The organism is Marinobacter sp. F4216 (assembly GCF_019931195.1).
Classification (GTDB): domain Bacteria; phylum Pseudomonadota; class Gammaproteobacteria; order Pseudomonadales; family Oleiphilaceae; genus Marinobacter; species Marinobacter suaedae.
This window is the reverse complement of the sequence record NZ_JAIOUO010000002.1, coordinates 115,343-170,422: the sequence shown is the minus strand read 5'-3', so window position 1 is coordinate 170,422 and position 55,080 is coordinate 115,343. Positions and strand designations below refer to the sequence as shown.

At 58.7% G+C, this 55,080-nt stretch carries 63 protein-coding genes (2 of these 63 only partly in view); 23 read left to right on the top strand and 40 right to left on the bottom strand.

Annotation, left to right across the window (positions count from 1 at the left end; all coding sequences use genetic code 11):
* Both K8I84_RS01345 and K8I84_RS01340 read left to right on the top strand, forming a co-directional pair.
* Positions 1–131 carry the end of a PA2779 family protein gene (locus K8I84_RS01345; protein WP_223792926.1) on the top strand. 271 nt of this gene lie to the left of the window's left edge, so 131 of the gene's 402 nt are visible here — the last part of the coding sequence; its start codon lies beyond the left edge, outside the window; the stop codon is at positions 129–131.
* The gene (locus tag K8I84_RS01340; RefSeq protein WP_223792925.1) at positions 132–1,133 is read left to right on the top strand and encodes a PA2778 family cysteine peptidase; all 1,002 of its coding nucleotides are present in this window, start codon (positions 132–134) and stop codon (positions 1,131–1,133) included.
* Here K8I84_RS01340 and K8I84_RS01335 read toward each other — a convergent pair.
* The 5 genes from K8I84_RS01335 to thpR form a co-directional block, all read right to left on the bottom strand.
* Positions 1,120–1,770, bottom strand: coding sequence for a class I SAM-dependent methyltransferase (locus K8I84_RS01335; protein ID WP_223792924.1), 651 nt, complete (start codon positions 1,768–1,770; stop codon positions 1,120–1,122). The two genes, K8I84_RS01340 and K8I84_RS01335, sit on opposite strands and share 14 nt — an antisense overlap.
* 115 nt (positions 1,771–1,885) lie before the next feature.
* Entirely contained in the window at positions 1,886–2,692 is an 807-nt protein-coding gene (locus K8I84_RS01330; protein ID WP_223792923.1) for an ABC transporter permease, read from the bottom strand.
* Positions 2,679–3,284, bottom strand: coding sequence for an ATP-binding cassette domain-containing protein (locus tag K8I84_RS01325; protein ID WP_223792922.1), 606 nt, complete (start codon positions 3,282–3,284; stop codon positions 2,679–2,681). Before K8I84_RS01325 ends, K8I84_RS01330 begins: the two co-directional genes overlap by 14 nt.
* Before the next feature lie 16 nt (positions 3,285–3,300).
* A complete protein-coding gene (locus tag K8I84_RS01320) occupies positions 3,301–3,693 on the bottom strand; it encodes a hypothetical protein (protein ID WP_223792921.1) in 393 nt (130 codons plus the stop codon).
* Positions 3,694–3,790: 97 nt separating this feature from the next.
* Entirely contained in the window at positions 3,791–4,327 is a 537-nt protein-coding gene (thpR, locus tag K8I84_RS01315; protein ID WP_223792920.1) for an RNA 2',3'-cyclic phosphodiesterase, read from the bottom strand.
* Between the two features lie 160 nt (positions 4,328–4,487).
* On the opposite strand from thpR, the gene rluF reads away from it, so the two are divergent.
* A complete protein-coding gene (gene rluF, locus K8I84_RS01310) occupies positions 4,488–5,408 on the top strand; it encodes a 23S rRNA pseudouridine(2604) synthase RluF (protein ID WP_223792919.1) in 921 nt (306 codons plus the stop codon).
* A 167-nt stretch (positions 5,409–5,575) separates the two neighbouring features.
* Here the strand turns inward: rluF and K8I84_RS01305 are convergent, their stop codons facing one another.
* Together K8I84_RS01305 and K8I84_RS01300 are read right to left on the bottom strand one after the other, a co-directional pair.
* Positions 5,576–6,004, bottom strand: a complete 429-nt coding sequence (locus K8I84_RS01305; protein WP_223792918.1) for an organic hydroperoxide resistance protein — start codon at positions 6,002–6,004, stop codon at positions 5,576–5,578.
* A gap of 136 nt (positions 6,005–6,140) precedes the next feature.
* Positions 6,141–6,461, bottom strand: a complete 321-nt coding sequence (locus K8I84_RS01300; RefSeq protein ID WP_223792917.1) for a DUF2007 domain-containing protein — start codon at positions 6,459–6,461, stop codon at positions 6,141–6,143.
* Positions 6,462–6,570: 109 nt separating this feature from the next.
* Between K8I84_RS01300 and K8I84_RS01295 the strand changes: the two genes are divergently transcribed.
* Positions 6,571–7,653, top strand: coding sequence for an alpha/beta hydrolase (locus K8I84_RS01295; RefSeq protein WP_223792916.1), 1,083 nt, complete (start codon positions 6,571–6,573; stop codon positions 7,651–7,653).
* On the opposite strand, the gene arfB is transcribed toward K8I84_RS01295, so the two are convergent.
* On the bottom strand, positions 7,644–8,057 hold the full coding sequence (arfB, locus tag K8I84_RS01290; protein WP_223792915.1) for an alternative ribosome rescue aminoacyl-tRNA hydrolase ArfB: 414 nt from the start codon (positions 8,055–8,057) through the stop codon (positions 7,644–7,646). The genes K8I84_RS01295 and arfB overlap by 10 nt on opposite strands.
* Before the next feature lie 55 nt (positions 8,058–8,112).
* Between arfB and K8I84_RS01285 the strand changes: the two genes are divergently transcribed.
* Positions 8,113–8,796, top strand: a complete 684-nt coding sequence (locus K8I84_RS01285) for an SOS response-associated peptidase (protein ID WP_223792914.1) — start codon at positions 8,113–8,115, stop codon at positions 8,794–8,796.
* Between the two features lie 69 nt (positions 8,797–8,865).
* On the opposite strand, the gene K8I84_RS01280 is transcribed toward K8I84_RS01285, so the two are convergent.
* Positions 8,866–9,471 (bottom strand): LysE/ArgO family amino acid transporter, encoded by a 606-nt coding sequence (locus tag K8I84_RS01280; RefSeq protein WP_223792913.1) that lies wholly within the window; start codon positions 9,469–9,471, stop codon positions 8,866–8,868.
* Between the two features lie 86 nt (positions 9,472–9,557).
* Between K8I84_RS01280 and K8I84_RS01275 the strand changes: the two genes are divergently transcribed.
* The 3 genes from K8I84_RS01275 to K8I84_RS01265 are packed head-to-tail and all read left to right on the top strand — an operon-like array spanning position 9,558 to position 11,375.
* A complete protein-coding gene (locus K8I84_RS01275; RefSeq protein WP_223792912.1) occupies positions 9,558–10,433 on the top strand; it encodes a LysR family transcriptional regulator ArgP in 876 nt (291 codons plus the stop codon).
* 11 nt (positions 10,434–10,444) lie between these two features.
* Positions 10,445–11,017: an NnrU family protein gene (locus tag K8I84_RS01270; RefSeq protein WP_223792911.1), complete on the top strand. Its 573-nt coding sequence runs from the start codon at positions 10,445–10,447 to the stop codon at positions 11,015–11,017.
* A 4-nt stretch (positions 11,018–11,021) separates the two neighbouring features.
* Positions 11,022–11,375, top strand: a complete 354-nt coding sequence (locus K8I84_RS01265) for a gamma-glutamylcyclotransferase (protein WP_223792910.1) — start codon at positions 11,022–11,024, stop codon at positions 11,373–11,375.
* A 19-nt stretch (positions 11,376–11,394) separates the two neighbouring features.
* On the opposite strand, the gene K8I84_RS01260 is transcribed toward K8I84_RS01265, so the two are convergent.
* Both K8I84_RS01260 and K8I84_RS01255 read right to left on the bottom strand, forming a co-directional pair.
* On the bottom strand, positions 11,395–11,994 hold the full coding sequence (locus tag K8I84_RS01260) for a CPBP family intramembrane glutamic endopeptidase (RefSeq protein WP_223792909.1): 600 nt from the start codon (positions 11,992–11,994) through the stop codon (positions 11,395–11,397).
* 3 nt (positions 11,995–11,997) lie between these two features.
* Entirely contained in the window at positions 11,998–12,852 is an 855-nt protein-coding gene (locus K8I84_RS01255; RefSeq protein ID WP_223792908.1) for a crotonase/enoyl-CoA hydratase family protein, read from the bottom strand.
* Positions 12,853–13,174: 322 nt separating this feature from the next.
* On the opposite strand from K8I84_RS01255, the gene K8I84_RS01250 reads away from it, so the two are divergent.
* Entirely contained in the window at positions 13,175–14,047 is an 873-nt protein-coding gene (locus K8I84_RS01250; RefSeq protein WP_223792907.1) for a pirin family protein, read from the top strand.
* On the opposite strand, the gene K8I84_RS01245 is transcribed toward K8I84_RS01250, so the two are convergent.
* A complete protein-coding gene (locus tag K8I84_RS01245) occupies positions 14,044–15,111 on the bottom strand; it encodes a mechanosensitive ion channel family protein (RefSeq protein ID WP_223792906.1) in 1,068 nt (355 codons plus the stop codon). The genes K8I84_RS01250 and K8I84_RS01245 overlap by 4 nt on opposite strands.
* A 138-nt stretch (positions 15,112–15,249) precedes the next feature.
* On the opposite strand from K8I84_RS01245, the gene K8I84_RS01240 reads away from it, so the two are divergent.
* Positions 15,250–15,711 (top strand): universal stress protein, encoded by a 462-nt coding sequence (locus K8I84_RS01240; protein ID WP_223792905.1) that lies wholly within the window; start codon positions 15,250–15,252, stop codon positions 15,709–15,711.
* A 45-nt stretch (positions 15,712–15,756) separates the two neighbouring features.
* Here K8I84_RS01240 and K8I84_RS01235 read toward each other — a convergent pair whose 3' ends face one another.
* The 4 genes from K8I84_RS01235 to K8I84_RS01220 form a co-directional block, all read right to left on the bottom strand.
* The gene (locus K8I84_RS01235; protein WP_223792904.1) at positions 15,757–16,428 is read right to left on the bottom strand and encodes an SDR family oxidoreductase; all 672 of its coding nucleotides are present in this window, start codon (positions 16,426–16,428) and stop codon (positions 15,757–15,759) included.
* 17 nt (positions 16,429–16,445) lie between these two features.
* Positions 16,446–16,838: a DUF2784 domain-containing protein gene (locus tag K8I84_RS01230; protein ID WP_223792903.1), complete on the bottom strand. Its 393-nt coding sequence runs from the start codon at positions 16,836–16,838 to the stop codon at positions 16,446–16,448.
* A 137-nt stretch (positions 16,839–16,975) separates the two neighbouring features.
* Positions 16,976–17,380 carry a hypothetical protein gene (locus tag K8I84_RS01225; RefSeq protein ID WP_223792902.1) on the bottom strand — a complete coding sequence of 135 codons (405 nt, stop codon included), beginning with the start codon at positions 17,378–17,380 and terminating at the stop codon, positions 16,976–16,978.
* A 105-nt stretch (positions 17,381–17,485) separates the two neighbouring features.
* Positions 17,486–18,175, bottom strand: a complete 690-nt coding sequence (locus tag K8I84_RS01220; protein WP_223792901.1) for an aspartate/glutamate racemase family protein — start codon at positions 18,173–18,175, stop codon at positions 17,486–17,488.
* Positions 18,176–18,392: 217 nt separating this feature from the next.
* Between K8I84_RS01220 and K8I84_RS01215 the strand changes: the two genes are divergently transcribed.
* Entirely contained in the window at positions 18,393–19,187 is a 795-nt protein-coding gene (locus tag K8I84_RS01215) for an SDR family NAD(P)-dependent oxidoreductase (protein WP_223792900.1), read from the top strand.
* A gap of 33 nt (positions 19,188–19,220) precedes the next feature.
* On the opposite strand, the gene K8I84_RS01210 is transcribed toward K8I84_RS01215, so the two are convergent.
* Positions 19,221–20,102, bottom strand: coding sequence for a LysR substrate-binding domain-containing protein (locus tag K8I84_RS01210; RefSeq protein ID WP_223792899.1), 882 nt, complete (start codon positions 20,100–20,102; stop codon positions 19,221–19,223).
* 113 nt (positions 20,103–20,215) lie between these two features.
* Here K8I84_RS01210 and K8I84_RS01205 point away from each other — a divergent pair, with 113 nt between their 5' ends.
* Positions 20,216–20,428 carry a DUF1127 domain-containing protein gene (locus tag K8I84_RS01205; RefSeq protein WP_223792898.1) on the top strand — a complete coding sequence of 71 codons (213 nt, stop codon included), beginning with the start codon at positions 20,216–20,218 and terminating at the stop codon, positions 20,426–20,428.
* A 59-nt stretch (positions 20,429–20,487) separates the two neighbouring features.
* Here K8I84_RS01205 and K8I84_RS01200 read toward each other — a convergent pair whose 3' ends face one another.
* From K8I84_RS01200 to K8I84_RS01190, 3 genes are all read right to left on the bottom strand, one after another.
* Positions 20,488–21,453 (bottom strand): putative zinc-binding metallopeptidase, encoded by a 966-nt coding sequence (locus K8I84_RS01200; protein ID WP_223792897.1) that lies wholly within the window; start codon positions 21,451–21,453, stop codon positions 20,488–20,490.
* Positions 21,454–21,749: 296 nt separating this feature from the next.
* Positions 21,750–22,415, bottom strand: coding sequence for a hypothetical protein (locus K8I84_RS01195; protein WP_223792896.1), 666 nt, complete (start codon positions 22,413–22,415; stop codon positions 21,750–21,752).
* 433 nt (positions 22,416–22,848) lie between these two features.
* Positions 22,849–23,532, bottom strand: a complete 684-nt coding sequence (locus K8I84_RS01190) for a glutathione S-transferase family protein (RefSeq protein ID WP_223792895.1) — start codon at positions 23,530–23,532, stop codon at positions 22,849–22,851.
* A gap of 101 nt (positions 23,533–23,633) precedes the next feature.
* Between K8I84_RS01190 and K8I84_RS01185 the strand changes: the two genes are divergently transcribed.
* Complete coding sequence (locus tag K8I84_RS01185; RefSeq protein WP_223792894.1) at positions 23,634–24,458, top strand: hypothetical protein; 825 nt, start codon at positions 23,634–23,636, stop codon at positions 24,456–24,458.
* Between the two features lie 55 nt (positions 24,459–24,513).
* Here K8I84_RS01185 and K8I84_RS01180 read toward each other — a convergent pair whose 3' ends face one another.
* From K8I84_RS01180 to pdhA, 5 genes are all read right to left on the bottom strand, one after another.
* Positions 24,514–25,014, bottom strand: a complete 501-nt coding sequence (locus K8I84_RS01180; protein WP_223792893.1) for a copper chaperone PCu(A)C — start codon at positions 25,012–25,014, stop codon at positions 24,514–24,516.
* Positions 25,015–25,096: 82 nt separating this feature from the next.
* Positions 25,097–27,379 carry a putative bifunctional diguanylate cyclase/phosphodiesterase gene (locus K8I84_RS01175; protein ID WP_223792892.1) on the bottom strand — a complete coding sequence of 761 codons (2,283 nt, stop codon included), beginning with the start codon at positions 27,377–27,379 and terminating at the stop codon, positions 25,097–25,099.
* A gap of 119 nt (positions 27,380–27,498) precedes the next feature.
* The gene (locus K8I84_RS01170; RefSeq protein WP_223792891.1) at positions 27,499–28,620 is read right to left on the bottom strand and encodes a dihydrolipoamide acetyltransferase family protein; all 1,122 of its coding nucleotides are present in this window, start codon (positions 28,618–28,620) and stop codon (positions 27,499–27,501) included.
* Positions 28,617–29,609, bottom strand: a complete 993-nt coding sequence (locus tag K8I84_RS01165) for an alpha-ketoacid dehydrogenase subunit beta (protein ID WP_223792890.1) — start codon at positions 29,607–29,609, stop codon at positions 28,617–28,619. Before K8I84_RS01165 ends, K8I84_RS01170 begins: the two co-directional genes overlap by 4 nt.
* Entirely contained in the window at positions 29,606–30,685 is a 1,080-nt protein-coding gene (gene pdhA, locus K8I84_RS01160; protein ID WP_223792889.1) for a pyruvate dehydrogenase (acetyl-transferring) E1 component subunit alpha, read from the bottom strand. Before pdhA ends, K8I84_RS01165 begins: the two co-directional genes overlap by 4 nt.
* A 199-nt stretch (positions 30,686–30,884) precedes the next feature.
* Between pdhA and K8I84_RS01155 the strand changes: the two genes are divergently transcribed.
* Positions 30,885–31,670 (top strand): tellurite resistance TerB family protein, encoded by a 786-nt coding sequence (locus tag K8I84_RS01155; RefSeq protein WP_223792888.1) that lies wholly within the window; start codon positions 30,885–30,887, stop codon positions 31,668–31,670.
* A 76-nt stretch (positions 31,671–31,746) separates the two neighbouring features.
* Here K8I84_RS01155 and K8I84_RS01150 read toward each other — a convergent pair whose 3' ends face one another.
* Positions 31,747–32,319: a histidine phosphatase family protein gene (locus K8I84_RS01150; protein WP_223793707.1), complete on the bottom strand. Its 573-nt coding sequence runs from the start codon at positions 32,317–32,319 to the stop codon at positions 31,747–31,749.
* Positions 32,320–32,478: 159 nt separating this feature from the next.
* Here K8I84_RS01150 and K8I84_RS01145 point away from each other — a divergent pair, with 159 nt between their 5' ends.
* From K8I84_RS01145 to K8I84_RS01135, 3 genes are all read left to right on the top strand, one after another.
* Complete coding sequence (locus tag K8I84_RS01145) at positions 32,479–32,931, top strand: YaiI/YqxD family protein (protein ID WP_223792887.1); 453 nt, start codon at positions 32,479–32,481, stop codon at positions 32,929–32,931.
* Positions 32,932–33,015: 84 nt separating this feature from the next.
* Positions 33,016–34,140, top strand: a complete 1,125-nt coding sequence (locus K8I84_RS01140) for a PQQ-dependent sugar dehydrogenase (RefSeq protein WP_223792886.1) — start codon at positions 33,016–33,018, stop codon at positions 34,138–34,140.
* 113 nt (positions 34,141–34,253) lie between these two features.
* Entirely contained in the window at positions 34,254–35,387 is a 1,134-nt protein-coding gene (locus tag K8I84_RS01135) for a PQQ-dependent sugar dehydrogenase (RefSeq protein WP_411722636.1), read from the top strand.
* A 3-nt stretch (positions 35,388–35,390) separates the two neighbouring features.
* Here K8I84_RS01135 and K8I84_RS01130 read toward each other — a convergent pair whose 3' ends face one another.
* Positions 35,391–35,804, bottom strand: coding sequence for a GFA family protein (locus K8I84_RS01130; RefSeq protein WP_223792885.1), 414 nt, complete (start codon positions 35,802–35,804; stop codon positions 35,391–35,393).
* 119 nt (positions 35,805–35,923) lie between these two features.
* Here K8I84_RS01130 and dkgB point away from each other — a divergent pair, with 119 nt between their 5' ends.
* Complete coding sequence (gene dkgB / locus K8I84_RS01125) at positions 35,924–36,733, top strand: 2,5-didehydrogluconate reductase DkgB (protein WP_223792884.1); 810 nt, start codon at positions 35,924–35,926, stop codon at positions 36,731–36,733.
* Here the strand turns inward: dkgB and K8I84_RS01120 are convergent.
* On the bottom strand, positions 36,669–37,379 hold the full coding sequence (locus tag K8I84_RS01120) for a DUF6064 family protein (RefSeq protein ID WP_223792883.1): 711 nt from the start codon (positions 37,377–37,379) through the stop codon (positions 36,669–36,671). The genes dkgB and K8I84_RS01120 overlap by 65 nt on opposite strands.
* Entirely contained in the window at positions 37,376–38,206 is an 831-nt protein-coding gene (locus tag K8I84_RS01115) for an aldo/keto reductase (protein WP_223792882.1), read from the bottom strand. Before K8I84_RS01115 ends, K8I84_RS01120 begins: the two co-directional genes overlap by 4 nt.
* A gap of 365 nt (positions 38,207–38,571) precedes the next feature.
* Between K8I84_RS01115 and dacB the strand changes: the two genes are divergently transcribed.
* A complete protein-coding gene (dacB, locus tag K8I84_RS01110; RefSeq protein ID WP_223792881.1) occupies positions 38,572–40,143 on the top strand; it encodes a D-alanyl-D-alanine carboxypeptidase/D-alanyl-D-alanine-endopeptidase in 1,572 nt (523 codons plus the stop codon).
* A gap of 60 nt (positions 40,144–40,203) precedes the next feature.
* On the opposite strand, the gene K8I84_RS01105 is transcribed toward dacB, so the two are convergent.
* Positions 40,204–41,607 (bottom strand): DUF4397 domain-containing protein, encoded by a 1,404-nt coding sequence (locus tag K8I84_RS01105; protein WP_223792880.1) that lies wholly within the window; start codon positions 41,605–41,607, stop codon positions 40,204–40,206.
* Positions 41,608–41,852: 245 nt separating this feature from the next.
* Positions 41,853–43,247 (bottom strand): DUF4397 domain-containing protein, encoded by a 1,395-nt coding sequence (locus tag K8I84_RS01100; protein ID WP_223792879.1) that lies wholly within the window; start codon positions 43,245–43,247, stop codon positions 41,853–41,855.
* Positions 43,248–43,456: 209 nt separating this feature from the next.
* On the opposite strand from K8I84_RS01100, the gene K8I84_RS01095 reads away from it, so the two are divergent.
* Complete coding sequence (locus K8I84_RS01095) at positions 43,457–44,335, top strand: DUF6279 family lipoprotein (protein ID WP_223792878.1); 879 nt, start codon at positions 43,457–43,459, stop codon at positions 44,333–44,335.
* 5 nt (positions 44,336–44,340) lie between these two features.
* Here K8I84_RS01095 and K8I84_RS01090 read toward each other — a convergent pair whose 3' ends face one another.
* The 5 genes from K8I84_RS01090 to K8I84_RS01070 all read right to left on the bottom strand — a co-directional run bounded on the left by K8I84_RS01090 (position 44,341) and on the right by K8I84_RS01070 (position 49,115).
* A complete protein-coding gene (locus K8I84_RS01090) occupies positions 44,341–45,111 on the bottom strand; it encodes an SDR family oxidoreductase (RefSeq protein WP_223792877.1) in 771 nt (256 codons plus the stop codon).
* A gap of 19 nt (positions 45,112–45,130) precedes the next feature.
* Positions 45,131–45,820: a histidine phosphatase family protein gene (locus tag K8I84_RS01085; protein ID WP_223792876.1), complete on the bottom strand. Its 690-nt coding sequence runs from the start codon at positions 45,818–45,820 to the stop codon at positions 45,131–45,133.
* Positions 45,820–46,884 (bottom strand): phosphotransferase family protein, encoded by a 1,065-nt coding sequence (locus K8I84_RS01080; RefSeq protein ID WP_223792875.1) that lies wholly within the window; start codon positions 46,882–46,884, stop codon positions 45,820–45,822. Before K8I84_RS01080 ends, K8I84_RS01085 begins: the two co-directional genes overlap by 1 nt.
* Positions 46,885–46,912: 28 nt before the next feature.
* Positions 46,913–47,734, bottom strand: coding sequence for an SDR family oxidoreductase (locus tag K8I84_RS01075; protein WP_223792874.1), 822 nt, complete (start codon positions 47,732–47,734; stop codon positions 46,913–46,915).
* Between the two features lie 169 nt (positions 47,735–47,903).
* Entirely contained in the window at positions 47,904–49,115 is a 1,212-nt protein-coding gene (locus K8I84_RS01070) for an acyl-CoA dehydrogenase family protein (protein WP_223792873.1), read from the bottom strand.
* Positions 49,116–49,252: 137 nt separating this feature from the next.
* On the opposite strand from K8I84_RS01070, the gene K8I84_RS01065 reads away from it, so the two are divergent.
* Positions 49,253–50,146: a LysR family transcriptional regulator gene (locus K8I84_RS01065; protein WP_223792872.1), complete on the top strand. Its 894-nt coding sequence runs from the start codon at positions 49,253–49,255 to the stop codon at positions 50,144–50,146.
* Positions 50,147–50,155: 9 nt separating this feature from the next.
* Here K8I84_RS01065 and K8I84_RS01060 read toward each other — a convergent pair whose 3' ends face one another.
* The gene (locus K8I84_RS01060) at positions 50,156–50,512 is read right to left on the bottom strand and encodes a hypothetical protein (RefSeq protein WP_223792871.1); all 357 of its coding nucleotides are present in this window, start codon (positions 50,510–50,512) and stop codon (positions 50,156–50,158) included.
* 176 nt (positions 50,513–50,688) lie between these two features.
* On the opposite strand from K8I84_RS01060, the gene K8I84_RS01055 reads away from it, so the two are divergent.
* Positions 50,689–51,843 carry an isocitrate/isopropylmalate dehydrogenase family protein gene (locus K8I84_RS01055; protein WP_223792870.1) on the top strand — a complete coding sequence of 385 codons (1,155 nt, stop codon included), beginning with the start codon at positions 50,689–50,691 and terminating at the stop codon, positions 51,841–51,843.
* Positions 51,844–51,881: 38 nt separating this feature from the next.
* On the opposite strand, the gene K8I84_RS01050 is transcribed toward K8I84_RS01055, so the two are convergent.
* The 3 genes from K8I84_RS01050 to K8I84_RS01040 all read right to left on the bottom strand — a co-directional run bounded on the left by K8I84_RS01050 (position 51,882) and on the right by K8I84_RS01040 (position 53,973).
* A complete protein-coding gene (locus tag K8I84_RS01050) occupies positions 51,882–52,451 on the bottom strand; it encodes a DUF1439 domain-containing protein (RefSeq protein WP_223792869.1) in 570 nt (189 codons plus the stop codon).
* A 95-nt stretch (positions 52,452–52,546) separates the two neighbouring features.
* Positions 52,547–52,738 (bottom strand): CPXCG motif-containing cysteine-rich protein, encoded by a 192-nt coding sequence (locus tag K8I84_RS01045; protein WP_223792868.1) that lies wholly within the window; start codon positions 52,736–52,738, stop codon positions 52,547–52,549.
* A gap of 8 nt (positions 52,739–52,746) precedes the next feature.
* Complete coding sequence (locus tag K8I84_RS01040; protein ID WP_223792867.1) at positions 52,747–53,973, bottom strand: pyridoxal phosphate-dependent aminotransferase; 1,227 nt, start codon at positions 53,971–53,973, stop codon at positions 52,747–52,749.
* Positions 53,974–54,198: 225 nt separating this feature from the next.
* Here K8I84_RS01040 and K8I84_RS01035 point away from each other — a divergent pair, with 225 nt between their 5' ends.
* Positions 54,199–55,080, top strand: partial view of a D-2-hydroxyacid dehydrogenase gene (locus K8I84_RS01035; protein WP_223792866.1) — the 5' portion only. The gene runs 111 nt beyond the window's last position; only the first 882 of its 993 coding nucleotides appear in the window; the start codon lies at positions 54,199–54,201; its stop codon lies off the right edge, out of view.

Genomic DNA, 55,080 nt, shown 5'->3' with positions numbered 1-55,080 from the left:
AGCAGCAGCTGGCCGAGGCGCCAGCGGGTCAGGATGTGGTCGGCATTATCGTGCTGTTCCTGCTGGTGTTTATTGTCACCGACATGCTCTGCGCCACCAACATATTCAGCTTTATCAACTGCATCCGGTAAGTGCAGGTACAAGCAACCAGAAGCTCGTTCAAGCACATCGCCGGCGCACTGCTGGCGATGATGCTGAGTGCCTGCGCGTCCACGGACCACTGGCCTCAATCGGGCCCCGACTCCCCCTCCCTGCCCCAGCGTGTCCTGCTGGAGGATGTGCCGTTTTATCCTCAGGAGCGTTTTCAGTGTGGGCCGGCCTCGCTGGCCATGACCCTGAACAGCCAGGGGCTGACAACGAACCCGGATGTGCTTCGGGAACTGGTTTATATCCCCGGTCGGGAAGGCACCCTCCAGGTTGAACTGATCGCCGCAGGCCGGGCCCACAATTTTCTGGTCTACCAACTCGATGGCACCCTGGACAGCCTGCTGAAGGAACTGGCGGCGGGCAACCCGGTGCTTGTGATGCAGAACCTGCGTTTTGGCTGGTGGCCACAATGGCACTTTGCCGTTGCCGTGGGATTTGATTCCGAAGAACGCACGCTGATTCTGAACACCGACACCCGGAAACACTACGAAGCTCCCATTCGTGCCTTTATCAATACCTGGGGCCGCGCCGATAACTGGGCCGTCGTCATGCTGCCCCCCGATCAGGTGCCGGCAACGGCCGAACCTCTGAAATTCCTCGACGCCGGGTACGACCTGGAAAGCACCGGGCAAACCCTCGCGGCCATGACCGCCTACCAGACGGCCGAGCAGCAATGGCCGAATCAACCAGCGGCGGTGTTTGGCCAGGGAAATCTCGCTTACGACATGGGTAACCGGAAGCAGGCAGTTCGTCACTTCAGCCGCATGGTCACCCGCTTTCCCGACATAGCCGAGGGCTGGAACAACCTTGGTCACACTTTGGGAGAGCTGGGGTGTCGCCAGCAGGCCACCGAGGCCCAGCTTTGCGCCTCCCGGCTGGCCCCCCTGCGTTTTTCAGCGCCGGCCGAAGTAGAACCACCCGACGAGATAGCCCCGGAATATTGTTCGATTCCCGCCTGCCCTCAGACTTCGATCACTGACCAGTAAATGGCTTCTGGAAGAGCACCACATCCTTTCTTGGAATACGGATACGCCAGCCAAGCTGTTCGGCAATCATCCCGAGTGTTTTCTCCCGGTAAAAGACAACGTGGGTCGGATCACGGCGATAGTGCCAGTTGGCAAACCGGTCGTCGTCTGTCTGAAAGCAGGTCATCACACCCAGCCAGCCGCCAGGCTTCATTAGCCTATCCAGTTGCCGGAAGACCTCGGCCGGCTCATGTAGATGCTCCACCACCTCGGTGCAGGTAATGAAATCGTAGGTGCTCAACAGAGCGCCGGTGTCCGGATAGAAAAACGGATCGTACAGTGACATCGACATACCGGCCTCGCTCAGCATGTCCGCCAGCGCCGGACCCGGGCCACAGCCGAAATCGAGGCCACACATGCCCTGCTCCAACTCGGCCAGCAGCGGCTCGAGGAGCTTGCTCAGGAAACGCCGATAGCCCGGGTCTGCCAGATCATTCTCGTGGCAGTCATAGATACCCCGTTCCTCATCAGCCGAAAGACGGCACCCCTCCGCCATCACCGTAGCCTCACAAGTGGGGCAACGCAGATAGGAGTATTGCTTGATAGTCTGGAAAGCGGTGAGCTCTGCCTGCAGGCACACCGGACAACGACTCACCATTTCCGACGGTTCCTCAAACACTTCATAGCCATGTCCAGTTGTATCGATCAGCCACCACCGGATGGCAATATGCTCCACCCTCACGTCGGGTGAGATGAATCATCGGTTGCATAAGTTAGCGACCGCCGGTGCTGACAAGACGATCCAGCCTGAGGCGCTCACGCTCATCGAACAACCGGCGCCCGCCCCAGGATACGGCCATCAGGGTGCCGAAACCGGTACCGACCGTGATGGTCAGCATCACCAGTATCTGGTATTTCACCGCCACCGCCGGTGGGCTTCCCGCCAGAATCTGACCGGTCATCATGCCCGGCAGGCTGACGATGCCGGCGGCCGCCATGGCGTTGATCGCGGGCATCATGCCACTGCGCATGGCGTGACGACGGATGTCCTCCAGCGCTTCGCGCCAGGTTTCACCCAGCATCAGACGGTTCTCAATCACCGCGCGCTGACTCCAGACGGATTCGTTGAGCCGGTCCAGGCTCAGGGCCACGCCGGTCATGGTGTTGCCCAGCATCATACCCAGCAGGGGGATCGCATACTGGGGCGCGTACCAGGGCTCCGGCCCTATGACAACCGTGAGGGTCAGTACGGTAACGGTAAATGAAGAGACGAACATGGCACCGGTGCCAATCCCGAAAGACCAGAAGCCCTTCAGCCGACGCTGCTGGCGAGCCATGACCTCCCGGCCCGCCACCAGCAACATCACCAGTGCCAGCAGGGCAATCCAGTAAAATTCCGATGAGGCGAACAAGGCCTCCAGAACCAGGCCAATGAGCGCCAGCTGAATCACCGTCCGGGTAGCTGCAATCAGCAGACTTTTCGCGATGCCCAGCCGGGTCATAAGACTGACGCCTGCCAGCGCCAGCACCAGGACGGCTACCAGTGCCAGTTTCCACCAGGCCAGATCAATGATTTCCATGGACGGCCTCCAACTGGCTGCCAGCAAGGCGATAATGACGATCGGCTACCCGCTGAATCTGCGCAGAGTCGTGAGCCACCCAGAGCACCACCAGATTTTGCCGCCGGATCTCGGCCTTCAGCCAGGCCTCCACCTGCTCGATCAGGGCTTCATCCAGGTTGGCTGTGGGCTCGTCCAGTAGCAGCACCTTCGGTTGACGGACTAGGGCACGAAACAACGCCAGGCGCTGTTGCTCACCGGAGGATAACCGGCTTACCGGCCACGCCATTACATCCGCGGGGAAACCCAGAGCATCCGGCACCCCCACTGGCGAAGGCTGGAAGTGTTCCCCAACCCGCTCGGACCACCATTGGCTGTCGACCGGAACCATCATAACCTGCTGGCGCCAGAGGTGCCCCGGCACGGAACCTTGCGGGGTATCGTCCAGTTGCACGGCACCCTCGTGGGGATCCAGGTCAGCAATGGCTCGGAGCAGGCGACTTTTGCCACTGCCGGAAGGGCCGGACAGGCAAACGATCTCGCCTCCCTTCAACTCAAGATCAACGCCCTCGAGCGCGCCGACCGAGACCTGTTCCAGCGTGAGTGTGGTCAAGAGGTTCCCCTGAATTTCAGGACAGGTCGTCCTGGCCGAGAAACAGCCGGATTATACGATCCGACAAAAACACATGGGCGAACGCGGGATACGGCAAGTAATGGGACAAGAGGGTCGCGACACCCAGCGTATCCAGGCCCGTATCCGACGACACCCAGGCCCCGAACGCGGCAAACAGTGCCGCGAGAAAACCACCATAGATCCACAGAATCCTGGATCGCTCGGCGGCGGTGAGTTCTCGCTCCAACATCCTCGCCACCGAAAAGCCCATGTATGCTGCAATAAGCACGGCAATGACGACGGACGCCAGCACGCCGGAAAACCCGAGAAGATACCGGCACAAATAATTGGCCAGGAAGAACAGGACCACGCCTGTGATGGCTACCAGTGTTGTTCGTGTTTTTTCCATAGCATCCTGTGTCCTGAGGAGATTGTACTCACCCGAATTTTCTCCGTTTAACCGGCAGTTACCGGCACCTCTGCGGCACAGAATGGCAAAATCGGGCCTAAGCTTCCAGAGCGAATCGCTCCACCACCGTATACACAGAGCCACCCGCACCTTGCGTGCTTTGATACAACACAAATTCCGTCACCGGAAAAATACCAAAGTCAGCGTCCTGGAATTCCGCCAGGAGCGTTTCCACCGATCCACGCTGTTTTTTGAATCGAGCCAGGGTGATATGGGGTCGAAAAGCACGTTTCTCGAACTCAAATCCGAGCGGGCCAAGGTTATCTTTCAACGCGTTTTGCAGATCCATCATTGGCTCTTTCGGGCGGACTCCCGCCCACAGGTTACGGGGTGACGCAGGTTGCCCGAAACAACCGATACCAGACACCGACACATCAAATGCCGACAGGGGCAAGCACCGCGCGGCGGCACATAGTTCGGATACCCGGTCCTCCGCCACCTGCCCCAGAAAGAGGAAGGTCAGATGCAATTGTGCCGGGCTCTGCCAGCGGGCGCCGGCCACGGGTGCCCTGACTTGTAGCAGGCGCTGTTTGACCCAACCCGGTATTTCGATGGAGAAGAACAGTCGTGGCATCGGTATCCCTATGCGTCATTCGTTTCCCGCAGGCCGCCGGGCATCCTAAAGCTTTATACCAGGCCAATCGAAGCGTCCGAAATAAAGCAGCAGGATGGCGGCTGTAAGCCCAAAGCCCCCCTGCTATCATAGCGGCTCAAAGTCACCGGCCGGACCACTCATGACCAACGACACCTCCACACGCCTGAATAAATATATCAGCGAAAGCGGTCTCTGCTCGCGACGCGAGGCCGATCGCTACATCGAACAAGGCAACGTATTCATCAATGGGAAACGTGCGACCGTGGGCGACCAGGTTCGGGCAACCGACACAGTGACGGTGAATGGTCAGGTGATCGAGCCTCGGGGTGAAGAGGATCTGGTGTTTATTGCGGTCAATAAACCGGTGGGCATCGTAAGCACCACGGACGACGCGGAGAAACACAACATTCAGCGGTTCGTTGGCCACAGCGCACGCATTTTCCCCATTGGCCGTCTCGACAAAGACTCCCAGGGTCTGATTTTCATGACCAGCAAAGGCGACCTGGTCAACAAGATCCTGCGGGCCGGCAACAACCATGAGAAGGAATATGTGGTGACCGTGGACAAATCCGTGACCCGGGAATTCGTCCAGGGGATGGCAGGGGGCGTGCCGATCCTGGGCACCGTCACCAAGAAGTGTAAGGTTCAGCAGGAATCACGTTATGTTTTCCGGATTACTCTGGTTCAGGGTTTAAACCGCCAGATACGCCGGATGTGCGAATACTTCGACTACCAGGTCACCAAACTGGAGCGAACCCGCATCATGAATGTAAACCTCGCCAATTTGCCGATTGGCCAGTGGCGGGACCTTACTGCAAAAGAACTGTCGACACTGCTTGAATCCATTAAAGACTCTTCTTCCGAGGCCCCTCCGGGCACCCGAAAACAAACCCGCAAACCCAAACCCGCAGGTTCCCCACCCGGCAAACCCGGCGGTGCCAGAAAACCGGGTGGAAAGACCGGAGCAAAGCCCGCCGGAAAGCCCCAGGGCAAAGCTGGCAATAAACCACCCTCACGCTCCAAACCCAAAAAACAGCGCCAGCGTTCTACCAAGCGCTGACCGGTTCACAGCCAAGAGTGCGCCCCGGAGTTGGCCAGGACAACTCGATCAGAAAGGTTTCCGAAAGTCAGGATTGAGTCTGCGGTCGCCGCAGATCATGGAAATAGTGGCGAGGGATGGCGCAAGCGACCACCGGAAAGCCCGGTAGCCACCCGCGCAAACGAGCGTTAGTCGACGCGAGTCAAAGTCACGTCGATATTGCCTCGAGTGGCGTTGGAGTAAGGGCACACCTTATGGGCCTCGTCGATGACCTTCCGGGCTTCGGCATCGTCCATACCCGGCAGGCTGATTTTCAAATCCACTTCGATACCAAAGCCGGCGGGAATCTGGCCAATGCCAACGGCACCCTCAACGGACAGATCTTCGGGCAGCTTGATGCCGTCACGGCCGGCAACAAACTTCATGGCGCCAATGAAGCACGCCGAATAGCCTGCGGCAAACAGTTGCTCCGGATTCGTACCCTTACCGCCCGCTCCTCCCAGTTCCTTTGGGGTCGTCAGCTCTACATCAAGCACACCGTCAGATGAAATGGCACGCCCATCACGGCCACCTGTGGCCTCGGCATGAGCACGATACAAAACCTGTTCAATCGACATTACGCTCTCCTTTTCACATAAATAATCAAGGCCGGTCGTCCGACCGGGTCTTCACTGTCACCGGATAAATATAGCTGCCAATTAAATTGTGCGCAATTTAGTTTCACAATAACCCCAATAGAGAAGGAGACAGGTGTCAGTTCGAGTTCAGTATCACCAACGCCAGAACCGCCAGCGCAAACAGGAACCATTGGGCAAAAAAGTCTGCCCGGCTCTCCCCCCTTCCCTTCGAGACCACGGCCTTTGGCTCGCCGGATTCATACTCCCGCACCAGTTCCCGGGCATGGAACAAGTCCTCGTCCTCCACATGAACGTTCGTGAATCCTGCTGCGCCAATCTCGCCCATGGCCCCCTGAAGATAGTGGCCGCCTACATAAGCCTCAACCCCGTGTGCACCCAGAAAGCCGGCCACAATGTGCGCTTCGGTAATATCCCGGGCCCGATAGGCTATTTGCATGCGGAGGCTCCTTCTGTGATCTTTAGAGGCACAAACCACGTGCTCCAGCGACTATGCTATTGAGCATAGTTCGCCCGACTTCACGGGGCCAACCCGATGAGGACCGCCCATGCTCTGGTTCTTTCTTGTACTGCTAGTGATCCTGGTCGCTGCCACCTACTTTCTGTTCCGGGTCGAGGACCTGTCTCACCTGGACATTCAGCACCAGCCGTTTCGCGGCGGCCCGCCCAGCGAGGAACACCGGTATGTGATTGGTCGCATCCGTGAGCTTGGGCAAAGCTCCCGCGGACTTCGGGGCAAGGCAAGGCTGTATGCCCTGCGCCAGCACATGGATACCCTCAGCGAAGGCCTGTCCTTGGAATCGGAGTTCCGCCCGGTCACCCACCCCCGAGGTGAGTGGGTCATAGCCCCCGGCGTGGATACGCGCCGGCGCGTTCTTTACATCCATGGCGGTGCCTGGGCGGCTGGCAGCCCGAAGAGCCACCGGGCCATTACCGACCGTTTTTCCCGTATCGCCAATGCGGCGGTCTTTGCGGTCGATTACCGCCTGATGCCGGAACACCGATACATGGACGGAGTGCGGGATTGCCGGAAAGCCTATCGATGGATTCTGGAGCATGGCCCAGATGGCGAGGAGCCCGTGTCCTGCCTGATCATTGCCGGCGACTCGGCGGGGGGCAGCCATACCTTGGGCCTGCTGGGCTGGATCAAGCATAAGGGTCTCCGGCAGGCAGATGCAGCCATTGCGATTTGCCCATCCACCGATCTGACGCTCACCGCTCCCAGCAACCGGGCCAACATCCAAACTGACCCGCTGCTGGGGCCGGCGTTCGGCGGGCTCTCGAAAGTACCGTTACCCGTGATCTGGTGGGTAACGCTGGCCGCGTTCCGGGTATCCCCCCTGAGCCCGATTGCATCGCCCCTCAGGGGCGACCTGCACGACCTGCCCCCCATTCTGATTCATGCCAGCGATTCGGAAATGCTGCTGGACAATGCCCGACGCTACGCCGCCAAGGCACAGTCCGAGGGCTCACCGGTTACCCTGCATACCTGGTCTGGCATGGTGCATGTCTGGCATATCTTTGTCCCGAACCTGCCCGAAGCCGAGGAGGCCTTCGAGGATATTCAGGCCTTCCTGCAAGAGGTCGAATCCGGACAGCCGGTACAAGAAGTGCGCCTGGCTCAGAGTTGAACCTTGCCGCGTAGGGCCTTGGTTTTGCCCTTGCGGGTTTTCTCGTCAACGCGTTTGCGCCTGGCGGATTTGGAGGGTTTGGTGGGGCGACGCGCCTTCTCGATTTTGACCGCCTCAAGAATCAACGCCTTAAGGCGCCGCAGGGCATCGTCCCGGTTTTTCTCCAGGGTACGGAAGGTTTGCGCTTTAATGATGATGACGCCTTCCTTGCTGATGCGCTGATCGCTCAGTGCCATCAGACGCTCTTTGTAAAACGGAGGCAGCGTGGAGTGCAGCACATCGAATCGCAGATGCACGGCGGAGGCAACTTTATTGACGTTCTGGCCGCCGGCGCCCTGGGCTCGGATCTGGGTAAACTGCAATTCCCAGTCCTGAATAGCGACATTGTTGGATAGTTTCAGCATCCGGCAAGGGTACCAGAACCTGACCTGCAACGCCCTGAAATCAAGGAAGAACCCTATGTGCGGACGATTCACCTTCTACACACCACCGGAAACCCTGATCGCCCGTTTTTTTCCGGATGGATTGGACATCGACACCCACGTCGAGGCCAGCTACAACATACCGCCTGGCACTGCCATTCCCATGATCCGGATGAGCATGAATGGCCAGCCGATTCTGGTGAAATCCCTCTGGGGCTTTCGCCCGGCCTGGGCCACCGACAAAGCGCCCGCACCGATCAACGCCCGGGCCGAAACGGTGGCGACGTCCCGTTATTTTCAGGAAGCCTTTGCCCATCACCGCTGCCTCATTCCCGCCAACGGGTGGTACGAGTGGCTGCAAACCGGACACGGTAAAGAACCCCACTACGTCACGCCGGTGGATCCCGACCAGACCCCGGCCATCTTCTTTGCCGGAATCTGGACGCCACGGGAAGGCGATGAGACCTCCACCTGCGCCATCATCACCGAACCCGCCTGCGACACCCTCAAACACATTCACGACCGCCAGCCCGTGGTGCTGGATCCGGACTGCCTGACTGGCTGGCTCGATTCATCAACAACCTCACGGGGCGCGATCCGCGCCACCACCCATCGGCTGCCCATGGAGCAACTGCGGGAGTACCGGGTGTCCGACGCGGTTAATAGCCCCAGGCACGACTCCGACGACCTGATCAAACCCCGCGGCGAACAGGCATCCTGATTCGGCAGGTACTTCTCGCCCCCCGCCGTTGCTTTTCGAATCTCCTCGATTCGCTCGTCGGTCAGCGAACTACAATCCGCTTACCGCCAGCTGAATCGCGATGACTGCCATCATCACCCCGATTACACCGTCAATGACACGCCAGGCCATGGGGCGGGAGAGAACGGGAGCCAGTGCCGAGCCACCCCAGGCCAGGGCACCGAACCACAGAATGGAAGCACTGCTGGCACCGGCAACGAAGGTGGCCGGGTTCTCCTGCTGCGCGCCGATAGCCGGGATCAGCAGCAAGGTGTCGAGATAAACCTGCGGGTTGAGCAGGGTGACCGCCAGGGTGGTGAACAGCACCCCTTTCAGGCTTCTCCGGGTGATTTCACCGGATTCCAGTGCCGCCCTCCCGCGACTGGCACGAACCAGAGCCTGGATAGCCAGCCAGGCCAGGAATGCAACGCCCAGCCAGCGCATGATTTCCAGGGCGTCGGGCATGGCCATCAGCGCTGCACTCACGCCAAACATCCCCAGTGAAAACAAGGCAATGTCGGACACCATACACAGGCCTGCTGACCACCAGTGATGCTCCCGGCGGATTGCCTGGCCAAGGATATACGCATTCTGGGCGCCAATGGCCACGATGATGCCGCCGCATACCAGCAAACCTGTCAGATAACTTTCGAGCACAACCTACCTCCCAATGTGAGGGGCAAGAATACCGCCCTTCAGATATACTTAAAATTCATAATCATTACGCTATATAAGATTTACTTATGATTGACTACAAACTGCTGGAAGCCCTGGCAACGGTGGTCGAATGCGAGGGCTTCGAGCGGGCCGGAGCGGTGCTGGGGATCAGCCAGTCGGCGGTTTCCCAACGCATCAAAACCCTGGAAGTCCGGCTGGGGCAACCGGTACTGGTGAGAAGCCCTGCCCTGAAGGCAACTCCGGCCGGCCAGAGGTTGCTGAACCATGTCCAGCAGGTTCAGTTGCTGGAACGGGATCTGGCGACATCCCTGCCTGCAATCTCGGAGCCCTCGACGCGGCTGCGCATTGCCCTGAACGCGGACAGCCTTGCGACCTGGTGGGCGGACGCCATTGGTGACTTTTGCTGTCAGGAAGATTTGCTGCTCGACCTGGTTATTGAAGATCAGGACGTGGGCCTGCGCAGGATGCGGGAAGGCGACGTGGCGGCCTGCCTGTGCAGCGCGCAGCAGCCGGTAGCCGGCGCCCGAAGCGTCTATCTTGGCAGCATGACCTACCGGCCACTGGCCACACCGGATTTCATCCAGCGCCACTTCCCGGATGGTTTCAGTCCAGAGGCACTGGCAAACGCCCCGATGATTGTCTTCGGCCCCAACGATCAACTGCAGAACCGGTTCCTCGCTCAGTGCGGTTTTCAGGGAAGCGCTCCCCATCACTTGTGCCCGTCTTCCGAAGGCTTTGTGAAACTGGCACTGGCCGGCATGGGTTATGGCATGATTCCGGAAATACAGGCGCAACAGGAACTTGAAGCAGGTACACTGGTAAGCATTGCACCGGACCAGAGCCTTCGGGTAGACCTGTACTGGCACTTCTGGCGCCACAGTGGCGGCGTGATGGACCGCCTTACCCGGACACTGACCAACACCCACAGCCTTAACCGATAAGGAGCCAAGGAATGCTGACACTCATCGCCGGTCTGATCCTGTTTTTCGGGGTCCACTCGCTGTCGATCATCAACGAACCCCAGCGGGATCGCTGGTGCGCCAAGCTGGGCGAAAACGCCTTCAAGGGCATCTTTTCCCTGCTGTCCCTCGCAGGCCTGGTCCTGATCGTCATGGGTTACAGCGCAGCCCGCATGGAACCGACCCTGCTCTACACGCCGCCTACCGGGCTCAGGCACCTGTCGATGCTGCTGCTGGTTCCGGTCTTTCCGCTGCTGGTAGCCACCTACCTGCCCGGTCGCATCAAGGCAGCGGTGAAACATCCGATGCTGGTGGCAGTCAAACTGTGGGCTTTGGCGCACCTGCTGGCCAACGGGATGCTCCATGACGTGTTGCTGTTCGGCTCCTTCCTGGCCTGGGCGGTGGTCGATCGCATTTCCATGAAGCGCCGCACCCAACGGACTGTGACCAAAGCGACCGCCAGCAACAAGAACGACATCATTGCGGTCGTTGTCGGCCTGGCACTGTATGTGGTTACCGTGCTCTGGGCGCACCAGTGGCTGATTGGCGTTGCACCGGTCGGCTAAACCTATGGAACATCTGGTCGCGGTTTACGGAACCCTCAAGCGGGGCTTTTTTAACAGTCATCTGCTTGAGGACTCGGCTTTTATCGGGGAGGACACGCTACGGGCGCTGACGCTTTTTGACCTCGGCGCCTTCCCCGGAGCGCTCCTCCACCCCTCCGCGGGTGTCCTGGTCGAAGTCTTTTCGATCAACGAACACACCCTGCGCCAACTGGACATCCTTGAGGCCTTCGTACCGGAAGCCCCGGAATCCAGCCTTTATCTTCGTCAGAAACTTCCCACCCGGCATGGCCTTGCGTGGACCTACATCTACAACGGCAAGGTGGAACCCCATCAGATCATCGCCTCGGGCATCTGGTAATCCTGCACGGGCAGGCAGGTTAGCGGGAAAAGTGTTTCGGCTCCAGGCCAAACCAGTGGGGAAAGCGCAGCAGGCAGAACAGCGCGATCATGTCGTACACCGCGTGCCACACCATCACCAGCGAGAGGCTGCCAGACACGGCATAGACGGCTCCCAGCAGAAGCCCCAGACCGGTGGCCACCAGGAAATAGGTAAAGGAAATGTAGTGGGCCAGCCCGAACAGCAGCGACGCCAGGACAATGGCGGGATAAAAACCAATCAGCCCAACCAGCCCGCCCTGAATCGCACCACGAAACAGGAGTTCCTCACCTACCCCCGCCAGCACAGACAAACCGATGAGTACCGGCACCCCGAGCCCCAGCGCAAAGTCGCGCAGGTTGCGCATTTGCTGTTCAAGGTCATCCGGGAACAGGCTCGGAATTCGGGTCAGAAGTATCAGGACCAGATAGGTCCCGAGCGCCCCCAGACATCCCAACAAGGTACTGGCCTGCCAGGACAGGCCGTCATTCTGGATCGGGATATCCAGGAGCAGGATTGCCAGCAGTCCCGCCACGCCGATACCGCCCTGAAACAGCAGGGCGGCCCCGGGTGATATTCCGCGACGCGTGTTTCCGGCCAACGATCAGGACTCGAACAGCCCTTTCACCGGAAACAGGTCTTCGTACTCCGGCTGCTGCTTCTGGGCCTTGGCCTGGAAGGTTTTCATCATGTCGCCCGGGCGGAACATACCGGCCTGCCAGGTGGCCATGTAGCGCAGGCTGTCTTCCACCGAATGATCCCGGGTGAAATTGATCATGTCCTTGCAGCCAGTTACCGCCAGTGGCGAATTCGCGGCAATCTGGCTGGCAATGCCCATCACTGCATCGAGCAAAGCTTCCGGTGAAGGATAAACCGCATTCACAAAGCCAAGGTTCCGGGCTTCCTGTGCGGAGAATTTGCGACCGGTGTAGGCCAGCTCACGCACTACGCCTTCGGGCATCAATTTCGGCAAACGCTGCAGTGTACCCACATCTGCCGTCATCCCCAGCTCGGTTTCCTTGATGGTAAAGAAGGCATCCTCGGTGCAGTAACGGCTATCAGCCGCACACACCAGGTCCAGCGCACCGCCGATACATCCGCCGTGAATGGCCGCCAGCACCGGCAGTCGGACCTTCTCCAGGGAAGTCACCGTGTCCTGAATCTGCAACACTACGCGGCGCAGGTTCTCGGCCATGCGGCCGGGGTCACCAGTCATGGGGATGGACTTGGTGTCACTGAATACGCCCAGATCCATGCCGGCGGAGAAATGCTTGCCTGTGCTGGAAATGACGATCACCCGGGCGTTGGTATTGACTTCAATATCTCGCATGCACCGGGGCAATTCGTTCCAGAATGCCTTGTTCATGGTGTTCAGTTTTTCCGGGCGGCTGAACTGAACGTGGGCAATGTAGTCTTTCACTTCAACGTTGAAGCTTTCGTAAGAAGCAAGTTCAGACAAAACAGAACTCCTTGTCGATGTTGGGGTTCGCGCCAGGACAACCCGGCCTTTGGGCAATACCGCATAATGTCCCAGCCGATAGGGTGGTAACAACCCGGGCGAGGCAATTTTTGCCGTTGGATCAGCGCGGTGTGCCCACACACTCCGTCGGGATGTCCTCTGCCAGAGCACGGGTGGCGGGCCCGCGCTGCCCATGCTGGCCAACTCGGTGGCCCTGCTGTTGTCAGGGGCCGGACGCCTTTCGGCGAACCGGGCCCTGGCACGACTTGCCGATTAACCGGGTGCGAACCATGCTAGGGATACATTCGGGAGTTCCCCAGCCATGGCACAGCGCATAAAAGCAAGAACCGGAGAAGTGGGCGGCATTCCTGTCGCCCGCAGCCTTCCTACCGCAGGCCGCCGTCAAATCGGCGCCTGGTGTTTTCTCGACCACATTGGACCAGTGACCTTCGGCGAGGCGGACACCGGTCTGCGTGTGGCACCCCATCCCCACATCGGCCTGCAAACCTTCACCTGGATGATTGACGGCGAACTGCTGCACCGGGACAGCCTAGGCACCACCCAGCCCATCCGCCCCGGGGAGGTCAACCTGATGACCGCCGGGCACGGCGTCAGCCACACGGAAGAAACCATCTTCGGCGACCGCACGCTGCACGCTGCGCAACTCTGGATTGCCCTGCCCGAAGCCGACCGCAACATCCTACCGAGCTTTGACCATTACGATACCCTGCCTTGCTGGCAGGATCAGGGCGCCAGCTGGACACTTCTGACGGGCGAATACGGCAGCCGACGGGCCGATACCCTTCAATATTCGCCCCTGATTGGTCTGGATATCGAATGCACGCAGCCGCAAGACATTTTGCTGACTCTGGAGCCCGGCTTCGAATACGGCATCCTGCCGCTTACCGGTGCCTGCATCATTGGCGAGGAGCGCTTTGATACCGACGAGCTGGCGTACCTGGGGGATGACTTTAAGCAACTCACTATCCATTGCGAGCCGAGCACCCGTCTGCTGCTGATTGGCGGCCTGCCCCTGCGCAGGGACGTTGTGATGTGGTGGAATTACGTGGGTTACGAAAGGGAGGAAATCGTCGAGGCAGAAACCGACTGGGCGAACCACAGTGCGCGCTTTGGCGAGATTCCGGCGTGGCCGGGCGAGCGCACCGAAGGCCCGCCCTCGCCCTGGCGGCGTTAGACTTCGCCGGGTACTTCTTCGTCCACCAACCGGGCGCGAAGCCTCGGCAGGTACTCCGGATAGTGCTCCTGAACGAAGGTGACCATCCCCTCCCGGATGGCGCAGCGCAGATCCCAAGCCTGGTTGGAGTTTGGCGCACTCATCAAAAAGCGCACCTCCATGGTCCGTTCATCCGAATCCGTCACCTGCACCGTTTCTACCCTGCCATCCCACTCTGGCGCCTGCCGCAGTAATCGACCGAACTCCTCCCGCAGCGCTGCTACGGGCATGTGGTAGTCCACCCGGATAAACACCGTGCCCAGCAACTCGGCGGAATTTCGGGACCAGTTCTGGAACGGGTTTTCGATAAACCACTGGAGCGGAACGACCAGTCGTCGCAGGTCCCACACCCGCAGCACCACATAGGTCGCCGTGACTTCCTCAACCCAGCACCACTCCCCTTGCACATACAGCACATCGTCAATGCGGAAGGGTTGCGTCAGGGCGATCTGCATGCCCGCCAGCAAGTTGCCCAGTACCGGCCGGGCCGCAAAGCCCAGGATGATGCCACCGACACCGGCCGATGCCAGCAGGCTGCCGCCCACATGCCGCACCGGCTCGAACGTCATCAGGGCCGCCCCCATCCCGATAATGACAATCAGGATGTTAAGCGCACGCACCAGAAAGCGAGTCTGGGTTTCCACCTTTCTGGCCCGTTTCCATTCCCCTTCGAGAACAGGATTGAGCATGACGATGACGTCACCAATGGCAGACGTACAACGCACCAGCGCCCAGGTAACGGCAAGAATCAGCAAGAGCGTCGAGAGATGCTGAATCTCCGACAACCAGATGAGTTCGGGTGGGGACGCGCCCAGAACCAGATTGAGCACCAGCAGGCACACGACCACGCTGAGAGCCCGGGACGACGCATCCAGAAACAGCCTGGGAACGGTTTTTCGATGGGTAAGCTTGTGAACGATCGCCAGTGCGAGATGAAAGGCCGCATACGTGATAATGACTGAAAACAGCGCTGTCAGTGCGGGGTAGAGCCATGCGGTCGCGCCCGCCTGAAAGTAATCCACCATACTCGGTATCCGTTTGCCTGCTTTGTCTTGAAGATAGCAGCAAGGAAAACTTGTGGGCATTCTTGCCGTGGGTTGATTACGGTCAACCCCTTAATTTTTGGCAGAGTTCACAATCCACTGCCATGCTTAGAACAAACGGTGAGTAAATTTAAACCCAACCGGGATTACGCGGGGGAGACCATGTACAGCAAGATTCTGGTACCAGTGGATCTGGAACACCTGGATAAACTATCCAAAGCTCTGAACACGGCCATCGATATCGCCAAGCACTACAATGCGGCGATCTGCTATCTCGCCATCACCAATACCACGCCCTCGGCCGCAGCGCACAATCCCGAGGAACTGACGAAAAAAATGGCAGAGTTCGCCGAAGAACAGGGCAAGGCTCACGGCATTCATGCCAGCAGCAGGGTGGTCACAACACCGGACACCGCAGTGGAGCTGGACAAGAAACTGCATCAGGCGGTCGAGGAAACCGGCGTCGACCTGGTGGTGATGGCCTCCCACCCACCGGGCCCCGGCGATCGTCTGCATGTGCTGCACTCGAACGCCGCCAACCTGATCAAACACACTGACATCTCGGTGTTTGTCGTTCGCTAACAGACCGAGACATCAGCGTTCAGTGACGAAAGCCCTGGTATCGGCTTACCAGGGCAGCTCCTCCCCGTTGCTGTGCCAGAACGAGCCGGAGTTCTCCGGGTTCAGCTGATTGATCCGCTCCACCAGCCCAAGAGCCGACTCCGCCGGCGTAATCAGCCCGCCGAAGTTGACCATACGAGTCTTCACATAGCCCGGGTGCAGCTGCGCCACCGCAATGCCCTTCGGTTGCAGGTCTACCGCCAGGGACTTTCCGAACGCATTCAGGGCCGCCTTGGACGCCCGATAACCGTAGCGACCACCCGAGTCATTATCGGCAATGGAGCCCATGCGGCTGGTGATGTTGGCGATCTTGCCGCCAGAAGGAATCCGGGACACCAGTGCCTCGACCACTCGCAACGGCGCGTAGGCGTTGATTTCCATCTGGGTTCGAATGGAGTCGAAATCGATCGACCCCAGCTGATCATCCTGCAACAGGCCCGCGTTATTGATCAGCAAATCAATCTGCTCATCCCCGAGCGCCGACGTCAGTTTTTCGATGCCCGCATCGGTAGTGACATCCACGCCATCAATTACCTGCTCAGCCACTTCCGACAACTCATCCGACGACGAACGACACACGCCGATCACCCTGCAGCCCTCGCCTGCATACCGACGGGCCAGTTCCAGACCAATGCCTCGATTGGCGCCCGTAATAACGACTGTTTTCTTATCAGACATAACTACCTCCCTAACTCTTACCGTGGCCGGACCAGAAACCAGCTGGCCAGCACCAGGGTCCCGAACAACGTATAGGCCAGCATAAACACCCATTCCGGCGCGTTGTAGTAAAGAATGGCATGCAGCCAGTGCTGGATAAAGGAACCCTCGTAGGTGCCAGTTCCTGCCCTGTCACGCAGTGCCATTTCCCAGGTGGTCAGCGGGCAGATAACCCCCAGCCATGACTGCAGCACGACAATAGCAATGGCCACCAGATGACCGATCCGGAACCAGCGGTTCCGAACCCAATGCCAGTTCAGCGCACCTCCCACCAGAATCGCAACGAGCCCCAACACCACGAACGCGACAAAAAGCACATGAAGCACCAGCAGTCCGTCCGCCAGCACCAGATAAAACCTGTCAGACACCATGTCAGCCATACCTGCGCCGGGTCAATAAGGATCGTTTTGATTCCGGATTAACCAGTTTCCCGGCATTCAGAAGTGTAGTTGAGCCATCACAGGGTCGAATGAGGGGTGGGCGCGGCGCGCTAAAGAAACAAAGTGTGTCAGCGGCGGGAAATCTCGGCCTCAAGGGAGCGGGCCAGTTGTTCCATGCGCTCCAGACTGATGTCGGCTTTCTCGATAAAGTCCGGTTCGAGTTGCGAAGCATCGGCCCAGTAGCGACCAGAGATATCGCACCGCTTGGCCAGTTTGATCAGGCCAAGATCGCGCAGTTCGAACCCGAGGCGGGTCCATTGTTCCGACAGTTTGGCTTCGGTGTCGTGGGAGGGTTTGCCGGTCTCGCGTACCTGGCGGAGGTAGGAGGCGGTACTCCGTGATGCCACGATCACGGACCTCACAGCCTCCACCGACTGCTGCTTGCGCTGCTCCCCGGCCCGGTTGAGATTCGCCAGCCACTGGCGGAGATGCTTGATCAGTTCCCAGAGACTGCTCCCGGTTAACGGCTCCATCCAAACTCCCTTTGATTCACTGATGCGCCCAACCGGCAGTGTACATCGAACCGGCAGAAAATGACGTTGTATGAAAAACCGGGCCTGAGGTGACTTTTTTCGAGCTCAGAGTGCCCTTTCCACCGCCTTGGCGGAATGAATTTTTGCCGTATCGTAGAGCCGAATGTTGGTATCTTCCGGCTTAACAAGCAAACCGATTTCCGTGCACCCGAGAATGACGGCTTCCGCGCCTGCCTCGACCAGATCTCCCATGATCCTCAGGTATTCACGGCGGGATTCATCCCGAATCTTGCCCTGGCAAAGTTCCTGGTAAATGATGTCGTGGACGCGCTGCCGATCCGCCGGCTGCGGGGTGAGTACCTCAAGACCGAACTTTTTGGAGAGGCGCCCCTTGTAAAACGACTGTTCCATGGTGAAGGCCGTTCCCAGCAATCCGACACGTTGGACACCATCGGCCAAAAGTACCTCCGCAGTAGCATCGGCGATGTGCAACAAAGGTATACCCACGGACTGTTCGACGTCCTCGTAGACCCGGTGCATGGTGTTGGTGCCGATCAGGATAAAGTCCGCGCCACCCTGCTCCAAAGTCGCGGCAGCCTGACTGAGCTCTTTGGCAATACCTTCCCAGTCGCCTTTGCTCTGCATGGCTTCCAGCGGCGCGAAGTCCAGGCTCTGCAGGAGGATGTTCGCCGAATGAAGACCACCCAGAGCAGCCTTTACTCCCTCATTGAGTTCTCGATAGTAGCTGGCCGTGCTCTCCCAGCTCATGCCACCGATCAGCCCGATGATTTTCATAAAGCCTCCTGTCTCCGGTTACCAGGCTAAGATCGCAAGACCGAAAAAGAAAGGCAACGGCCCCTTCCCACCGGCTGAAATCGGAGCTCCTGCCCGATCTTCCTCCCTGCGCTTTCGTTCGGAACTATACTGCCCTGCGATGCATCTACAACCTCATCGGTCTCCAGTACGTGGTCGGAGCCTCTTCAGCCATTCTCCCCCATCCTTCGAGGCACCCATGGATCTTCAATTAGGCGATAAGCTTGTCTTCATCAGTGGTTCAACCAAAGGCATTGGCAGGGCCATTGCCGAGACCATGCTGGCCGAAGGCGCACATGTCATCATCAACGGCCGGCACGACCTGACCGACCTGGTTAAAGAACTTTCAGCGAAAGGCCAGGTGAGCGGCGTCAGCGGGAATCTGTCCGATCCCGGGCAGTCGGAGCGGATCTGTGCGGAAATCGATGCCATTGGCGATCTCGACATCCTCATCAATAACGTCGGGATTTTCAGCCCAACCCCCTTCGCCGACATTGACGACCGGGCCTGGCAACAGTTTTTCGACGCCAACGTGATGACCACCGTCCGGCTGTGCCGGCACTATTTTCCTGCCATGCTGAACCGTAGCTTCGGGCGCATCATCAACATCGCCAGCGAAGCCGGGGCACGGGGGCTCGAGAGCATGATTCATTACTCCATGACCAAAGGCGCACAATTGGTTATCGGGCGTGGCCTGGCCAATCTCACCAAGGGCTCTGGCAACAACGTGACCGTGAACTCCGTACTGCCGGGTCCGACGCTGACCGACGGCGTGGAGAACTGGCTTAAGGAAAGTGCCGCGGGCCAGAACAAATCCGAAGCGGAATTTGTCGCCGAGTTCTTCAGTGAGACCGAGCCCGATTCGCTGCTGCAACGGTTCATCAAACCGCAGGAAATCGCCGATGTGGTGGCCTTCATCGCCTCGCCGCTGAGTGCGGCCGTGAATGGCTCAAGCATTCGGGCTGAAGGTGGACTGGTGAAAACGATTCTCTGAGGCCGAACCGGTGAGGCTCCTGACTGGGCGGCCTCAAGCGATTTCAGACGACAGCCAGGACACAAACGTCCTCACTTTTTCTGTCCGGAATTTCGCCTCCGGGGCGACGAGGTAATAGTGATATTCGGCGGGCATGGAGAAATCGACAGGACGAATCAAAAGTCCGGACTCGAGCATATCCGCCACCAGACTGAGACGGATCAGCGACAAGCCTCGACCAGCGAGAACGGCTTCCACCTGCGTCGAGGCTTCATTCACAGAAAGCCGTACCAAAGTGTCCGGAATCTCGACGCCAAATGCTTCCTGAAACTTGATCCAGGAGCCCTGCATGTCGATCGAATCATCCACCAACCACGGCATAGCCGCGAGCTCGGACTTGTCGGGTGTTCGGTCTCCGATCAGCGATTGGTGACACACAACCACGAGGGTTTCTTCCATGAAAAACCGCGCTTCCAGCCCGGGGTAGTTACCCTTGCCAAAACGAATCGCCAGATCGACACCATCACCCTGAAAGTCGACCAGACTGAAGCCGGGCATGACACTGAGCTTCAAGTGAGGGTACTTTTCCTGGAACCGGCTGATTCTCGGCATCAGCCACCGGCTGGCAAACGACGGCAGGGTCGATACTTTCAAATTCGCAGGATCTGAATTCGGCGCGAATATCGCAATGCCCCGCTCTATCTCCTGAAACCCCGTTTCAATAAACCCGGACAGTCGACTTCCCTCGGGTGTCAGTTTCACCTCTCGCGTCAGTCTTACGAACAGCTTGAACCCCAGGAACTCCTCCAGCCCACGAATGTGTGAACTCACCGCCGCATTGGAAATATTCAATGCCTCTGCGGCCGCTTTAAAGCTCAGATCCCTGGCCGCGTAGCGAAATGCCTGAAGTGCCCTGAGAGGTGGAAGCGCCTGCATACAGAAAACCCATGGTTAAGTTCAGGTGAATTATCCCAAAACACAACCCGTTTGTTGAGATAAACCGGGAAAGAAATAATAAACCTCACCTTCACAGCCGGGGAGAAAAAACGATGTCAACCTTATGCACTTCCGTCCCATCATCCGATTACGGACACCGTCAAACACACGGAAGAGAGAGCCTGATTCGCCGAGTCGCCCGCTGGCATATGAATTGGCGAACTCGCACTCAACTGGCCCGCCTCCCGGACCATATGCTGAAGGACATCGGCGTATCCAGAGCCGATGCCGAACGAGAGGCCCAAAAGCCCTTCTGGAAGGAGTGAAGACGCGGCAATGCGTGAACGATCACCCCCAATGGGAAGGGGCTGGATGCCCCCTGTGGTTAAAGCCCCAACGCTCCACGCCGCAACCAGCCGTGCACAAAAGCCAGTTTCTGACGTGCACGATTCGAAAGCACGAAGGGATAGAGATCCGACAACCCCATGGAGCGATTCACGTGATTCACCCCCACGGTAAGCGAGGCCGCCGTGTGGATCAGGCGTTCTGAATCAGGCTCCGAATACGGGTCCCACCCGGAGCCTGGTATCTCTTTGGATGACAACCCCGTGGCCACGAAGCTGTCAGCAATGTCGGTCAGATGCAGCAGATGCGCCGCGGTTTCCGCCCAGTCCTCGTGCGGGTGTGCCGTGGCGTAACTGGTCAGATAATACTGTTTCCAGTCCGCCGGTGGGCCGTTTTGGTAATGGGCACTTAACGATGCCTGATAATCAATGCGTTCATCACCAAACTGCTCACGAAAGGCATCTAGAAAGTCCTGCCGGAGGCTCAGTCGCCACCAGAGCATGTGGGCAATCTCATGACGCATATGGCCAATCATGGTGCGATAAGGTTCCTGAAGCGCTTCACGGCGGGTTGCCAGCAGAACCGGATCGACTTCGGCCACACTGATGGTAACGACGCCTTGCACGTGCCCCATCGAAACCGGAGTAGGACCTTCGGCAAGCATGTGGAACAGAGGCCGGGTTCCGGGATCTTCCGGTCGAAACCAGTGCCAGCGCCCAAGGTTATCGAGAACCCAGCGTTTGGCCGCTTCTGTCTGTGCCCAGTTCGGTATGGCGTTGTCGATGGATGGGTCCGGTGCCAGGCCAGTCATGGCACAGGATCGACAAAACGCACCCGCTTTCGGGGCTATCCAGTTACAACCAATTTTTTCCCGGTTGGCACAAAACGGCGGCGTCGGAACAAAGGCTCTCGCCTGTGGATCGTAAGCCACCTGCGTGCCATCCGCTGTGGCCAGGTTGTCGAACCAAAGCGAACCGGCACCTACCGGATTGGCAAAAACGCGCATCGGGGAAACTCCAAGGAGGTCGGGCTATGGATTGAAGAATACAACCGGTGCTTCAAACTTAGTTGAAATACACCTTAGTGCCAGCCCGGCTTTGGCTTACTCAGGTTTCGGGAATCTGATGGGCCGGATGCAGACAACTCTGAGGCGACTCACCAGTGCCAACTGCGGTCGCTCTACGCCCATGATCTCATTCTCCAAGCGGCAACCCCGGTGTTTTCCGCCTATTGGGAACGGTAAAGTTACTAGTCAGCACTATCAGAGTTGTCAGCGCCATTGGTAAGCATGGCGCCGGGCGTTCAGCCGGCGCGCCCGAACACCCTTTCGAAGAAACCGACCTCGCGCACATCAGGGATCGGCAAACTGTCAAGCTCTTCCATGGCACGCTTCCAGAACTTTTCGGGCTCATCCAGGTGGGATACTTGGGCTCGCTCGTCCGGGCTGTAGTGGTTGTGTTCGCCGGCAATTCCTTCCGCCATGAGCTCCTGGGTCCAGAGATAGATCGCGGCCCGGACGGTTCGCAGCAGCTGGGAGTAGACCTCGCGGCTCAGGTTGATGGCCAGTTCAGCCGTCAGGTTGATCTGCTTCTGCAGCAGGGCCATGTCGTCCTTTTCCAGCAGCACCCGGTTACCGTTGCCCTTCTTGCAGTTCAGACAGATCTTCTCCAGGGCTTTTACCCCTTCGAGCAGGTCCACGTATCCGAACTCTTTCTTTTGCTGATCGTCTACCGGTGCGGGAATCCAGTCATACTGGGGCGATTTGGCAACGATGTGCCCGTGCAGTTGCCGGCGGTACGTTGGTGCGGAAGCGGGGTCCTGGTAGCCGCCAAATTCGTTGCGCAGCCAGGCGGCCATTTTCCGGTGGCGAAGCATCATGGCCAGAGTAATGGCTGCAGGCATGATCTCCTCAAGCGCGTCCTCGGAATCCTGCGTGCGTTCGTCCAGATGGTTCACGGATGTTGACATTTTTCCTCCTCGGCAACGGGCTTACCGGTCCTTCACCCCGTTATCCGTTTCTTGTTTTTGGTATCCGGTGGTTGTATCTGTCATCGCCGGTGTCTAAAACCTAGTCACATAATCAAAAGGGCACCGTTGTAAAAAAGTTACTGCTTTGTAACGGGCGGTAAGCCCCCTGAACCTGAGGATGAAGGGCGGGGGAAAGGTTCTGGATATCGGAACCGGCTCAGGCTTTGCAGGGCTGCATCACAGGCAAGGTGTTCACTATTGAACGGGTCCAGGAACTGGCAAAACGCGCTGGCCACGGGTTGGCCGCCGAAGGCTTCGCCAATGAATCGGTGTTCGTTGTTTCTTGGTCGCCTCTATCGCCTGGCTCTACGATAGGGTGTTGCGCTCACCAACTGAATCCACCTTTAAAAAAAATCCCGAATCGGAATAAAGCCTATTCCTGACGAAAGTCATCGGTAATCCGCCCAAACTCCCGAATCTCGATTTCATGGGCATCGTCCCGGAAGCTTTCTTTCAGCGCGTCCTCATACCAGTCCACCATCGGAGGGTACTTCAGCATCCGTTCTACGTAAGCAGCCGCGCTATCACTCAGAGCAATACCGTAGGTCTGGAATCGAAAAACGACAGGGGCGTAGAACGCATCCACGGCGGAGAACTCGGCTCCCGCCAGAAACGGGCCGCCAAACCGGGAGAGCCCTTCCTGCCAGAGTGCATCGACCCTTTTGATGTCTTTTGCCAACGCCGGAGTGACCTCATTCAGCTCAACTCTCTGGCCGCAACTCATGCTGCAGAAGTTCCGGAGCACTGAAAAACCCGAGTGCATTTCCGCGGTTGCGCATCGTGCCCAGGCTCTTGCGGTCTTATCGGCGGGCCAGACGCCTTCATGCTGTTCCGCCAGATATTCAACAATCGCCTGAGAGTCCCAGACCGGCAATTCGCCGTCGTGCAGGCATGGCACAAGCCCGGGCGGGTTAGCGCGGCGGTAGTCTTCCCAGTCCTCAGGAAAGCCAAACCGGTGCATTACCTCTTCAAAGGGGATATCCAACGCTTTCAACACCAGCCAGGGGCGCAACGACCAGGACGAGTAATTCTTGTTTCCGATGTGCAGGGTGTACATTAAGGAGATCCTTCCCTTGTTGGATGGTTTGCAATCATAGGCCCGGACGCCCGCCAACAGCTACCCTTGATTCACAAACAGACGACTCACAGAATGGTCCCATGCTAACCCCTGAAAACCGATTGCGCCTGCGTGCCGGTCCCCTGATGGTGGCCTTTTTGCTCTCCGCCACCATGGCCAGGCCAGCCATCGCCGAAAGTACCTTTTCCAACGGAGGCATTTCCCATGTCGGCACTACCCAGGTGTGGGACAGTGATGGTCAGAACATGCGCATCCGCCGCCCGTCTGGCAGCAAAGAAGGCGACCTGTTGGTGCTGTTTCTGCACCGGACGGACGACGTTCTGCCGTTCCACGTCGATGGGTGGCAACGGGCTGGCGAATGCTACAAGGAAAACAACGGCTACGACTGTCTGACGGTCCCCGACTGCACGGACATCAGTGGCTCCTTCTGCAACCGGTTCGAAAACTCATACTATGGCGATGACCTGGCCCAGGTGGTCCTGACCCGCGAGGTGAGTCCCGACGAGCCTGATTCCTACACCTTCCATCTGGGCGCCTGGTCCGACGGCCAACCGGGCTGGGCCATCCTGACCGCGCTTCGTGGCGCGGACACCCGCGACCCGGTCCGGGACTGGTCCCACAGAGGCTGCGACAACGACCCTCGCAGTGCTTTTCCGCCGGTCGACGGCCGCAAGGGAGACATGCTTCTGCTGTCCCAGTCGTTTGACGACGCTGTGAGCCAACGTCGTTTCGGCGCGCCCAGCGGCACCTCAACCTTTGGCTACGTCAGCAACAGCGATGAAGCAGGCTTCCTGTATGGCGGCCTGATCATGTCCGATGGACCAACAGGGGTTATGGAGACCCGTGGTGATGGAGCATCCAGCTGTAAAGACGCGTTGATATCACTCACCATCCGCCCTCGGTGAAACCGGGCAAAGGCGTCGCTCATGCCACCGGGGAACACCCAGCGCCGTTCGGGCCTCAGTGCATCGAGTGGTCCATGGTCTTATCCATGTTTCCCATGGAGCCTGCGGACGCGTCATCGAGGGTCTCAACGGCCAGCTCAACAGCCATATCCTCGGCCCCGTCGAAGAGTAAGGTCGCAGGGATACGTTCACCCTCCATCAGGGGTCCGCTCAACTGCTCCAGCATCAAGTGATAACCGTGGGGTTTGAGTTCCACCGTGCCACCCGCAGGGATCACCAGGCCGTCACTCACTGGCTGCATCCGCATCATCCCCTCGCTCATCAACGACTGATGAATGGACACCCGGCCCGCGCGTGGGGTTTTGGCGCCTGTCAGGATGATGTTGGTCGAACCATGGTTGGTGATGTCGAGATACCCCACGCCAACCGGGGTGCCTGGCGGTGTTGGCCGGCTCCATGGGTGATCGATGGATACGGTGTCGTTGCGGTAATCGTGGGCGTACGAAAGGGAAGCAAGTAACATCATGACTGCTGACGCAAAGCGGGAGACGATCACTGGCACCAATTCCTTTGTTTAACGGTTTTGGCCAGAGACTATACCAAGTGCATGAAAAGTATCCTACTTTCCCTATGCCCGATCACTCCTGCGGTTCCGATTCAGTGGTGAGCAGTTCGCGAACCTCATCCATGCTCACGGCCTGGCTGTAGTAATACCCCTGTAGCCGGCCATACCCCATTCCAATCAGGGTGTCGGCTTGTGATTTCTGCTCCACACCCTCGGCCACCAGATCCATGCTGTGGGACTTGGCAATGGCGACGATACTCTCGACCATATTGCAGGCCTTGATATCATCGTTGATGTGATCAACAAAGCTTTTGTCCACTTTCAACTCGTCGATGGGTAACGCCCTCAGCATGCTCAGCGAGGAGTACCCGGTGCCAAAATCATCCATAGCCAACCGGATACCCAGAGCCCGAAGCCGGTTCAGCACGGGCAGTATCTGGCTTCGACGCGACATGAACAGGGATTCGGTGATCTCAAGAGTGAGGTCAGAGGGCGCCACCTGGTGGGCTCTGAGTCTGTCCAGAACCGTGTCCGCGAATCCTGGCTGCATAAACTGGAGCACCGAGATATTCACCGCCAGCTCGCAGCTTGATGGGATGGCACGACGCAATTCACTGAACTCCCGCAGACTTCGATCCAGCACATGAGTCCCCAGCTGAACCATCAGGCCCGACGATTCCGCGACTTCCACAAACTCGCTGGGGGGCACCTGCCCAAGCTCTTCATCGCGCCAGCGTGCCAGAGCCTCCACTGCCACCACGTTGCCCTCTGCATCGAACTGCGGCTGGTACGCCATAACGATCTCACTCCGCTCCAGAGCCCCCCGCAAACGCTGTTCAATGTGCACCCGACGCAGATAACCGGTTTCGATATCGGGCCTGAACAGGCAGATATCGTTCCGGTTCTTCTTGGCCCGATACAGAGCCAGATGGGCGTTTCGAAGGACGATGTCGAACGACCCTCCATGCTCGGGGAAGGTGGCGGCGCCCACACTGGCGCCCAGCTGAATCTCCAGCGCCCCCTCGACCATGAGACGCGAGGTTTCCGACAGCAGTCTCTTGCAGAAGGCGTCCAGATCGCCAGAGCGAGTCAGTTCGGTCACAACCGCAAATTCATCGCCGCCCAGGCGAGTGACAGTGCAGTCCTTCCCTGCGGCAATGCTCAGGCAGCGGGCCAGCTCGACCAGTACCGAATCGCCGTACTCCTGCCCAAATCGATCGTTTATGCCTCGGAAATTATCGACATCCACCACCACCAGGCTGAAGGGTGCCCGTTCATCAACATACTTCTGAGCCGAATCCAGTAATCCCATCCGGTTTTCCAGGCCGGTCAGGTCATCACGGCGCGAGCTTCGGAACAGCGCCTCAATCCGTTTCCTCTCGATCCGGTCTATCAAACCGAACAGGTAGTACAAAAGCCCTGTCAGGCAGATAAACAGCGTGAGATGAATCATGAGCTTATTGAAGAAATCATTGAGTACGCTGCGGGATTCGGATTCAGAAATCACCCACATCTCGTATCTGGGGTGCCAGACCGCAGCGCCGATAAAGCGACCACTCTCTCGTCTCGAGTAATAGACCACGGCATCTTCACTGGCGCGAATTTCCTCAATCGGCTTTCCCGACTTCTCGACGAGCATCTCTATGTCGGCCTGCATTTCCTGCTCGGTTCGGCGAATGGTGGAATAGACCTCCGGGCCGATCCCCGCCCGCGACATGTACTGAAGGTAACCATCCCGTTCCCGGAAGAGCATGACGCTGTCCTCATCGTTGTCATGGAGAACGCTCCGGAAAATTCCGTTGTCGCCGTCAATACGGACGCCTCCTGTCATCACCGCCAGCACTTCTCCCTCGCGATTGCGCAATGCCTTGCGAACCGGAATCACCCACTCTTGCAGCGACTCGACGAAGTAGGTTCTGCCCAGCACCATCTTTGTTTCGTCCAATGCACGCTCGAAGTCGTCCCGAGTGCTCTCATTGGCCAGCAGGTTTGGCATCTTCTCAGGTTCGAGATTGGAACTTAACGACACCAGTTCGCCGTCGGCTCTTGCCAGCCCGAGCCCCACCAGTGAACGGCTTGAGGCAACGATGCTGTCCAGGAGTGGCATGGTATGGGGGGCTCGCTCCAGCTCGCCCTGCCGGAGTAACTCCCGGCCGATGACGTCCAGAGCCATTTCCTGGGTGGTAAAGATGCTGTCAACGGCCTGAGCGTAAAGCTCTGCACGGGATTCGTGGTGGTCTTCGAAGTGTGAGACGGTGTTTTTCCAGGAGGTAAACAAGACGACCAGCAGGAATACGAAAGCAACCGCGTAAACCAGCCAGAACAGTTTCCAGATATTACGTTTGGGTATTGCCACGCTCACTCCCCGGGCCCTTACCGACGTCATCAGACAGGCAGAACAATGGTCTGATTATAGGCCTAACCGACCCTACCCTCTGCCGGATTGCCCCGAATTAATACCTTGCCAAGGTTACGTCAGGATTTGGAAAGTGCATCAACCAGGCCACCGAGGAAGCGTGACGCCTCACCCCCGGTGGCAGCGCGATGGTCGAAAGTCAGTGACAGGGGCAATATCCGACGGATGGAGGGTGCACCTTGCCAGGGCACCACTTTCTCGCGGATTGTGCCAGCCCCGATGATGGCAACCTGCGGAGGGGTAACAATGGGATTGGCGTATTGGCCGGTCATGGTGCCGAAATTGGACAGAGTGATGGTGGCACCCTGCATTTCCCGGGGCGGGATCTTCCGGGTCGCGACGGCTTCGCGCAGGTTTTCCAGCCCCTGGCGCAGGTCCTTCTGGCTGCGGTGGTTCACATCCCTCAATACCGGCACGAACAGTCCCTCCGGCGTATCGACCGCGATGCCCACATGGACCTCATTGAGAAGTCGCCGGCTGAGATTGTCACCATCGAACCAGGCATTGAGTGCGGGCACTCTGTCACAGGCCGCCGCAATGGCCTGCACCAGGCGCATGGTGATGTCCGTGCCGGCTTTCCAGTCGCCAATGTCAGCATCTTCGTAGATCGAAACCGGCACCACCTGGACGTGGGACAGTGCCATGTTCTTGGCCATGGTCCGGCGTGGCCCCCGCAGCATTTCAGCTTCACCCAGTTGCTTCTGGTGGCTGGCCTGCCGATGCACATCGTCGTTGGTGATCAGTCCGCCAGGGCCACTGCCCCTGATGGTTTCCAGGCTCACGCCCAGACGCTCCGCCAACGCGCGCACCCCAGGGGTTGCCCGATTGGCACGGGCACGCTTGCTGGATGCGGCCGCGCCAACAATGAACTGGTCCTGGTGCGCCTCGCCATCTGCATCCTTACCCGACGATTTCAGTTCGCCGACCACCGTCCCGGTGTCACTGCCTTCGCCTTCAAACGCCAGCAGCGGTTCGCCGGTGTGGATGATATCCCCCGGCTCACCATACAGCTTGGCAATGGTGCCCGCCTCGGGCGACGGCACTTCCACGATGGCCTTGGCCGTTTCCACTGACACCAGCACCTGATCCACCTCAACCGTGTCGCCGACCTTCACGTGCCACTCGACAATTTCGGCTTCCGGCAGGCCTTCCCCCAGATCCGGCAGTTTGAAGTTCTTCATAGCGCAATCACCTGTTCCACAGCCTCAACAATGTCTGTCACTTTGGGGAGGTAGGCCTGCTCGTTCCGATAGTAGGGCATGATGGTGTCATAACCGGTCACCCGAACCACCGGCGCCTGCAAATCGAGAAAAGCGCCTTCGGCGATGGAGGCGGCGATTTCCGCCCCGACGCCACCACTTCGACACGCCTCGTGCACGATGACAACACGACCGGTCTTGGCCACGGAACACAGCAGGGTTTCCCGGTCCAGCGGGCTGACGGTCGCCACGTCGATCACCTCGGCCGACACCCCCTGCTCGGCCAGCAAATCTGCAGCCTGCAGGGTTTCCATCACGCAAGCCCCCCAGGTCACGAGCGTGACATCGTCCCCTTCCCGCAGGGTAAAACACGTGTCCAGTGGCAGGGCTTCCCCGTTATTGGCAACGCTGTGGGTGACTGCCCGGTAAATACGCTTGGGTTCCAGGAACACCACCGGATCCGGGTTGCGGATTGCCGCGAGGAGCAAACCATAGGCCCGCTGGGGCGAACTGGGCACGACCACACGCAGCCCCGGAATATGGGCGAACAACGCTTCGGTACTTTCGGAATGGTGCTCGGGAGCATGAATGCCGCCGCCAAACGGCGCCCGGTAAACAATAGGGCAATGCAGCCGGCCGCGGGTGCGATTTCGCATGCGCGCCGCGTGGCTGATGATCTGCTCCATACCCGCGTAGATGAATCCCATGAACTGGAATTCGGCCACCGGCTTCAGGCCCTGGGTCGCCATGCCGATGGCGGTGCCGGCGATCAGGGTTTCGGCCAGCGGGGTATCCAAAACCCGTTTGTAGCCGAATCGATCCCGAAGCCCGACCGTGGCCCGGAACACGCCGCCGTTCGTGGCCACATCCTCCCCCAGTACGATCACGGATTCGTCGTGTCCCATTTCCCAGGCCAACGCCATATTCACCGCTTCGACGAGAGTGACATCGCGAACCTCCGGGCTGCTCATGACTCACCTCCGTCACTCTTCCCCGCCAGCCGCTCCCGTTGCTGCTGCAAGGATGCCGGCACGCTCTCGAAGAGGTAGTCCAGCATGGCGGTGGGTGATTCTGGCTCGGTGGCAAGATAAGCTTCAACCGCTGCATCGACGGTCGATTTGCACTCTGCCTGCAACGCCTGTTCTTTGTTGGCATCCCACAAGCCGTTCTGATGCAGATAGTTCTGAAGTCGCTTGATGCCATCTGCTTCCCAGGCCTTTTTCAGCGCCTCGGCGGTGCGATAACGGGTGGCGTCATCGGCGGTGGTGTGGTCACCAAGCCGGTAGGTGACCGCTTCAATGATGCTCCCACCCTTTCCGCCGCGGGCGCGCTCCAGGGCTGTGTCCAGGGCCTCGATGGTGGCGAAATAGTCGTTACCATCAACGATGTGGCCCGGTAAGCCGACGCCGATGGCTTTCTGGGCCAGGGTGTCAGCGCCGCTCTGAACACTCCGGGGGGTGGATATGGCCCACTGATTATTGATAACCACAAACACCACGGGCAAATGCCACGCGCCGGCCAGGTTGATGCTTTCCAGAAAATCCCCTTTCGAGGTTCCGCCATCACCCACACAACAGACAACCGCCCGTGCCTCATCACGAATCCTGATGGCCGACGCCACGCCCACCGCATGACAGCACTGGGTGGCAATCGGCACGGCGATGGGCAAATCCTCCGGGCAATGCTTCCAGGCACTGCCGCGTTCATCACCGCCCCAGTAAAGCAACAGTTCGCACAGCGAAACCCCTCGCAGAATATGGGCGGCCTGATCCCGGTAGTAAGGGACGAATACGTCGGAGGGGGCGAGGCTCTGGCCGATGGCTGTACCGATAACCTCGTGTCCGAGAACCGAGGGATAGGTTCCACACTTTCCAGTGCGCTGAAGCGCAATGGCCTTGGCGTCAAAGGTGCGGGTAAGCACCATGTTGCGATAAGCGCTGACAACGCGCTCAATATCGCTGGCCTGGGCAGGCAAGTCGTCGAGAGGCTTGCCCAACTCATCCAGATAGCGGGTGCTATCTACATGAAATTCCTGGCTTTTCCGCATTCCTCCCTCCTGCTACAGCTATTGAAAAGCGCCAACGGCCTTTCTGTCTAATACTTAGTCGATGCCCAGTGAATGAGCAAAGGAACTAACTGCCCCAGGTCAGGAACAAGGATATCTGCGGTTTGTGCAACGACCGCCAAACTGGTTGATAACACGGCGTGGGGCGAATCCTTACAGAATCCGTTACAGGAGCTGAGTAATGAACGTCACATCGATTCTCAACGAAATTATGAAGCAGGCTCAGGGAGCGTCTCCGCAAGGCAGAGGCAGAACCGGAGGCGGGGTAGACCTCGGTGGCATGATGCAGGATCTCGGCAACCAGATGCGAGGCGGAGCAGGCAGCAGCGGTGTCGACTTGAAGAGTATGCTTGGCGGCGGGCTGCTGGGTATGTTGCTGGGCTCCAGCCGGGGGCGAAAAATGGGTGGCAAGGCGATGAAATACGGTGCGCTGGCCGGCATTGGCGCACTGGCCTGGAAGGCTTATCAGAACTATCAGGCTCAGACCCAGGGCCAGCCCCAAAGCCACGGTAGTGCCGGGAGTGCCACGTCTTCTCTAGGAGCCTCTTTGGGCCCCTCTTCCATGGGGGGCGACCAGGGTCAACCGATCGAGCAACTTCACGGCAGCCAGCAGGAGCAGCGAGGGCTGGAGATACTGCAGGCGATGATTCTGGCGGCCCGCGCAGACGGCCACATCGACGAGAACGAACAGACGATGCTGGTGCAGGAAATCGAGAAACTGGGGGCTGACCCGGAACTTCAGAATTGGGTTCAGCAACAATTGAAAGCACCCTTGGATGCCCGGGAACTGGCCAGTAAAGCCGATTCACCACAGGCCAAGCGGGAAATTTATCTGGTCAGCGCAGCCATGATCGATGACCAGAATGACCTGGAACGGGCCTGGCTCAATCAGCTCGGCTCTGCGCTCGAACTCGAGCCGGCGATGGCCCAGGAGCTGGAACGTCAAGTTCAGGCATTGGCGGCCTGACGCAGATTCAGGTTTTCGGGCAGGGGCGTAACATCCCCTGCCTTCCGGGCAGACAAGCTAGTCCCGCTCTCACCGGCTACCCGTCGGGTGACACCCGGGCCAACACACGGGCAGGCTCGGACAGGGGCAAGGCAAGGATCACCCCTTCGTTTGAGGCCGGATAGACGCCGGTCAGGCCGGTGATATTCACTTGATGAGACACCAGCACAATGGGAGCGCCTTCGGGCATGGCATTGACTGCCTTAATGGTTTCCCGGGTTTGCCCGGGCCCCTCGGAGCGGTTTCGGAAGAACGAGTTAATCGGTGGCAGGGGCGTCACCTCGCCCATGGCCATCTCGGTGGCCGTATCCATGCAACGACACCACTGGCTGGAATACAAACGCACATCCTCGATACCGTGCTCTGCCAGGAAGGGCTTCCATGATCGCGCCTGAGCCCGCCCCTCGTCGTTCAGATTCCGCTGCGTACTGCAGTCACCGAGTTGAAAGTTGGCGGGATCGCCCGTTCCGGGCGCCAGGGCGTGTCGCAACATCAGAACCGCTTCGCCATTACGCAGCGCAGTCCAGGCCGCCTCATCGGACCCGTCGGCAATCGCCGACACACTGATCAGCAGGAACGACATTACTGAAATCGCCAGCCGGACTATCATCACTCCCTCCTCCTCTTCGATAGGCGTGTGGCGCGAAAGATCTGGAGTACCCCCGTCCCTTTCAAGCGACGTTCCTACGCGATACGCCCAATGGATCTATCGGGCTCACACCAACCGCGGGTAAACTTCAGTCTCAAAACTCATTAAAAGGAAACCACCATGCCAATCTGGGTCGACGCCGACGCCTGCCCTGTGCCCATTCGCGAGATTCTGTGCCGGGCTGCGGAGCGCTGGCAGATTCAGACCACCTTCATCGCCAATCACGCGATCAACCTTCCGCCCAGTCCTTTTATTCATCGGCGACAGGTACCCCAGGGCTTTGATGTTGCGGACAATGAGATCGTTGATCAGCTCAGGTCCGGCGATCTGGTGATTACCCAGGACATCCCCCTCGCCGCCGAGGCCATTGAAAAAGGCGCGGACGTATTCAATCCGCGAGGCCAGGCCTTCACCAAGGAGAACATTCGTCAGCGATTGGCCATGCGCAACTTCATGGAAGAAATGCGAAACGCTGGCCAGGTCACCGGTGGGCCGCCACCGTTCAGCAAGCAAGACAGGAAAGAGTTTGCGGACAAGCTCGACCGGTGGCTGCAGCGCAACCACAAGCGCTGACCGGGACACGGCAACCGCATGGCCCCGCTGCTGCTATGCTGAAGTCATTGTTCTTACTCCAAACTTCGCTGCCAAGGGGTTGTCTTGCCGGTACTCAAACACATACTGATCCTGGGCACTCTGATCCTTGGCACTGGTGAACTAACCTTAGCCCAAACCTTCTCGTCACAACGGGCCGAATTCAAACTGGAAGAGGTGGCTTCCGGGCTTTCCAATCCATGGAGCCTAGCCTTCCTGCCGGATGGCTCGATGCTGGTCACCGAAAGAGCCGGTCGTCTGAGAATCATCCGCAACGGAGAACTGGACCCGATCCCCATAGAAGGAACGCCAGAACTGGTCGCCAGTGCAGAAGGCGGCCTGCTTGATCTTCTGCTTCATCCCGACTTTGCCGATAACCAGACCCTGTTCCTGAGCTATGCCCACCAGAACAGTGAGGGCATGACCACCCGCGTCGTCCGCAGCCGGTTCGTTGATGGTCATCTTCAGGATACCGGGGTCATATTCGAGGCTCTGCCCCGCTATAGCTCCAGCAACCACTTTGCCGGTCGGCTGGTGATGGACGCCGAAGGCTTTATCTACGTTTCCGTGGGAGACCGACTGGAGAGGGACCAGGCCCAGGATACTGCTGATGACGCCGGAGGGGTCCACCGCATTACTCAGGATGGGGAACCCGCACCGGGCAATCCCGGCCTGGGGAACAACGCCATAAACGACACCTTGTTTACCTGGGGCCAGCGGAACCCCCAAGGCATGACCGTGCACCCGAGCACCGGTGAGGTATGGACCCACGAGCACGGTCCCCAGGGTGGGGACGAACTCAATATCCTGCGCGGCGGCACAAACTATGGCTGGCCCGAGATTAGCTACGGAATTGCGGATTCCGGCGAGCTCATCACGCCCTACACCCACAGGGAAGGCATGGCCCAGCCACTGTATTACTGGAATCCGTCCATTGCCCCGTCCGGCATGGCGTTCTACACCGGCACCTTGTTTCCGGGCTGGCGGGGTGACCTGTTCATCGGCGCACTGAAGATGAGACGACTGGTGCGGCTGCGTATTCTCAATGGCGTGGTGATTGAGGCAGAAGACCTGCTGACCGACCTGGGCCAGCGCATCCGGGATGTCCGCATGGGCCCGGAGGGTGCCCTGTGGATTCTCACCGACTCCAAAAAGGGCATGGTGTACCGGCTCGCCCCCACCTATGAGTGAGCGCCAGCAAGCGCTGCACTACCCTGTGGCCGTCCTGCGATTCGTGCGAGGCAGTGCTATGCTGAGGGCACACTCAAGCCATGGATCACGTGACTGGATCCCCGGAGAGTCTCGTGCCGTCACTCAGACACCTGACCGTCGCTGCCAGCCTGGTTGTCGCTGGCCTTTTCAGTTCCGGATGCAGCGCCGAACGCGAGCTCTTTTCGTCCGATAAAACAGACTTTCAACTCAAGACCGTTGTTCAGGGGCTCGAACACCCCTGGAGCCTGGCCTTTTTGCCTGATGGCTCCATGCTGGTGACCGAGCGGGCCGGGCGGCTTCGCATCATTCGCAACGGTGAACTGATGTCAGAACCGGTCCGGGGCGTGCCCGACCATGTGGTGACCGGCCAGGGCGGCCTTCTGGATATCGCGCTTCATCCCGAGTTTGCCGATAACCAGACCCTGTTCCTGAGCTATGCCCACAGAAATGACGACGGCATGACCACCCGGGTTGCCCGGGCAACCTGGAGCAACGATCAACTGGAAAACGTGACGGTGATCTTCGAAGCCCTGCCCCGCTCCGGCACCAGCCGCCACTTCGCCGGCCGCATGGCCTTTGATGCAGATGGTTTTCTGCACGTGTCAGTGGGTGATCGCGGCAACCGCCCCCGGGCGCAGGATACCGGCGACGATGCGGGAGGGGTGCATCGAATCACCGTTTCGGGTGAGCCGGCGCCCGGTAATCCAGGCCTGCAGGACGACAATATCCGCGACACCCTGTTCACCTGGGGCAATCGCAATATTCAGGGCATGACGGTCCATCCGGATACCGGGGAGATCTGGACCCACGAGCACGGCCCCAGGGGCGGCGATGAAATCAATATTCTTCGCCCGGGTACCAACTACGGCTGGCCAGAAATCACCTACGGCATCGCCTATTCCGGCGCCCAGATTACCCCCTACACGGAAAAGACCGGCATGGCCCAGCCCCTACACTACTGGGACCCGTCCATTGCACCCTCGGGCATGGCCTTTTACAGCGGCTCCCTGTTTCCGGAATGGCAGGGGGACCTGTTTGTCGGCGCCCTGAAGCTGCAGAAGCTGGTCCGGCTGAGGATCAGGAACGGGCAAGTAGAGGAAGAAGAGGATTTGCTGGCCGACCAGGGCGACCGGATCCGGGATGTGCGGATGGGGCCGGACGGTGCCCTGTGGCTACTGACCGATGACTCGGACGGCAAGGTTTACCGGATTGTGCCCGCCCCCTGATCGTCAGTGCGGGTCGTTGGTCCTTTCGGTTTTCTCGAACTGGGGCAGGTCGTCGGTGATCTCATGCCAGTCGGCTTTAGAGCCGACAAACTCGTGGCGGGATGCGCCTTTGCCAAGCGGCTCGTTGATGACGCCAGCCAACAGGCGCAGGATGCCCGGAATGGCGTCTACCCGGCTGTAGAGATGGCTGCCGCAATGGCTGCAGAAGGCCCGGTATTTGCCCGGCCGTGATTCGAACTCGGTGACCAGCGACTCACCGTCCAGAAAACGAAAGCGAACACGCTGGACCGGCACGCTGGCGGAAAACGCACTGCCGTGGGCCCGGCGGCACTGGCTGCAGTGACAAAGGGTAATCGGACCAATCGGACCATCGTATTCGAACGTAACGTCACCACACAGACATTGACCTGTATACATAGCTTTCACTCAGGCTGTAAGTTCGGAAGAGTCGGGTAGCGGGGATGATACCCGCCGGTTACTTGAAGAACCAGCCGACAGGCTCTATCTAACATACAGGCACCGAGCAGGAGGAACGTATGTCATTCAGCTCAATCCCCCGAATCGGCATGGGCACATTCCGTCTCAAGGGCAATGATGCCCGGGAAGCGGTGAAAAGCGCCCTGTCACTGGGCTACCGGCACATCGACACCGCCCAGATGTATGAAAACGAAGCCGAGGTGGGAGATGGCATCACGTCCAGTGGCATTCCGCGCCGCGAGGTCTTTGTCACGACCAAGATCTGGTTCGACCAGCTCCATGCCAGCGACCTGATAAACAGCCTGCATGACAGCCTTACCCGACTGAAAACCGACCACGTGGACCTGACCCTGATCCACTGGCCCTCCCCAGATGACGAAGTGCCCATGGAAGAATACCTGGGTGCGCTGCGTGACGCCCAGCGCGAAGGGCTGACCGAACACATCGGCGTCTCCAACTTTACCTGCGCCCAGATGGACCAGGCGGTGGATATTCTTGGCCAGGGCACCCTGCTCACCAATCAGGTCGAGGTGCATCCATTTCTGGCCAACCGCAAGGTTGTGGAGCACGCCCAGTCGCTGGGGCTGACGGTCACCGGCTATATGCCCCTTGCCGTGGGCAAGGTGATGGAGGACGAAACCCTGCTGCGCCTTGCGCGGGAACGCAACGTCACACCCGCCCACATTGCCATTGCCTGGGTTGCCTCCCGTGGTGTTGTGCCCATCCCCTCCTCAACGCGTCCGTCTCACCAGAGCGCGAACATCGAAGCGCTCGACATCAAACTGAGCGAAGAGGAAATACAGGCTATCGATGAGCTGGATCGTGGTGAGCGGATTGCCGATCCAGGCTTTGCGCCGGACTGGGACTGAGCCAGTACCCGATGACCAGCATTACCAGCCCGACGACGGGCAAAACCAGCAGCCAGTAAACCTGCAAGGTCCAAAAGGTGGCTGCGCTGAAAGTCAGCCATAGCAGCGGAATGGGTACGAGCAACCAGCCCTGTCGCCCGGACAGAGCGCCGGGCACAAGATTGGTGGCAGCGACAGTCACGCCCGGGGCCAGCCCGAACACCGCCAGGGCCTGAACAGTGCCGGATTCCAGCACCGTAACCCAGGGAAGCAGAATGACCGTCAGCCACCAGACGAGCTGAAAGCGGCGCCCCTGAGGATTAAGCGGCCGACTCACCGACCGCAACCCCAGCCCTGCCAGCAACACCCCCTGCACCACAAATGCCCAGCCCAAACCGGCGGCAGGCCAGTTGATCTCGCTGTAGTACGTGAGCAGAAACCCTGCCCCACTCAACACCCAGGCACTGGCAATCGCCAGCCACGCCAAACGGCGCAGACTGGCCTCCGGCCTTCCGAGCAACACCGGGACCAGCAACCCCAGTACCACAACCGGCAACTGCCAGGGCCAGAAGTCCTGATTCAGGCGCACGCACAAGCGCAGGTAAACCTCCGGACCGAACATCAACAGATCCTGGAGGGAGTAGGTCGTCCAGACGTCCGTCCTCACAGGGACCTCACGTAGGCCACCAGTTCCTGTCGCTGGGAGGCATTGGGCAGGTTGCCATACAGGGCCGCCATGTTTTCCTGCATATGGTCGACTTTCGAGGTTGCAGGAATGGCGCAGGTGACGGCGGGATGAGAGATGACATACTTCAGGAACAGCTCGGCCCAGGTGCTGACGCCCGCCTCCGCTGCGACGTCTGGCAGAGGCTTCGCCTCGAAGCGCCGGAACAGCTGCCCGCCCTGGAACGGACGATTGACCAGCACGGCAATTCCTCGGTCCTGTGCAATGGGCAGCAACCGCTCCTCGGCCTCCCGGTCCAGAACGTTGTAGGTCAGCTGAACGAAGTCCAGTTCTTCGGTTTCCATAATTCGGGCAAGATCCCGGTGGCGCCGGCCATGGGAGGTGGTGATGCCGATGTAACGAATCTCACCGCTGGCTTTCATTTCCCTGAGCGTCTCGAGGTGGCCCTGCCAGCCCACCAGGTTGTGGATCTGCTGGAGGTCGAAGCGCGCCACCCCCCATTTTCCAAGGGAGGAGCGGGTTTGTTCCCGGGTTGCAGACTGATCCGATGTCCAGACCTTGGACGCCGAGAAGACTCGATCATGAGCCTGCAGATTTTCAAGCGCTGCGCCAACCACGTTTGCCGAAGACCCATACATGGGCGAGCAATCCACCACCGTGCCACCGGCTGTCAGGAAGGTTTCCAGCACCCGGGTTCGCTGATCGATCAGGTAAGGATCACTGCCCACATTGAAGGTAATCCAGGTTCCCATGCCAATTGCAGGGATGGTTTCGCCGGTTGACGGAATCCCCCTGGCGATGGCTGACACAGTTTCAGTCCCCGAAGGGTTAGCCAGAAGAGGACGGCTGACTATCGCCATACCAGATAAAGCAGTTCCCAGCACAAATTGTCTTCGGGTTAATGCCACTGCTCTTCTCCCTTATGGTTCGTGTTCGGGTAAAGACAAAGCCCACGTCGCTCAGTTCCAGACCCCACATTTTCGTTTACCCGAACAAGCGCCTCGTCACATTTTCAACGACAGCTTACAGGCCGTCACAAAGGTCCCAATAAAATCCTGCGTTAACTGCCATTTTTTAACGTCATGTATAGCGTTTCTGCATAGTACGCGATCAAAAGATGGGCTATGTTTGAAGAACAACAAAACGATGAACAATCTTCACGGTAGTTTGGGGTATGCGACGGGTAAATACAGCAGCCGGCAATGGGCCGGTTTCAAGGCCATCCTTTTTCAGGCGGTCCACACTGGCTGTTTGTACGGCGTTAACACTCGCCGTCAGCCCTGTACTGAAAGCGGACACAAACGAAAGCTCCGGACTATCCGCGGGGAAAATCTGGAGTTCAAAGGTCCGTGACTACGCACAGAAGTCCCTCCGCGACGAGAAAGCCCTCAGCGTGGCGGCCATTCCCCTGAATGGCCCCGGCATCGAGCAGTTCATCAACGCCGATGCACTGATGAGTCCCGGCTCTATCATGAAGCTGGTCACCACCTTCGCCGCCCTGGAAATCCTTGGCCCAACCCACAGCTGGGATACGGACTTCCTGACCGATGGCGACATGATTGGCGACACGCTCAAAGGTAACCTGTACGTGCGGTTCGGGGGCGATCCCAAGCTGTCCATTGAGCGCCTGTGGAGCACCTTGCGTGAACTTCGCAGCATGGGCATCACTCGCATTGACGGGGACCTGGTACTGGATGGCCAGTATTTCCGGGTCGATGGCGGCTTCCCCACCTTCGAGGACAATGGCGACAACCCCCATGCGCCCTTCCTGGTGGAACCCTCTGCCTATCTGGCCAACCTGAACCTGCTGCATTTTCAGGTGCGTGCCGACGAGCGCGGCACCCAGGCCTGGAGTACTCCGGCACTGGACGAAGTCATCATCGATAACCGTGTGATCGCAACCGAAGAAGGCCGCTGCCCCAGCCGCCGGAGCTTCGAATGGCAGCCCATTTTCCATGAGGACAACCGGGTTACGATTCGCGTCACGGGTGAACTGCCTCAGGGTTGCCGCACCACACGCTACTTATCCCTGTTGCCCCACGAACAGTACAGCGCCTCACTGATTCGCTCGATTCTCGAAGAAGTCGGGGTCGTCATGACCGGTGAAAACCTGACCGGAGAAACCCCGGAAACCGCTCGACTGGTGATGAAAACCACCTCGCCGGATCTGGTATCCATGGTGCGAGATATCAACAAGTGGAGTAACAATGCCATGGCGCGCCAGTTGCTCCTGACCATTGGCGCCGAGAACCGTCTTGAGGATGAAACCGATGACCGGGTTGCCGGCATCCGGGTCATCTACGAGTGGATGGAACGCAAGGGCATTGATACCGAGGGCATGGTGATCGATAACGGCGCCGGCCTCACCCGCCATGGCCGCATCACAGCCCGACAGGGTGTGCAGCTTCTGCAGCACGCCTGGGACAGCCCGTTTTCAATGGACCTGCTCGCCTCGATGCCCATCATCGCAATGGATGGCACCATGGCGCGCCGTCTGAGAAACAGCGGCATGGACGGTTCCGGACGCGTCAAGACCGGCTACCTGCAAAACGTTCGCTCCATCGCCGGTTTTACCCGCGACGAACACAACACCACCTGGGCGGTGGTCGGTATGGTCAACAACGATCCGGCCTGGAATGGCCAGGCGGTACTTGACCGGGTCCTATACTCGCTGCACTACCGGCCGCCAACAGGAACGGCCTTTTCCAAGGCAGATTCCGGTTCTTCGAATAGGGCCATTCAGTAACAAACAAAAACCCCGGCAAGCGCCGGGGTTTTTGTTTTCCAGAGAGAAAGCCTAAAGGCCTTACTGGGGTGCGGCTACAAAATCATCTAGCAGAGTGAGCCCTGCAACGCTCGTCTCGCCTGCACCGGCATCAGCCAATCTTGCAATAGCCGTATAAACGCCGCCTGCAGACAGCGAAATGCTACCTGTTTTCAGGAACTCGCTACCATCCGTGCTCGTAATGAACACCACATAGTCACCCTCCGGGACCTCGACGTAGCCTGACGATGTACCGTATGCAAAGTCATCCAGTGCGGGCTCGGCATTGTTGATTTCCGTTGCCTCAGCGCCACCCTCAGCTGTCGGGAGCAAGTAAACGTCGACAGTCCCCGCTTCCTCAGCGCCATGAATTACCCGCAGCTTGGCCGCGGTAGCGACACTCCGGTTGTCATCTTCAAAGACCAAGGCCTGCACTTCAGTCTGGCCTGCTGCCACGACGGTCGTGCCAGAACCCGCCGCAAGTTCGAGAGTAGCGTCAATCACCGCCACCGTTCCATCAGCACCGGTCACGGCAACCTGATTTTCACCAGCCTCCAGTGCGACGTATGCTCCTGTCGAGGCAACTCCCGGGACAGTATCGGTGTAGGCGATGTCCTCCACAGTTGCAGCATCGGAGCCGGGTGTTGCATTGACATAAAGGTCGACGGGCCCAGCAACAGCAGAGTTGTGCACCGCCCGAATGCCTGCCCCCGCGCTCGCATCCACTATTTCACTGACGTCACCACCATTGATCGCCAGCAGACTGATCGGGGACTCACCAAACACGGTGTTATCAACCGCTGCAACCAGCAGATCCGCGCCAGGGGGCAGAGGCAACGCACCACTGTCGTAGACCACCGTGTCGGCACCCGCGGGTGTAACTCTGACCTGATACTCACCGGCCGGCACTTCCAGCGGTCCGACGCTCTCTTTAAAGCTAAAGCTGAATGTGGCTTCTGCAGGAAGCTCAGCACCGGCGGCGGTCACGTACACATCGACAGGTCCACCCGCAGCTTCCTCGGCATCCGGAGACAGGTGAGCAACCCGCAGGCGCACGGAATCCGAAGATTCGCGTTCGCCATCATCAGTCAGGATCAGGGGCTCAATGGTTTGGTCACCTACTTTGCCGACCGCAATGACATCGTATTTCGTGTTGAACAGAAGAGGTACGTCTTCCTCGATTACCGTTACGGTGTCCCCTCCCGGCAGAATTCCGTCGATGGACAAAGAAGGACGACCAGCATTCGGAGTCAATACCGCTGCCTGTTTGTAGTCAGCCCCAGAGACGACGGTACTGCCATTAAAATTAACGTTGACAGCGGGCGCATCGGAAGAGGCATGAATGACCCGGACGTTCGACTTCAGCGGATCGTCGTCATCATCGAAACAACCAGTCAGCACAACGCTGCCGACAACCACTAGGGGTAAAGCGAGTAAGGACTTCATTGTGTTATTTCCTCATGCTGTGAGCGTGATTGGCTAATACCTGAACTTAGTGGTTCGAACCTGCACATGTTCATTCCCTGAACGATGCAACACCTGTAGCTACGGGCAGCTTTTCCAAACGGATTATCGGCAGGCCACATTCAGCGCACACTTGTGCTCTTTTCTACGAAGAAACCATCCATCAAACAGCCAGAACTAAAAAACCCCGGCCATGCCGGGGTTGATTGAGGGTCACAGCTTTGCTGTCAGGGTAAGGGTTCGGTGTTGTCGTCCAGCTGGATGAGGACCGTTCTATCGCCGGCCGGGGTATCGGTGGCGACGAACGTGTAAACGCCACCTTCCCGAAGCCCGACCAGTAACGGACCTATTCTCACGTTACCGTCGGCATCGCGGATGAAGAGGTTGTAGTTTTCCTGCTCCACGGCGAAGTAGCCGGATTCGGTACCAAAGGGCACATCCCGTAATACCGGAACCGCACCCGACACACTCGTTTTATCTTCTGGCAACAGGTAAATATTGACCGGCCCTGCGATGGCAGCGACTCGAGAACCATGGACGACTCTCAGGCTCGCCTGGGTCGCGATTGACCGCGCCGCATCATCCAGCACCAGCGACTTGGTCAGCCCCTGGCGATCATACGCCACAACGGTCTTACCCTCGCCCACCGCCAGATTGATAGTGTCGCTCAGGAGCTGTCCGGTGGAATCGTTGATGGATACTTCCCGGGCTCCGGGCGCGACAGTCGCGTAATCATCTAGCGCTGACGACGGCCCGGTTTCTCCGAAGAGCAGACTGGCAATGGTTAGTTCATCGTCAACGAATGCGGAAACAGCCGGAACGCCAGGGGAGGCGTGGACCACGCGAACGCCGGACCGTTGATTGATATCGTACACCTCGTTCACTTCCGGCCCATCGGCGACCAGCAGGCTGATCGGGCTCTGGCTGCCAGAACCTGCAACATTATTGACCGCCGTATTGTCCACCGCAGCAATCAGCAGGTCATCCCCTGAAAGGAACGACAGCGGGCCACTCTCGAAGACAACCGTCGCCGTACCCGCCAGGGTCACCCTGACCCGGTAACGTCCCGCGCTCACCAGCACGGGGCCCTCAACGTCCTCATACCCCATCCTGAAATTGGGGCCTGCGGCTAACCACTCATCCAACTCATCGTCCGCGTCGCTCAGGTAGACGTCCACATTCCGTGCCGCCGCCTGGGCATCCGGGGACAAATGCACGACTCGAACCCTCGTCTGGTCTCCAGCCTCGGTCTCCAGATCGTCGGTCAGCACAATGGGTTTAATCGACTCATCCGAAACATTGCCCACCACGAAGAAGTCGTACTTTCGGTCCTGACGGAAGGAATAAGTGGAGGTCAGGATAGTCTCACGCTGGGATCCAGGCAGATCAGCGTTGATCGACATCTGGGACGAGCCTACGTTCGGGGTAAACAGGACGCCTTCCTTGTAGTCGAGGCCTTCGATTTCCCTGTCGCGCCCCAGTCGCACATCCACCGGCGGGGCATCAGACGATGCGTGAATGACACGAACACTGCTCTTTTTGGGGTCGTCCTCCTCAAAAAAGCAACCCGCAAGCGCCATCGTGCCCGCTACCACTATCGGCAGCACATGTCTTGTTTTCATGGTTTCATCCCTCGAATCCTGAGGTCCTTGTCCTGTTTTTCATGCCTTTCACGCGCAACGCCGTGAAATCCTTTTCAAAAAGTCAGTATGGTCAATCTGGTCGGAATTTGCCCAACTTTGGCGGGCCAAACTACGTCCAATGCGGTCGGAATGTCGTAAGCTACAGTAGGAAAATGAAGCTAAAACGAAGTCCGGTGAGCCAAATTCCCATGCCTGTTAATCGATTTCTTAAGCTCTGCATCGCTGTGATCCTGACGCTGACCCTCGCCGCCTGCAGCTCCAACCGGATGGCCTATCGCTACGCGGATTGGGGAATTGTCTGGTGGGTGGAGGATTACATCACGCTCACCAGTGAACAACGAGAACAACTCGCCAGCGACATCGAGTCGTTCAGGCAATGGCATTGCAGCAGTGAACTGCCTCGTTATCAGGCCTGGCTGGAGGGCTTCATGGTCGATCTTGACGAGCAGGATATGCAGTATCAAACGGTCGCCCTCCATCAGCAGGACCTGTTCAGCCTGTTTCCCCCGCTCCTCGATCGTGTCGTCCCCATCGCCACGAATCTTCTATCCAGCCTGTCAGACCAGCAAGTTAGAGAACTTGCCCGGAACATGGAGGATAATCAGCAGGAATACCGCGAGAAATATCTTGAGGATTCCGCCAGCGACACCATCGAAGCCAGGGCAGAACGGGCTGAGGAACGGATAGAGCGCTGGTTTGGCGAACTCAACCGTGAGCAGAGGACGGTGGTGAAACAGTGGGCGGAAAACCGTGGCAGGCAGACGGAAGTGTGGCTACAGGGCCGCAGGAACTGGCAAAAGGCCCTTCTGGCAGCACTCGAACGACGGAACGAACCGGGCTTCAGTGACGACGTGGCCCTTCTGATCAAACAGTCGGAGCAGGTCCGGGGCGCGGAGTATCAGGCCATGATGGAAGACGGCCGGGCCGCTTTGACCACCCTTCTTCACGACCTGATGGAAACATCAGATCCGGAACACCTGGCCCACCTGCAACAGCAGGCAAACGGGCTGGATGGTGACCTGGAGGCGCTGACCTGTTCGCCGTCCTCCGAGGTCGCTTCGGGATAACGCAGTTAAACCGTCAGATAACCGCCATCGGCATTGATGCAGGCGCCGGTGGTGTAAGTGGACGCATCCGAGACCAGGTACAGTACCGTACCGGCCATCTCATCCGGGTCCGCTACCCGCTTCATCGGGATATGCATCATCGCCTGCTTCTTGATGGCCTCGTTGGTGGTCAGAGCACTGGCGAACTTGGTATCGGTCAGACCTGGCAGCAACGCGTTCACCCGGATGTTCTGCTGACCCAACTCCATGGCAAAGGACTTGGTCATGGAGATGACCGCGGCCTTACTGATGGAATAGATGCCCTGGAAATGGCCAGGAATCACGCCGTTTACGGACGCCACGTTCACGATGGCACCGCCACCACCCTTCTTCATGATCTTCGCGCCTTCGGCACACATGAAAAAGTAGCCGCGGATGTTTACGTCCACGGTCTTGTTGAAGGCACCCAGGTCGGTGTCTTCCACCGGGCCAAAATAGGGGTTGGCCGCGGCGTTATTGACCAGAATATCCAGCTTGCCGTGTTTTTCCGCGATGTGGGCCCAAACCGCTTCGATCTGATCCATCTCGCCAATGTGGCAAGCAAAAGCCTCGGCACTGCCTCCCGCCTCGCGAATGCTGCTGGCCACGGCTTCACAACCGTCGATTTTCCGGCTGCTGACGATCACGTGGGCGCCTTTTCCGGCCAGTGTACGCGCAATGCTCTCACCGATTCCCCTGCTGGCACCGGTTACCAGGGCGACCTTACCGGTCAGATCAAACAGGTCCTTGTTACTCATGGATTCACCTCAAACACACTTATCGGAATGTCACCAGGGCGGGGTCTTCCGCCTCCAGATGGCTGTAATTATTAAAGACGGACAGGCTGCGCCGGGATCCTGAATAGAGCACCCGACTCATGCTGGCGTTGGCAATAACTTCATTCAGAGCCAGCGCCCGCTCGTCCGTCAGGCCAAGCAGGTGCTGACAGATCACCGAAATGGGCCCGCCGGAAGTTGCAACCAGCACGTCGCCACCGCCGGCATAATCAATCATCTCATCGAATGCCCGGAGGACTCGCTCCCTGAACGCCGGCCAGGTTTCGTCGTAGTCCTGATCATGCTCACAAGACGCCCAGCGCTGTACCGCATGAACGAAAGCCTCCTGAAAGGCCCGTGCGGGTTTCGGAAACGCCTGCAGGTCACGGGCCATGACATTACGATCCACCCATTCGGGCCGGGACCGGATCAGCACCTCGTGGTGATCAAACTCGTTGAAGCCTGGCACCACCTGCATGTCCGGGAACTCGCTGCCAAAACCTGAGGCGATGGCTTCAACCGTCTCCCGGTGGCGTTCAAGGTCCCCGCCAAAGACCGCCTGGGGAGCGATTCGTCCGGCCATCCATCGGCCAAGGACTTTCCCCTGCTCCCAGCCGGTCTTGGACAACTGGTCATAATTTTCCTTGCCAAAACTCGCCTGTCCGTGGCGCACCAGGTAGATGGTTGCCATTAAAGAGTGCTCGCTTCAATCAGTTTCAGGCAGCGCTTCTCCAGGTAATTGGCCGCGTGACCAAAAGCAGCGAAACGCTTGTCCCTGGTCTGGCCGTGGTAGAAGCGGTAATAGATCTGCTGGATGATAACCGCCAGCCGGAAAAGTCCGTAAATCTCGTAGAAATCGAAGTTATCCGTGCGGAAACCGGATTTCTCCATGTAGTACTCGACCACCTCTTTACGGGTCAGCATGCCCGGGCGGTGTGTCGGCTGACGGCGCAGCATCTGGAACGGCCCCTCGTCGTCCGCCTGAATCCAGTACGCCAGGGTGTTGCCGAGATCCATCAACGGATCACCGATGGTGGCCATTTCCCAATCCAGCACACCGATCACTTCAAACGGGTTGTCCGGATTGAGGACCACGTTGTCGAAACGGTAGTCGTTGTGAATAACCACCTGGGCGACGTCCCCGGGCATCTTGTCCTTCAGCCAGGTCATGACGGCTTCGAAATCACCCACGTCCTCGGTACGCGACTTCCGGAACCGGTCACTCCAGCCACCGATCTGGCGCTGAACGTAGCCCGCGCCCTTGCCCAGGGAATCAAGGCCGGCGGCCTTGGCATCCACACGATGCAGGTCCACCAGTTTGTCGATCACGCTCAGGCAGAGCTTGCGGGTGTCCTGCTCGCTCAGCGCGAGATCTTCTGGAAAGTCCTGTCGGAGGATGATGCCCCTGAGCCGCTCCATCACATAGAAATCGCAGCCCAAAACCTCATGGTCGTCACACACGGCAATAATGTTGGGTACGTAGGGATAAACCGGCTTGAGCGCCTGCATGACCCGGGCTTCCCGCAGCATGTCGTGGGCCGACTTGGCAATCTTGCCAAACGGCGGACGACGCAGAACGTAGGAACGATCGCGGTAATCCACCTGATAGGTCAGATTGGACGCGCCTCCGGGGTACTGGCGGATGACCGGTTCGCCGGTCAACTCCGGAATGGCCTGCTTCATGAAACGGTCGACGGCCGCCGCATCCAGCTCCTCGCCCTCGCGAACATCCTTCGCCTGGTCAATCTGCGTCATGTCGGACTTTCCTCCTCGTTGCATCCGGTCAGGCTTTGGCCTTGCCGCCCATTTTGCTCATCCAGCGCTTGCTTTCCTGGTGCATCAGCCAGTCAAAGGCTTTCGGCGCGTGGCGCTTGAGCATCCACATCCGGCGCTCCTTGGCATGGGGCAGTACCCAGAAGCTGTTGCTGTCGACGGAGCGAACAATGTCCTCGGCCACATCCTCTGCAGTGATGGAAGAACGCTTCATCAGCTTGTTCACGTTCTGCTGAATGCCCGGGATATCCGAACGCATGGTGGTGGCCAGATTGGTCTGGAAAAACGCCGGGCACACGCAGCTTACGTGAATACCGTCATCCCGCAGTTCCTGACTCAGCGTTTCAGACAACGCAATCACGCCGGCTTTGGAGACATTGTAGCTGTCCATCAGCGGCGCAAGCATCAGCCCGGCCATGGAGGCGATATTCACGAATGCACCCGAGCCCTGCGCCTTGAACTGTGGGGTAAAGGCCTTGCAGCCCCGAACAACACCCAGCACGTTGATATCGAGAATCCACTCCCAGTCGGCCATGGAGGTTTCTTCGATGGAACCTGCCGAGGCCACGCCCGCGTTGTTCACGACCACGTCCACGCCGCCCCACTTCTGGACGATGGCGTCCCGGGCCTTTTCCAGATCGGTCAGGCGACGGACATCACACTCAACAAAATGCCCTTCGCCCCCGGCCGCATTGATTTCCTGCTCGACAGCCGCACCCTGCTCCGGGTTGATGTCGCCAATGCATACCCGTGCGCCGTCTTTGGCATATCGCAACGCCAAGGCGCGACCGAGGCCGCTTGCGCCGCCTGTGATGAATACTCTCTGTGTCATGCTGTTTCCCGTTTTTTGTCTTCGAAAGTCGAAACCGACGCAAAGTGACGACGGAGCCGGCGGGAGGGAGTCGCTGAAACTGTGCGGAGCCATGGATGGCGGAGCCCAAGCGTCACATGGATGTGCTTGAGCGTGTTTCAGCTACTCCCTTCCGCCGGGTCCCTGCACCTTAATGCTTGTACTTGCGCATCTCCAACCGGGCCACCATAGCCCGATGCACTTCATCCGGACCATCCGCCAAACGCAGCACCCGGGCGTAGGCAAACAGTGAGGTCAGAGGGAAGTCCTCGTCGCTGACACCACCGCCACCATGAATCTGAATCGCCTGATCCACAATGGTTTGCAGCATGGAAGGAATCACCGCCTTGATCATGGACACTTCCTGCAGCGCTCCCATGATGCCTTTGGTATCCAGCGCCCACGCACACTTCAGGGTAAGCAGTCGGGCCTGCTCGATCGCCATACGGGCGTTGGCGATGATGTCCGGGTTGCCTCCCAGCTTGGCGATGGGGCGACCAAACGCTTCGCGCGCCATCGCCCGCTTGATCATCAGTTCCAGCGTTCGCTCGGCCGCTCCGATAGCCCGCATGCAGTGATGCACCCGGCCCGGACCCAGGCGCCCCTGGGCGATTTCGAAACCGCGTCCCGGGCCGGCGATGAAGGCGCTCTTGGGCAGGCGAACGTTGTCGAATACCACTTCACCATGACCGTACGGCTCATCGTAGGCACCGAACACCGGCAGCATGCGCTCCACTTTCACTCCCGGGGTGTCCATGGGCACCAGCACCATGGAGTGCCGGCGGTGCTTGTGGGCATCCGGGTCACTCAGCCCCATGAAAATAGCCACCTTGCAATCCGGATGACCAACACCGGTACTCCACCACTTCCGACCATTGAGCACTACCTCATCGCCTTCCACTACAGCCGTTGCTTCCATGTTGGTCGCATCCGAAGATGCGACGCCCGGCTCGGTCATGCAGAAGGCAGAGCGGATCTCACCATTGAGCAAACGCGGTAACCACTCGGCTTTCTGTTCATCGGAACCATAGTGAATGAGGACTTCCATATTGCCAGTATCCGGGGCGTTGCAGTTGAAAATCTCCGGCGCGATGAAACTGCGGCCGGTTTCTTCTGCAATCAGGGCATAGTCAGAGTTCAACAGACCACAGCCGTACGTTTCATCCGGGAAGAACATATTCCAAAGCCCCTGGGCCCTGGCCTTTTCTTTCAGCTCACGGATGATGGGCAGTTCCACCCAGCGGTTATCCAGCGCAGCCATGTCTTTGTAGTACTGCTCTTCAATGGGAAAGATCTCCTCCGCCATGAATTTCTTCACGCGGTTGAGATAATCCTGTCCCTTCTCGGAAATATTGAAATCCATCGACGTGTCCTCACTCGCTCTTTGCCCAGCTGTATTCAAGTTGGACCCAGTCTAGGCGGCCGACCACTATTACGCGACTGAATTTTACTTATCGTTTATCATTACTGCTGCTTATTGAGCTTTTATGGAGTTGTGCTGTGGCCCTGAACCGCCTGGACCTGAACCTGCTGCATGTGTTCGAGACTATCTATCGCGAAGGCAGCCTGACCCGTGCTGCCGCAGCCCTGAACCTGACGCAGCCGGCGGTCAGCCATTCCCTGTCACGGCTTCGTGAACATTTTGATGACCCTTTATTCACCCGTCAGGGCAACCGGATGGTGCCGACCCCCCTGGCCCGCCGGTTCCGGGAATCCATGCGGCCCGGACTGACTCAGATCCAGACCGCAGTAAACCAGTTCCACGCCTTTGACCCGGCCAGCCAGCGCAAGACTTATGCACTGGCCCTGCGGGATATCCTGGAATCTACCTTCCTGCCTCCGTTGATGCAGCGACTGGAGCCCTATCGGGAGCTGGAAATCGTCAGCCAGCGGGTGGCGCGACGGGATATGGAAAGCCAGCTGGCAGCTGGCAAACTGGACTTCGCGGTGGACGTGCTGTTACCGGTGAGCGATCAGACCGCTCACGAACTATTAAGGAAGGATCGTCTGGTGGTTCTGGTGCGAAAGGATCACTCGCTCTCGACATCCCCCATGACCATGGAGGACTACCTGAGCCATCAACATGTACTGGTGTCATCACGCTCGGAAGGACCGGGAATCGAGGACTTTGAGCTGTCCCGGCTTGGCGTTCAACGCAGTATCCGGCTCCGCTGTCAGCATTACTATGCGGCCTGCCGGGTGGTGGAACAAAGTGATCTGCTGCTGACTATGCCCGAGGCCTACGCCCGGATCATTGCCGAGCGGGCGGACATCCACATTCTGAACCCGCCGGCGGAAATGCCGTCAATCGATGTCTACCTATACTGGCACAAGGCCTATGAAAAGGAGCCAGCGCTGGTCTGGTTTCGGGACCAGCTACGGGCCATTTGCTGAGCTGGAACGTCAGTAAGCCCCCACCGCCTTCAGAAACAGCAGGAAACCAATCGAAGTAATACCCAGGGCCGCCACCACGATGCCAAAGCCCCACCAGATGGCGGCACCGTCAGAGATGGGCACATCGTGCCCCCGCAGTGTGCGGTAGAAGGCCCAGGGCCCGGCAATGAAAGCACCTACCACCGCCAGTAACAAGCCCACGCTGATACCGGCAAAGGTCCAGGTTGCCAAGACGGTTGCCCGGTCCGATACCTGATCGGTGACTCCGTGATACTGCAGGAATTTCTTGCAGAAGAACCACAGCAGCCCAAACAGGGCAACCACGAACACCAATGCGCCAATGACGGTAATGATACGGTAGAGCAAGGCCACCTTCCTGTCTGTTGTCTCTGAAGTCGTCACTATAACGTCAGGGAAAGGGCTGGTAAAACAAGCATCAACAGGCCACTCTGACGGAAGCCCCGGTGGTGGCATCGAAACCTGAGATGACTACACTGGGGTTGTCATGCCTATACGTGCCGATTCAGAGAAGGAGTCCCAGAATGGCCGACAATATCCGCATTGCTGTCACCCCCGGCGACGGGGTTGGCCCTGAAGTCGTCGGCGAAGCGATTCGCTGCCTTGAGGCTCTCAGAGCCAAGCACGACCTGGCCCTGGAGTGGACCCGCTTCCCCTGGCCATCCCACGCCTGGCATGAGAGCAATGGCGAGTCCATGCCGGAAGATGCGCTGGAACAGCTCAAAGCCTACGACGCGATCCTGCTGGGGGCGCTGGGCGATCCCGGTCCGATCGATGACAAAAACCGCTACCTGCTGCCAGACAGCATCTCACTCGCGCCACTGCTGGACATGCGGAAGGGTTTTGATCAATGGGTATGCGAGCGCCCCGCGCGCCTGCTGCCGGGTGCACGCCAGTATCTGGCCGACGAGCGCGCCCGCGACATCGACATGCTGGTCATCCGGGAGAACTCGGAAGGTGAATACGTCAGCCAGGGTGGGCGCCTGCGCAAGGGGACGCCGGACGAAATCGCCACCCAGATGGAGGTGTTCACCCGTAAAGCCACCGACCGCATCATCCGGTACGGATTTGAGCAGGCTCGCCTGAGAGCCGCTGAACGCGTCAAGGAGGGCCGGACCCGAAGCTTCCGGACCCTGGACGGTCGAACCTGTGAAAGCCAGGTTTGCCTGATCACCAAGCGAAACGCATTGCGCCACTGGGGTGACATGTACACCGAAGCGTTTGAGGAAATCAGTCAGGAGTTTCCGGATGTTGCCATCCATCACGAACTGGTGGATGCCGCCTGCATGAAGTTCGTTCAGTGCCCCTGGGCCTTTGATGTGGTGGTTGCCAGCAATCTGCAGGGCGACATTCTTACGGATCTGGCCGCAGTGCTCTCCGGCGGCATGGGCGTTGCGCCCTCCTGCAACCTGAACCCGACGGACCCGGACTCACCGTCCATGTTTGAGCCGACTCACGGGAGTGCTCCAGATATCGCCGGTCAGGGGCTGGCAGATCCCACCGCCATGCTGTTCACCACCGCTCGAATGCTGGAATGGCTGGGGCGAAAAGATCCGGCGCTGGCCGCGGCGGGCAAGGAGTTGCACGACGCGGTTGCTGCCGATCTGGCAGAAAGTAAAGGCGGACAGCGCAATACCCGGGAAATTGGCACCGCGATCTGCGACCGGATTGCGAGCTAACCATTCACCGATGGGAGGTGGTCATGAGATTGGCCACCTCATTGATCGTCCATGACGAACTCAAGTCGCCCTGGTGCCACCCTTACATCAACCGGCAGGGCGCCAAACAGCCGCTGGCTCAGATCGGTTTCGTCCAAACGGTAGACGGGCATGGTTTCGAGCATTTGGGCGACCACGCGCATCACATTGTCGGTCACCGGCTTCAAATCACCTCTGAATAAGGGTGAATCGATCTCGCTTTCCAGCAACTGGAGTCTGCGCAGGTAAATCGCCTTTTCAGTGCTGTCGTATACCGGCGCCCCTTCCACCTTGAGTGCGATGTCTACCGGAAGCCTGGCCAGCAGCGCATTGAGCGAGACCTGCCCTTTCAAATCGATCACTGCCACGTCACGACCATCGGGACCCAGTGTGATGTCGGCGTCATCCAGACTCAGGCTGAGGGGGGAACCACTTTTCAGCTGCTCGCGATCAAACTCCTGTACCACCTCCTTCAGGCGTTGCTCAATCTCCCGCTCGGAAATGGCGTAAGGGGTGATACCCGCGCAACCACTGGTCAGCACAAGAATGAAGGTAAGCAGGGGCAGGAAGCGCCTGTAGGCGAGGAACATGTTCTTTCTCCATCGGGTTGCATGTCACCACAGCCGAGATGTCGTCTCAAGGCGAGTCTGCAGGCCAAAAAATCACAGTCACAATTTGAGGTCGGCTAATCGTTTTCTGCCCGCACATCGACCCTGGATGTCAGGTCATCGTCCACCGTCACTGTGAACACAATGGGCCGGCAGCACACCTGGCAGTCTTCGACGTACTCCTGCTCGGGAACCGAGGGATCAATGGCGATTTCCTGTGCCTCCCAGCAATAGGGGCACTGTATCACCATCGAATCCAGGGCAGGCATGAGCTTACCTAAAACTGCTGCTTGGCCATCCAGGGGATAATACGATCAAACGCTTCCTCAAGTTTCTCGCAGGTTGTGGAAAAACTGATACGAAGCGCGTGAGTCGACTCTTCCCCGAAGGCATCGCCGGGCACCACGCACACACCGGTTTCTTTCAACATGCGCAAGGCCAGATCGGAACCGTCCACATGCTTGGGCAAGTCAGGGAAAATAAAGAACGCGCCTCCGGGCTTGTATCCCTGCAAGTGCGGCGTTTGCTCCACCAGATCTACCACCTTATCCCGGCGCTCCCGGTAAATATCCACCATATCCCTCACGCACTGCTGGTCACCGGTAAGCGCCGCAACACCGGCAAACTGTGACGGCGTATTGGCTACCGATGTGGTGAACATATGGTAGCGACGCAGGGACCTGATGGTCGCCTGGTTGGAGATGACCCAACCGACCCGGAGCCCTGCCATACTGTAGGTCTTGGAGAAACTGCTGATGCACATGATGTTGTCCAGATCCACAGAGCAATTCAGGACACTGGCAAAGTCATCATCATCAAAAATCAGGTGGTCGTATACCTCATCGGCGTAGACCTGAATCCCCCGGAAGGCACACTCCTCAAGAATGGTTTCCACCGTGCTACGGGGGTACACAGCACCGGTCGGGTTATTGGGGTTGTTCAGAATGATCGCATAGGTGCGCGGCCCCATGGCAGCAATCACCTCATCCGGGTCCAGCTGATGATCGTTCTCTACGCGGGTAGGCACGAACTTCACCTCGCCACCGCTCATCCGGATCAGCGGTGCGTAGAGCAAAAAGGACGGATCGGTCACGATGAACTGGCGCCCCGGGGCCGAGGTTGCCGAGATGGCCAGATACATGGCCTCGGTGGCCCCGCTGGTGATCAGGATGTTGTCGCGGGTCAGTTTCCGGTTGTAGCGTTTGCCGTAATAGTCTCGCAGTGCCACCAGCAGTTCCGGCAGACCTGCATCCATGGTGTAACCGGTCTGGCCGGCATTGAGTGCATCAATGTAGGCGTCAACAATATGTTTTGGAGTTGGCAGATCAGGCTGGCCAATCGAGAGGTGCAGCACATCCTTCATGGTCGCCGCCATGTTCACCATACGGCGGATACCCGGCACCGGGATCGAGTGCATCGCAGGATTCCAGCTGGCTTTCGTCTTCCGATACTTCACTTTCCGGGGGACCGACTGGTCGGTTTCCTGATTGACACTCTCTGCCATAAACACCTCCTGCGACCGGTTCAAAAAGTGAGCGTTCTGATGCAGAGTAGCCAGTAAGCCGGGGCCATACAAGACATAGATGACAAAGAGTTTGCAGTGCCACACATCTCGCCCTGAAGATGCCATAAACCCGCCCAGTCACGAGTTGACCCCGGCTCGAGGGAGGACCAGACTGTTGCTAAGCTTAGCGGCATGCCCGACAGTCAAATAACAGTTGGAGGTTTAATGACACAGCCAAGCAAGCCCGTTGTAACGGTCCTGACAGCCCCCGGAGAACAGGAGCCACCAGGTATGGAGGCGGTCAGATCCCGGGCAGAAGTGCGCTTTGCCTGCGACGAACAGACCCTGCGTAACACCCTTCCCGGAACGGACGTGATGATGGTGACCGACTTCCGGACCGAAGCCCTGAAAGCCGCCTGGGGTTCCGCCGATCGACTGCGCTGGATTCATGCAACGAGCGCCGGTGTGGACGCCCTGATGTTTGACGAGCTGATCAGCAGCGATGTGGTTGTCACCAATGCCCGTGGCATCTTCGACCGCACCATTGCCGAATACGTGCTGTGTACCATTCTCATGTTCGCCAAGGATTTCCCCGGTTCTATCCGCCTGCAAATGAAGCACGAGTGGAAACACCGGGACACGGAACGGGCTCAGGGCAAGCAGGTTCTGGTCGTGGGCGCCGGCTCCATTGGCCGTCAGATCGGCCGTCTGGTCAGCGCCATCGGAATGCCGGCCCACGGTATTGCCCGCACGCCGCGTAACGAGGATCCGGACTTTGTTGCCGTGCATGGCCACGACAGTCTCTATGAACAGCTCAGTCACGCCGATTTCGTGGTGATCGCCGCCCCCCTGACGCCGCAAACGGAAGGCTTGTTTGACGCCAAAGCGTTCAGTGCCATGAAACCAACAGCACGCCTGATCAACATCGGCCGAGGCCCCATCGTAAAAACCGACGATCTCATTACTGCACTCAGAAACGGCGAGATTGCCGGCGCAGGGCTGGATGTGTTTGAAGAGGAACCACTTCCTAAAGATCACCCCCTGTGGGACATGGACAATGTGACCATGACCGCCCATATGGCCGGGGACTTCATCGGTTGGAAGCGT

Coding starts and splice junctions, on each gene's coding strand:
- K8I84_RS01335 (WP_223792924.1), bottom strand. CDS start 1,770: ATGGTGAGTCGTTGTCCGGTGTGCCTGCAGGCAGAGCTCACCGCTTTC.
- K8I84_RS01330 (WP_223792923.1), bottom strand. CDS start 2,692: ATGGAAATCATTGATCTGGCCTGGTGGAAACTGGCACTGGTAGCCGTC.
- K8I84_RS01320 (WP_223792921.1), bottom strand. CDS start 3,693: ATGGAAAAAACACGAACAACACTGGTAGCCATCACAGGCGTGGTCCTG.
- thpR (WP_223792920.1), bottom strand. CDS start 4,327: ATGCCACGACTGTTCTTCTCCATCGAAATACCGGGTTGGGTCAAACAG.
- rluF (WP_223792919.1), top strand. CDS start 4,488: ATGACCAACGACACCTCCACACGCCTGAATAAATATATCAGCGAAAGC.
- K8I84_RS01305 (WP_223792918.1), bottom strand. CDS start 6,004: ATGTCGATTGAACAGGTTTTGTATCGTGCTCATGCCGAGGCCACAGGT.
- K8I84_RS01300 (WP_223792917.1), bottom strand. CDS start 6,461: ATGCAAATAGCCTATCGGGCCCGGGATATTACCGAAGCGCACATTGTG.
- K8I84_RS01295 (WP_223792916.1), top strand. CDS start 6,571: ATGCTCTGGTTCTTTCTTGTACTGCTAGTGATCCTGGTCGCTGCCACC.
- arfB (WP_223792915.1), bottom strand. CDS start 8,057: ATGCTGAAACTATCCAACAATGTCGCTATTCAGGACTGGGAATTGCAG.
- K8I84_RS01285 (WP_223792914.1), top strand. CDS start 8,113: ATGTGCGGACGATTCACCTTCTACACACCACCGGAAACCCTGATCGCC.
- K8I84_RS01275 (WP_223792912.1), top strand. CDS start 9,558: ATGATTGACTACAAACTGCTGGAAGCCCTGGCAACGGTGGTCGAATGC.
- K8I84_RS01270 (WP_223792911.1), top strand. CDS start 10,445: ATGCTGACACTCATCGCCGGTCTGATCCTGTTTTTCGGGGTCCACTCG.
- K8I84_RS01265 (WP_223792910.1), top strand. CDS start 11,022: ATGGAACATCTGGTCGCGGTTTACGGAACCCTCAAGCGGGGCTTTTTT.
- K8I84_RS01250 (WP_223792907.1), top strand. CDS start 13,175: ATGGCACAGCGCATAAAAGCAAGAACCGGAGAAGTGGGCGGCATTCCT.
- K8I84_RS01245 (WP_223792906.1), bottom strand. CDS start 15,111: ATGGTGGATTACTTTCAGGCGGGCGCGACCGCATGGCTCTACCCCGCA.
- K8I84_RS01235 (WP_223792904.1), bottom strand. CDS start 16,428: ATGTCTGATAAGAAAACAGTCGTTATTACGGGCGCCAATCGAGGCATT.
- K8I84_RS01230 (WP_223792903.1), bottom strand. CDS start 16,838: ATGGTGTCTGACAGGTTTTATCTGGTGCTGGCGGACGGACTGCTGGTG.
- K8I84_RS01225 (WP_223792902.1), bottom strand. CDS start 17,380: ATGGAGCCGTTAACCGGGAGCAGTCTCTGGGAACTGATCAAGCATCTC.
- K8I84_RS01220 (WP_223792901.1), bottom strand. CDS start 18,175: ATGAAAATCATCGGGCTGATCGGTGGCATGAGCTGGGAGAGCACGGCC.
- K8I84_RS01215 (WP_223792900.1), top strand. CDS start 18,393: ATGGATCTTCAATTAGGCGATAAGCTTGTCTTCATCAGTGGTTCAACC.
- K8I84_RS01210 (WP_223792899.1), bottom strand. CDS start 20,102: ATGCAGGCGCTTCCACCTCTCAGGGCACTTCAGGCATTTCGCTACGCG.
- K8I84_RS01205 (WP_223792898.1), top strand. CDS start 20,216: ATGTCAACCTTATGCACTTCCGTCCCATCATCCGATTACGGACACCGT.
- K8I84_RS01200 (WP_223792897.1), bottom strand. CDS start 21,453: ATGCGCGTTTTTGCCAATCCGGTAGGTGCCGGTTCGCTTTGGTTCGAC.
- K8I84_RS01195 (WP_223792896.1), bottom strand. CDS start 22,415: ATGTCAACATCCGTGAACCATCTGGACGAACGCACGCAGGATTCCGAG.
- K8I84_RS01190 (WP_223792895.1), bottom strand. CDS start 23,532: ATGTACACCCTGCACATCGGAAACAAGAATTACTCGTCCTGGTCGTTG.
- K8I84_RS01185 (WP_223792894.1), top strand. CDS start 23,634: ATGCTAACCCCTGAAAACCGATTGCGCCTGCGTGCCGGTCCCCTGATG.
- K8I84_RS01170 (WP_223792891.1), bottom strand. CDS start 28,620: ATGAAGAACTTCAAACTGCCGGATCTGGGGGAAGGCCTGCCGGAAGCC.
- K8I84_RS01165 (WP_223792890.1), bottom strand. CDS start 29,609: ATGAGCAGCCCGGAGGTTCGCGATGTCACTCTCGTCGAAGCGGTGAAT.
- pdhA (WP_223792889.1), bottom strand. CDS start 30,685: ATGCGGAAAAGCCAGGAATTTCATGTAGATAGCACCCGCTATCTGGAT.
- K8I84_RS01155 (WP_223792888.1), top strand. CDS start 30,885: ATGAACGTCACATCGATTCTCAACGAAATTATGAAGCAGGCTCAGGGA.
- K8I84_RS01150 (WP_223793707.1), bottom strand. CDS start 32,319: ATGATAGTCCGGCTGGCGATTTCAGTAATGTCGTTCCTGCTGATCAGT.
- K8I84_RS01145 (WP_223792887.1), top strand. CDS start 32,479: ATGCCAATCTGGGTCGACGCCGACGCCTGCCCTGTGCCCATTCGCGAG.
- K8I84_RS01130 (WP_223792885.1), bottom strand. CDS start 35,804: ATGTATACAGGTCAATGTCTGTGTGGTGACGTTACGTTCGAATACGAT.
- dkgB (WP_223792884.1), top strand. CDS start 35,924: ATGTCATTCAGCTCAATCCCCCGAATCGGCATGGGCACATTCCGTCTC.
- dacB (WP_223792881.1), top strand. CDS start 38,572: ATGCGACGGGTAAATACAGCAGCCGGCAATGGGCCGGTTTCAAGGCCA.
- K8I84_RS01105 (WP_223792880.1), bottom strand. CDS start 41,607: ATGAAGTCCTTACTCGCTTTACCCCTAGTGGTTGTCGGCAGCGTTGTG.
- K8I84_RS01100 (WP_223792879.1), bottom strand. CDS start 43,247: ATGAAAACAAGACATGTGCTGCCGATAGTGGTAGCGGGCACGATGGCG.
- K8I84_RS01095 (WP_223792878.1), top strand. CDS start 43,457: ATGCCTGTTAATCGATTTCTTAAGCTCTGCATCGCTGTGATCCTGACG.
- K8I84_RS01090 (WP_223792877.1), bottom strand. CDS start 45,111: ATGAGTAACAAGGACCTGTTTGATCTGACCGGTAAGGTCGCCCTGGTA.
- K8I84_RS01085 (WP_223792876.1), bottom strand. CDS start 45,820: ATGGCAACCATCTACCTGGTGCGCCACGGACAGGCGAGTTTTGGCAAG.
- K8I84_RS01080 (WP_223792875.1), bottom strand. CDS start 46,884: ATGACGCAGATTGACCAGGCGAAGGATGTTCGCGAGGGCGAGGAGCTG.
- K8I84_RS01075 (WP_223792874.1), bottom strand. CDS start 47,734: ATGACACAGAGAGTATTCATCACAGGCGGCGCAAGCGGCCTCGGTCGC.
- K8I84_RS01070 (WP_223792873.1), bottom strand. CDS start 49,115: ATGGATTTCAATATTTCCGAGAAGGGACAGGATTATCTCAACCGCGTG.
- K8I84_RS01055 (WP_223792870.1), top strand. CDS start 50,689: ATGGCCGACAATATCCGCATTGCTGTCACCCCCGGCGACGGGGTTGGC.
- K8I84_RS01050 (WP_223792869.1), bottom strand. CDS start 52,451: ATGTTCCTCGCCTACAGGCGCTTCCTGCCCCTGCTTACCTTCATTCTT.
- K8I84_RS01045 (WP_223792868.1), bottom strand. CDS start 52,738: ATGCCTGCCCTGGATTCGATGGTGATACAGTGCCCCTATTGCTGGGAG.
- K8I84_RS01040 (WP_223792867.1), bottom strand. CDS start 53,973: ATGGCAGAGAGTGTCAATCAGGAAACCGACCAGTCGGTCCCCCGGAAA.